We start from the raw sequence: 55008 nt of genomic DNA on the forward strand, positions 1-55008 counted from the left end.
TTTATATACTCATCGGCATTTGTGAATACATCGTACCCAAACCCCACGTCCAAAACCACGCTATCATAGCCAAATCCAAAACCCAGACCTAGAGCGCCGACATATGTCCCAACTTCTTCTGTTGAGACATCAATATCTCCATAAAAGCTGTCAAATTCATAGATAAGTACCGTTTCGTTTCTCCGAAGAACGCCATCATCAACGGTCTCCACAAGGATCCAGCTGTCATTGGGATAGAAAACGAAATCATCATTGTTCAGCTGGAGCGTCGGCTCAATCACATTAAAACCGGTCGTGAATGTATTGACCCGATTGTCAAATATTACGTACCCCATAGCACGCCAACCTATCTGGAAACGAAAACTCCTAGAGAATTGATAGTATCGTTGCCCTCAGTCGGTCAATGCCCGCCCCCGTCTCGGAGGAGGTGGTGAGGATCTCGGGATAGGCGGCGGGGTGCTTGGCGAGCTCGGTCTTCACCGCCTCGAGGGTGCGGTCGAGGGCGGCGCCGCGCTTGTCGGCCTTGGTCATCACCGCCTGGAAGCTCACGGCGGCCTTGTCGAGCAACTCCATGTGCTCGTGGTCGGCCGGCTTCACGCCGTGGCGGCTGTCGATCAGCAGGAACACCCGGCGCAGCGAGACCCGGCCGGCGAGATAGGCCCGGAGCAGCGCCTGCCAGGCCTCGACCTTCGGCTTCGGCGCCTTGGCGAAGCCATAGCCGGGGAGGTCGACGAGATAGGCCGCCTCGCCGAGCGCGAAATAGTTGATCTCCTGCGTCCGGCCCGGCGTGTTCGAGGCCCGCGCCAGCCCGCGCCGCCCGGTCAGCGCGTTGATCAGCGAGGATTTCCCGACATTGGAGCGCCCGGCGAAGCAGACCTCCGGCCGGTCCGCCGGTGGCAGCCCGTCGAGCGCGACGACGCCCTTCACGAAATCGCAGGGCCCGGCGAAGAGCAGGCGGCCGGCCTCGAGCGCCTCCGGCCCGACCTCCGGGTCGATGGAGAAGAGCGCCGCGCTCATGCCAGCACCCGGTCGCCGGGGGTGACGCTGCCGCCGGCGACAACCTGCGCATAGACGCCGAAATCGGTGTGCCCCCAGCGCTCGCGGAGGATCTCGAGCACCGGCGTGTCGCGCTGGCCGCTGGCGGGGCTGGCGGTGGTGGCGGCGCAGCGGCCGATCCGCTCGGTGATGCGCAGGCGCACCGGGCCGATGGCGATCTCGCGGCCGACGAGGTCGAACTCCGCCCAGGGGGCGAGGCCGTCGATCCAGAGATTGCCGCGGAAGCGCCGGCGCTCGAGCGGGCGGCCGGCGGCCTCCCCCAGCGCCCGCAGCGAGGCGTCGGAGAGGATCGAGACATGGGCATCGGCGACATCCGTCAGCCCGGCGCCGGGCAGCGCGGCGAGCCGGTAGGGGCCGGGCTGGCGGTGGCCGCATCGCGCCTCGGCCCAGGCGGCGAGGGCGGCGGCGCCGGCCGGGGTTCCGAGATCGGCGCTCAGCGGCTCGGCATCCGGCGCCGAGACCGTGACCTCGGTGCCGGAGAGCCGGAGCGCGGTGCGGGCGAGCTCGGGGCTGTGCGCGGTCTGCACGAAATTGCGCCGCGAGACGAAGGCGGGGGCCTCGGCATCAAAGGCGGAGCCGGCATGGGCGAGCGCCCAGCGGCGGTCGTCCGGCAGATGCCGGCCGGGGGTCAGCAACGCCGTCTCCAGAACCTCCTCGCCGAGGCCCTTCACGGGGAAGCGGTGGATCGCGGCGAGCCGCGCGGTGGTCTCGGTCATGTCGCCTCTCCTGCGGCCTCGAGTGCCGCGATGTCGGCCCCGCGGATCGCCGGCAGCGCCGCGGCGATGCGCGCCACCGGCCAGTCCCACCAGGCGAGCGCGAGCAGCCGCGCCGTGGTGTCCGCGTCGAAACGCCGGCGCACCACCCGGGCGGGATTGCCCACCGCCACGGCATAGGGCGGGATCTCGCCGGCCACCACCGCCCCGGCGCCGATCACCGCGCCCGAGCCGATGCGGCTGCCGGCCAGCACCGTCGCGCCATGGCCGAGCCAGACATCGTGGCCGAGCCGGGTCTCGCCCCGCCGCTTCGCCGCGCGCTGGCGGTCGTATCGGCTGCCGTCGAAGCCCGCGGCCCAGGCGCCGCCATGGATCTCGAAGGGATAGGTGCTGAACCCGTCCGTCAGGTGGTTGCCGCCATCCATCAGGAAGCGCACCCCCTCGGCCAGCGCGCAGAACCGCCCGATCGCCAGCCGGTCGCCCACGAAGGGCCAGTGATAGAGCACCTGGGTCTCGAAGAAGCGTTCTGGCTCCCGCGGGCTGCTGTAGTAGCTGAAGGCGCCGGCCTCGACATTCTCCCGCCCCTCGGCCAGCGGCGCCAGATGCACCACCGACCGCACCTCTGGCAGCGGGAACAGCGCCGCCGGGTCGGGCAGGCCGGACATGCCCGGCCTACTCCTGCGTCTGCTTTCGCTTCTTCTTGAAGCTCTGCTTGATGTTGCCGAGCAGATCCACCTGCACCCCCTGGCTGCGCATGATCACGTATTGCTGGATGATCGTGATCGTGTTGTTCGCGGTCCAGTAGATCACCAGGCCCACGGCGAACTGGCCGAGCATGAACATGAAGACCCAGGGCATCCAGGCGAAGATCATCTGCTGCGTCGGATCGGTGGGCGCCGGGTTCAGCTTCTGCTGCAGCCACATGGTGATGCCCATCAGGATCGGGAAGACGCCGATCGAGAAGATCGAGAGGAAGGCCGGGATATCCCAGGGAAAGACGCCGAACAGCGTCATCCAGGTCGAGGGGTCCGGCGCCGAGAGATCCCTGATCCAGAGGATGAAGGGCGCGTGCCGCATCTCGATGGTGACGAAGAGCACCTTGTAGAGCGCGAAGAAGATCGGGATCTGGAACAGGATCGGCAGGCAGCCCGAGGCCGGGTTCACCTTCTCCCGCTTGTAGAGCTCCATCATCTCCTTCTGCATGCGCTGCTTGTCGTCGCCGCAGCGCTCCTTCAGCTTCTCCATCTGCGGCTGAAGCGCCTTCATCTTCGACATCGAGACGTAGGACTTGTAGGCCAGCGGGAACAGCACCGCCTTGACGCAGAGGGTGAGCAGGATGATCGACCAGCCCATGTTGCCGATCACGCTGCTGAACCAGTGCAGCATCCAGAAGAACGGCTTGGTGAGGAAATAGAACCAGCCCCAGTCGACCGAATCGACGAACTTGTCGATCTTCAGCTCTTCCTCGTAGGCGGAGATCGTGGTGACCTCCTTGGCGCCGGCGAAGAGCCGGGTGCTGACCTCGCCGCGGGTGCCGGGGGCGACGCTGACCGCGGGCAGGCGCATCTCGGTGCGGAACTCCGGGCGGCCGGCGCCGTTCTGCACGCGGTAGACCGCGCTGAAGGGCTGGCCGGCGGCCGGGGCGAGCACCGTCATCCAGTACTTGTCGGTGAAGCCGAGCCAGCCGTTCTGCTCGACCTGGCGCGCCTGCAGGCGGCCGCTCTCGCGGCCCAGCGGGTCGACGGGCATCTCCAGCAGATCGTCGTAGTCGAGCTCGGAGAGCTCGCCGTCGAAAACCCCGAGCGCGCCCTCGTGCAGGATGAAGAAGCCCTGGGTGTCGGGCTCGCCGCGCCGCGCGATATAGGCATAGGGCGCCAGCGCCACCTCCGCCTCGGTGGTGTTCTCCACCGACTGCGTCATGGTGAACATGTAGTCCTCGTCCACCGCGATTCGGCGGCGGAAGATCAGGCCCTCGCCATTGTCCCAGGCCAGCGTCACCGGGCTCTCGGGGGTGAGGCGCTCGCCCTCCTCGACCAGCCAGTCGGTGGTCGGTCCGGGCAGCGGGCCGGCAGCGGTGCCGACGGCCGGCAGCCAGCCATAGACGACGAAATAGGGGTTGGGCGAGCGCGTCGGGTTGAGCAGCGTCACCGTCGCCGCATCCGGCTCGAGGCTCACCTTGTATTTCGAAAGGTCGAGATCGTCGACCCGGCCGCCGCGCACCGCGATCGAGCCGGACAGCGCCGGGGTCTCGATCTCGATGCGCTCGGCGCGCGAGAGCGCCGCGCTGCGGTCGAGCGGCACCACGGGGCCGCCGGCGGTGCCGGGGGCCGCGGCATCGACGCCGGCAGGCGCGCCGGCGCCCCCGGCGGTCACCTGCCCGGCCGGCTGCGGCTCCGGCTCCGGTGGCGGGAACAGCGCGTACCAGCCGACGATGACGAGCATCGACAGCGCCACCGCGATGATCAGGTTCCTGGTCTCGTCCTTGTCGCCCATCATCGGCGCCGTTCCTCCTCGTGGCTCGCGCACCCGCCTTCAACCGTCATCTCGGGGCGAGGTCAAGGGGCAGGCACCGGCATGGCGCCGCAGGGCGTGACGAATCCGGCCGGGTTTCGCCGCGCCGCCGCGGCGCCGCGCCCTCGATGCAGGGGGGAATGCGCCGCCGGCTCAGCTCAGCCAGCGCTTGCGGCGGCGATAGGAGCGCACCTCGCGGAACGACTTGCGCCCCTCCTCGCCCATGCCGAGATAGAACTCCTTGACGTCGGGGTTCTCGCGCAGCTCCGCGGCGTCGCCGTCCATCACCACGCGGCCGCTCTCCAGCAGATAGCCGTAATGGGCATATCGCAGCGCCACGTTGGTGTTCTGCTCGGCCAGCAGGAAGCTCACGCCCTCGTTCTCGTTGAGGCTCTTCACGATCTCGAAGATCTCCTCCACGAGCTGCGGCGCGAGGCCCATCGAGGGCTCGTCGAGCAGGATCGTCTCCGGCCGGCTCATCAGCGCGCGGCCGATGGCGCACATCTGCTGCTCGCCGCCGGAGGTGTAGCCGGCCTGGGACTTGCGCCGCTCCCGCAGCCGCGGGAAGTAGTTGTAGACCATCTCGAGATCCTGGTTCACCTTGCCGCGCCCGTCATGGCGGGTATAGGCGCCGGTCAGCAGGTTCTCCTCGACGGTGAGGTGCTCGAAGCAGTGCCGGCCCTCCATCACCTGGATCACGCCGCGCTTCACCAGCGCCGCGGGGTTGCCCTCCGGGATCGCCTCGCCGCGATAGCGGATCTGGCCCTTGGTGACCTCGCCGCGCTCGGACTGCAGCAGGCTGGAGATCGCCTTCAGCGTGGTGGTCTTGCCCGCCCCGTTGCCGCCGAGCAGCGCCACGATGCCGCCCTTGGGCACCGAGAGGCTGACCCCCTTCAGCACCAGGATCACGTGGTTGTAGATCACCTCGATATTGTTGACCTCGAGCAGGATCTCTGGCTCGGTCGCGGGGCTGACGCTGGCCGCCATGGGGATCTCCTCAGATTGGCGCATGGCCCGGCTCGCCGGGATGTTTCACGGAACCGGCCCGCCTGTCAGGGCCGGCTCGCGGCAAGCGGCGGCCCCGGAGCGCGCCGCACGCGTCGCCTGCCGCGCGGCCGGGGCCCGAAACGCGATGACCGCCGCGGCCCTTCGCGATGCGCTCCGCGTGCCGCGCCCTCGCGGAGGGGCCCGGCCGCTGGGCCGGACCCCCGGTTTCTATCGGCTCAGTTGCAGCGCGGCGAGATGCCGGCCTCGGCGGCATAGGCCGCCGAATCCTCCTCGATCAGCGGGTCGACCACCTGCCGGTCGGCCGCGATGAACGGGGTGATCAGCGACCAGGTCTTGCTGTCGGCATCCCACTGCTGGATCGCGCCGAGGCCCGGAGGACCATGGTTCTCGCAGGTCACCTGGAAGGTCGGCATGAAGCCCGGCAGCCCGTTGGCCTCGAGCACCGCATCGGTGATCTCGAGCGCCTCCATGCCGTCGCGCATCTGCGCCGCGTTGATGTCGGCGACCCCGTGGATCTCCTGCGCCTTCTTCGCCGCCTCGACGGCCAGCATCGCCGCCATCATGCCGCGGTTGTAGAGCACCGAGCCGTGCTGGTCGCCGGCGCCGGCGGCGAGGCCCTTGTCATAGACATGGGTCTTGAGGTCGGCATAGATCGGGAAATCCATGCCCACGCCGTGCATCGCGATCGCCTTGTAGCCGTCGGCCGCCTGGCCTGCCGGCAGCGTGTCGTTCTCCGAGGCCGACCACCACACGCCGATGAACTTCTCCATCGGGAAGCGGATCGAGGCGGCCTCCTGGATCGCCACCTGGTTCATCACGCCCCAGCCCCACATCACGACATAGCTCGGCTGCGCGCGGCGGATCTGCAGCCAGGTCGACTTCTGCTCCTGCCCGGGATGATCCACCGGCAGCAGCATCAGGTCGTAGCCGTGCTTCTTGGCCAGCACCTCGAGCGTGCGGATCGGCTCCTTGCCATAGGCGGAGTTGTGATAGACCAGCGCGATGGTGCGGCCCTCGAGGGTCTTGCCGCCCTCCTGGTTGAGGATGTGCTTCACGATGATCGAGGCGGCGTCCCAGTAGGTGCCGGGATAGTTGAACACCCACTCGAAGATCTTGCCGTTGGCCGCCGAGGTGCGCCCGTAGCCCATGGTGTGCAGCGGGATGCCGTCGGCGCTGGCCTTCGGGATCAGCTGGTAGGTGATGCCGGTGGAAAGCGGCTGGTAGACCAGCGCGCCCTCGCCCTTGGTCGACTCGTAGCACTCCACGCCCTTGGTCGTGTTGTAGCCGGTCTCGCATTCCAGCACCCGCGCGGTGGCGCCGCCAATGCCGCCGTCGCGCTCGTTCATCAGCGTGAAATAATCCGCATAGCCGTCGGCAAAGGGGATGCCGTTGGGCGCATATGGCCCGGTGCGGTAGCTGAGCGACGGGAAGACGAGGTCTGCCGCCGCCGGGGTCGCGATGGCGGCCGCGAGGGCCACCGCGAGCAATCGTTTCATGGTCTTCTCCTCCCTAGTGGTTGATCTATCGTTGTGTCAGTGCGGGAACGGCCAGAGACGCAGGCGCTCCTTCGTGGTGCGCCAGAGCGCGGCGATGCCGTGGGGCTCCTTGATAAGGAAGAAGATGATGAGCCCGCCGACGGTGATGATCTGCATGTGCTCGGCGATGTCGGTGGGCCAGCCGAGGCCGGAATGGGCCGCGCCCGCGAAATAGATCGAGCCCGCCGCCGCCACCGCGAGCCCGGCGATCGCCCCGCCCCGGGTCGCCGCCCCCGGCGCGATCCGGCGCAGCGCCCAGGCGACGAGCTGGAAGGCCAGCGCGCCGAGCGCGACGCCGATGATGATGCCCAGCGGCACCGCCACGATCCAGGCGCCGAAGCCGGTGACCATCAGGTTCTTGAAGAACACCGGCAGCAGCACGATGAAGGCGGCGCCGACCAGCGAGCCGAAGATCGAGCCGAGCCCGCCGATGATCACCATGAACAGCACCTCGAAGGACTGGTCGATGCCGAAGGCCTCGGTCGGCTCCGCCGCGCCCTGCCACACCGCGAAGTAGAGCGCCCCGGCCATCCCGATGAAGAACGAGCTGACCGCGAAGGCCGAGAGCTTGGTCAGCAGCGGGTTCACGCCGATGATCTCGGCGGCGATGTCCATGTCGCGGATCGCCATCCATGAGCGCCCGGTGCGCCCGCGCACCAGGTTGCGCGCGGCCCAGCCGAAGACGAAGAGGAAGCCGAGGCAGAGCAGGTAGGTCGCCCAGGGCGGCGCGTTCGGCCCGGTGACCGCGACGCCGAACAGGAAGCTCTCCGGCGCGGTGATCTGCCCGGTGGCGGAGTGGTTGTAGGCCCAGGACCACTTGTTGAACAGCCAGACCAGGAAGAACTGCGCCGCCAGCGTCGCCACCGCGAGGTAGAACCCCTTGATGCGCAGCGAGGGCAGCCCGAAGAGCACGCCCACCAGCGCTGCGCAGAGCCCGCCGAGGATGGTCGAGGAGACGATGTCGAGCCCCGGCAGGTCGATCAGCACGACCTCGGTCACCTGCCCGTCGACCTCGCGGTCCCACTTGATGTCGAGCCCGGTCATGAACTTGTAGCAGCCATAGGCGCCCACCGCCATGAAGCCGCCGGTGCCGAGCGAGACCTGCCCGCAATAGCCGGTGAGGATGTTCAGCCCGATCGCCGCCAGCGCATAGACGAAGAACGGCAGGAACACCGCCTTCTCCCAGTAGTCGGTGACCAGGAAGGGCACCACCAGGAAGGCCAGCGCGACGATGATCCAGAACCGCCAGAAATCGAAGCGGATCGGAAAGGTCGCGTGATCTGCCGCATAGGATGTTTTGAATTCGCCGGCCTCGCGATAGAACATCAGGACAGATCCTTCAGGTCAGGAAGAGGGCCGCGCATGTCGCTCGCAGCCGAACTGGAGAAGCTCGAGGCCCTGCACGCGGCGGGCACGCTCTCGGACGAGGAATACGAGGCCGCCAAGGCCAGGGTGCTGGAGGGCGGCGCCGGGCGCGCCGGCGGCGAGAGCCGCGGGGTCGCCCGGGCGGTCTGGGCGCTGGTGATCGTGGTCATCCTCGCCGCCGCGGCGGTGCTGATGATGCTCGGCTCGGTCAACGAGACGCTGGAGACGGCGGTCGGCATCGCCGGGCTCGCCGCGGCCGCCGCCGGCGGGGTGCTCGCGGTGATGGAGGACCTCTCGGTGATGGCGATCGGCGCCTTCGGCATCGCCGGGCTCGCCATCGCGGCGGTCGCCTTCGCCGGGGTCGCGCCGGCCGTGCTGCTGGCGGTGCTTGCCGTGGCGGTCATCGGCGCGGTCTGGGCCTGGTTCGGCGACATCATCGGCTGATCACGCCTCCCATGTCCTGGCATCGCCGGGGAAGTCGTCGCCCTGCGGCTTGACGAGGCAGAAGCGGTGCCCGGTGGGCGCCTCCATCACGATCCAGCCCTTGATCGCGGCGACGCGCCTTGCGCCCAGCGCCTCGAGCCGCGTCGCCTCGGCCTCGCGGTCGTCGGTCTCGATGTCGAGATGCACGCGGCTCTCGTGCTCGACCGCCTGCAGCAGCACCTTGGGATAGCCCTTGCGGTCGGCCAGCACGGCGTATTTCCCGTCCGGATCGACCTTGCCCGAGACCCCGAGCGCGACGGCCCAGAACTCGGTGGCCGGCCCGAGATCCTCGGTCTGGCAGTCGATCACGATCACCCCGATGCGCGAACGGTGGGTCATGCCCTGCCCTCCCCCTCCGGCTCCGCCGGCACCACGCAGAAGCGGTGGCCGGTCGGCGCCTCCATCACCACCCAGTCCTCGACCGCGCGCAGGCGGACGGCGCCGAGCCCCTCGAGCCGGGCGACCTCGGCCGCGACATCCGCCGCCTCGATGTCGAGATGCACCCGCGGCGCATGATCCACCGCCTGCACCTCGACGGTGAGCCCGCCGACCCGCCCGAGGCGGACATAGCGCTCGCCCCCCGGCGCGGCCTGCCGGCCCAGCGCACCGGCCCAGAAGCCCGCGGCCCCGGCGAGATCGCCAGTCCTGCAGTCGATGCTGATGCCGCCGAGCCGGGAGGGATGGGTCATCACGCCTGCTCCGTCCGGATGAAGGTCATCGCGGCACCGATATTGCTGAACCGCCGCGGAGCGCCATCAATCATCACGACGACCTCACCGGAAGCGAACGTGCGGTACTTGAACTTCCCGTCGATATAACCTTCATCGACAACTGCGTCGGAGTTCGGTGCCGTCCCTCCAGCCTCGCCGAATGAACCCGCGCTTCCACCGATGGAAAACATTCCTACCATAACGCCCAAGTGTTGCTCTATCCGGCCCAGAGTGGCCATCAATGCAGACGTTACCACCCCGGAATAAACAAGGGATACAAACACGATCTTCCTATATTGATAGGGAATATCATGATCGCCCACGAGAATAACAGCAAAGGCCACGTGAACGACCAAAATAAAAGTCGCAATGAAATATAGGACGAGATGCATCACACCCTCTCGATGATCTTCTCGCCGAACAGCCCCTGCGGACGGAACAGCAGGAAGGCCATGGCGAGCATGTAGGCGAACCAGTTCTCGGTGGCGCCGCCGATCATCGGGCCGATGTAGAACTCGAAGAGCTTCTCGCCGACACCGATGATGAGCCCGCCGACGATGGCGCCCGGGATCGAGGTGAAACCGCCCAGCATCAGCACCGGCAGCGCCTTCAGCGCGATCAGCGACAGCGAGAACTGCACGCCCGACTTGGCGCCCCACATGATCCCGGCGACCAGCGCCACGATGCCGGCGACCGACCAGACGATCCACCAGATCGTCTCGAGCGAGATGCCGACCGAGAGCGCCGCCTGGTGGTCGTCCGCCACCGCGCGCAGCGCCCGGCCCATCTTGGTGTACTGGCTGAACAGGGTCAGCGCGACGACGAGGATCACCGCCACCACCGCGGCCGAGATCTCGATCTTCTCGATGAACATCCCGGTCGCGTCGATGATGGTGTCCGACGGGCCCGAGGGCAGGCCGACATCGAGCACCTTGACATTGGCGCCCCACATCAGGTCGCCCGCCCCCTCGAGCACGAAGGCGAGCCCGATGGTCGCCATGAAGAGGATGATCCCCTCCTGGTTGACGAGGTTGCGCAGCACCACCTTCACGATGAGCCAGGCGAGCCCGATCATCACCAGCAGCGTCGCCGCGATGGCCGCGATGTCCGGCAGCCCGCCATGCCCCTCCTGCCCATGCCCGCCGCCGATATCCGACCAGTGGTGCATGTTGGTGCCCCAGACCGCGTTGATCAGGTGCGCGAAGGGGATCTGCCCGGTCTGGAAGCCCACCAGCGTCAGCGCCGCGAACAGCGCCAGAACCCCCTGGCTGAAGTTGAAGATGCCGGAGGCCTTGAAGATCAGCACGAAGCCGAGCGCCACCAGCGCATACATCACCCCGGCCAGCAGACCCGAGATCAGCACCTCGAAGAAGAAGAGAAGATCGCCCATCAGAGCCTACTCATGCGGGACGCCGAGATAGGCGTCGATCACGTTCTGGTTGGTGCGCACCTCGTCCGGCGTGCCGTCGGCGATCTTGGCGCCGTAGTCGAGCACCACGACCCGGTCGGCGATGTCCATCACCACGCCCATGTCGTGCTCGATCAGCACGATGGTGGTGCCGAACTCGTCGTTCACGTCGAGGATGAAGCGGCACATGTCCTCCTTCTCCTCGACGTTCATGCCCGCCATCGGCTCGTCGAGCAGCAGCAGCTTGGGCTCGGCGGCCAGCGCCCGGCCGAGCTCGACCCGCTTCTGCAGGCCGTAGGGCAGCCGGCCGACCGGCGTCTTGCGGATGTGCTGGATCTCGAGGAAGTCGATGATCTTCTCCACCGCCTCGCGGTGGCGGATCTCCTCGGCCTCCGCCGGACCGGCCCAGAGCGCCTGCCAGACCAGCCCGCGCTTCATCTTGGTCAGCCGCCCGGTCATGATGTTGTCGAGCGTCGTCATGCCCTTGAAGAGCGCGATGTTCTGGAAGGTGCGGGCGATGCCCTGGCGCGCGATCTGGTGCGGGCGCATGCCGCGCCGGCGCGCGCCGCGGAACCAGATCTCGCCCTCCTGCGGGTGATAGAAGCCGTTGATCACGTTGAGCATCGAGGACTTGCCAGCACCGTTCGGCCCGATGATCGCACGGATCTCGCCCTCGCGGATGTCGAAGGAGATGTCGCGGATCGCGGTCACCCCGCCGAAGCGCAGCGTGATGTTGCGGACCTCCATCACCACCTCGCCGACGCGGTGCGGCGCGAGGCCGCGGGCCTCTTCCTCCGCGGCGTAGGTGCTGTCGTCCTTTGCGGCCTCCGCCACGGGATGGTTCATGCTCGGCTCCTCAGGCCGCCCGGTCCGCCGTCGGCCGGGCGTGTGCGGGCGGGAAGGTTTCGGCATCGCGGATCTTCAGGGTCGCGCGGATCGCGCCCTTGCGGCCGTCCTCATAGGTGACCTCGGTCTCGGTGGTGATCTCGCCCATGTCGGAATAGAGCGCGGTGACCAGATCCTCGAACTTCTCCGAGATGAAGCGCCGGCGCACCTTGCGGGTGCGGGTCAGCTCGCCATCGTCGGCGTCGAGCTCCTTGTGCAGCACGAGGAAGCGGGCGATCTGGCAATGGCTCAGCATCGGGTCCTCGGCGAGGCTGCGGTTGGTGTCGCGGACATGCTCCTCGATCATCTCGAGCACCCGCGGATGCTGGCTCAGCTCCTGGTAGGAGCCATAGGCGATGTTGTTGCGCTCGGCCCAGTTGCCCACCGCCGAGAGGTCGATGTTGACCATCGCCATGCAGCGGTCGCGCTCGTGTCCGAAGACCACCGCCTCGAGGATGTTCGGAAAGAACTTCAGCTTGTTCTCGAGATATTTCGGTGCGAACAGCTTGCCGTCGGCCAGCTTGCCGACATCCTTGGCGCGGTCGAGAATGCGCAGCTGCCCGGTGCGCTCGTCGAAGAAGCCGGCATCGCCGGTGGCGACCCAGCCTTCCTCGTCCTTGGTCTCGCGCGTGCCGGCGGGGTTCTTGTAGTATTCCACGAAGACCCCGGGGGAGCGGTAGAACACCTCGCCGCCCTCGCGGATCTGGATCTCGACGCCGGGGGTCGGCACGCCCACGGTCTCGGGATCGACCGCGTCGTCCGGGTGCTGGGTGATGAAGACGCTTGCCTCGGTCTGGCCGTAGAGCTGCTTCATCGGCACCCCGATCGAGCGGTAGAAGGCGAAGAGGTCCGGCCCGATCGCCTCGCCGGCGGTATAGGCCACGCGCACCCGGGTCATGCCGAGCACGTTCTTCAGCGGGCCATAGACCAGGATCTCCCCGAGCCGCGTCAGGAAGTTCTCCCAGCCGGTCAGCGGGCTACCTGCCCGGCGCTTCGCCTCCATCGCCTTGGCATGGGCCATGAAGCGCGCGAAGAGCCAGCGCTTGATCGCGCCGGCATCCTCCATGCGGATCGTCACCATGGTCAGCAGGCTCTCGAAGATCCGCGGCGGCGCGAAGAAATAGGTCGGCCCGAGCTCGCGCAGATCGGCATGCATGGTGTCCGCGCTTTCCGGGCAGGCGACGCAGAAGCCGCAGACATAGGCCTGCCCCATCGAGAAGATGAAGTCGCCCACCCAGGCCAGCGGCAGATAGGCCAGCATCGAGTCCTGCTCGGTGAGCCCGTCGAACTCCGCCGCGGCGCGCGCCGTGATCAGGATGTTGTCATGGCTCAGCACCACGCCCTTGGGCTTGCCGGTGGTGCCGGAGGTATAGAGCATCACGCAGGTGTCCGAGCCCTGCATGCGGGCGATCCGGGCATCCATCGCCGGGCCCTGCTCGGCCTCCGCGGCGCGGCCGAGCTTCTGCACCTCGGCATAGTCGTGCAGCGTCGAGTGGTCGTAGTTGCGCAGCCCGCGCGGGTCCTCGTAGAGGATATGCGTGATGGTCGGCAGCCGCTCCTGGATCGAGAGCACCTTGTCGACCTGCTCCTGGTCCTCGGCCAGCGCGAAGCGCGCCTCGCAATGGTCGAGGATGAAGGCCATCTCCTCGGCCACCGCGTCCTGGTAGACCGGCACCGGCACGCCGCCGGCCATCTGGCAAGCGACGATCGACCAGTAGAGCCGCGGCCGGTTCGAGCCGATGATCGCCATCCGGTCGCCCGGCTGCATCCCGAGCGCGACGAGCCCGAGCGCCAGCGCACGCGCCTCGTCATGGACCTCCTGCCAGGTCCAGCTCTGCCAGATGCCGAATTCCTTCTCGCGGCTGGCCGGGCGCTGCCCGCGCTCCCGCGCATTCGCGATCAGGAGCGCCGGAAACGTCTCGGCATTCGCCAGTCCCTGCGGATCTGCGACCGTCATCTCGTCCTCCCTGGGCGCCGGGATCTCTTGCCGGATCATGGGCGCCTAGCGCAGCTTTGTTGCGCATTACCCGGATAGGACAGAGTTATCTGCCGCGGGTCAAGGAAAATGCGTGAACGGTCGTTCAATTCCCCGAACCGCGCCCGGCTTTGCCCGGCCCGCCCGCGGGCGTACACTTCGGGTATCTGTATTTCACCCGTTCATGGAGCTGAAAATGCCCTTTCCGCTGAAGCGCGGCGGCCGCAACCAGCCGCTTGAAGTGCAGCGCCTGCAATACTTTCTACTGCGCCAGGGATTTCCGCAGACCGGGCATGTCGACGGCCGGTTCGGCGCCAAGACGGAATCGGCCGTGCGCGCCTTCCAGGACAAGTACGAGATCCGCCGTAGCGGGCGGTTCGACACCGCAACCCTCGCGATGGCCGCCGATCTCGGCTACACCGTGGTGAACGACGACCACTACGACGCCATCGCGGGGGACTGGCCGGACCGTCCGGCCGGGCTCTCGCGGCCGGACGCGGCGCGGCGCAACGCGCTCTTCGGCTGCTTCCGCTTCCGCCAGAACCACGCGGATTTCCGGGCCGACCCGGACCAGATCGAGATCCTCGATTCCTGCGACCGCGAGACCCGCGACTGGGAGTCGGTCAACATCATCGACCTCGCGGTGCCGGAATTCGAGCGCTTGCCGCCCTACGGCGCCCGGCGCATGCGGCTGCACCGCGCCGCGGCCGAGCGCTTCCGCGCGCTGATCGACGCCTGGGCGGCGGCCGACCTGCTGCACCTGCTGATCGCCTATGTCGGCGCCTACAACCCGCGCTACATCCGCGGCGCCTCGGGCCGGCGCGGCCACGGGATCAAGCACAGCACCGATGTCGGCAATCTCAGCAACCACGCCTTCGGCACCGCCTTCGACGTCAACAACCGGCAGAACGGCTATGGCGCCCATCCGGCGGAGGTGAGCCATGTCGGCTCGGTGCGCGAGCTGGTGCCGCTGGCCAATGCGCACGGGGTCTACTGGGGCGGCCATTTCGGCAAGCGCGACGGCATGCATTTCGAGCTGGCCGAGGGGGCCTGACGGAACGCGCCACGCAAAAACGCCCGCGCGGGGAGCGCGGGCGCCGATCTCGCAAAACCGGCCTCGGGCCGGTCTCACCTCGGGCCGGGATCAGGCCTCGATGGTCTGGGTCTGCCGATCGCCGGTGGTGATGGCGATGGTCCGCGGCTTCAGCTCCTCGGGCACCTCGCGCACGAGGTTGATGTGGAGCAGGCCGTTCTCGAGGCTCGCGCCCTTCACCTTGACATGGTCGGCGAGCTGGAAGCGCCGCTCGAAGCCGCGCTCGGCGATGCCGCGATGCAGGTAGACCGGGCGCTGTTCCGCCGGCACGTCGCGCTTCTGCGCGGTCACGACGAGCTGCCCGTCCTTCACCTCGATGTTCAGCTCGGACTCGCCGAAGCCGGCAACCGCGAGGGAGATGCGGTAGGCGTCGTCGCCCATCTTCTCGATGTTGTAGGGCGGATAGGTGGGCGCGCTCACATCGTGGCTGGTGATCTGGTCGAGCATCGAGGCCAGACGGTCGAAGCCGATGGTGGAACGGTAGAGCGGGGTGAGATCGACATTGCGCATGGGGTATCCTCCGTTGCGAAGCGATAGTCCATATGGATGGCCCCCCTGACGGGCGGGCCGGTCAGCAGCGGCGCCGCATTCGGCCAACCGCTGCGGAAGGATATGGAAATGCCCCCGCGGGGCTTCAAGAGGTTCGCGCAGCCCTCAGTCGAGCCGCGCCAGCACCTCGGCAAAGACCGAGCGATCGACCATCACCGCCCAGGCGAAGGACTGCCCGCGGCTCTCGCTCATCGCCGAGATCACCGCGACCAGCCGGGTCTGGCCGTTCTCCGAGGCGAAGACCGGCGAGCCCGAGGCGCCGAAGGTGACGTCGCATCCGAGCAGCAGCAGGTTGGCCTGCGCGCGCTTCAGGTCGCAGCCGTCCTGCCGGGTCAGCGCATGGGCCCGGTCGCGGCGGTAGCTGATCAGGGTGAGCGGCCGGCGCACCAGCCGCGGCGGGCCGATGGCGAAGGGCGGCGCGATCTCCGCCGGGATCGGCGTGCGCAGCCGCAGCAGCGCCAGGTCGAGCCCGCGCCGGGTGCCCTCGCCGCCTCGGCGCGGGCGATAGCTCGGATGGATCGCGATGCTGCTGGCCCGGCTCTCGGCCACCTTCGAGCCCATCCGCCAGCCGGCGACGAAATGGATGTTGCCGGGCTCGTAGAGCTTGCCGGTGCGTGCCGAGATCACGCAATGCGCGGCGGTGAGCACCAGGTCCTCGGCGATCAGCGTGCCGGTGCACATGCCGCGCTCGCTGAAGGTCGCGATGTTGACCCGGCCGACGCCGCGCCATTCCGCGTGCTCGTCCACCGTCAGCATCCGGCGCAGCTCGAGCAGTTCGAGCGAGGTCGCCCCCGCCGCCGAAGCGAGGCAGAGCGCGATCGCCGCGCAGAGCCATCTGAGGGTCAGCCGCATGTCATCTCACTCGACCCGGGTCCAGATCTGGGCCCGGCACATCAGGCCGAAGGGAATGCAGCCCGAGACCCGCAGCCGGCCCGGCCCGAGAAGCTCCATCGAGGCATCGTAGGTCTCGTCGTCGTCCGGCGCCCAGATCGTGCCGCCGCGCCAGCGCCCGGGCCCGTCGCCGGCCATGTCGCGGATCATCGCCCGCCCCATCACCTTCTCCGGCGTCGGGCTGTTGGTGCCGACGATCACCCCGCAGAGCGCCGCCGCGCAGGGCGCGATCTCGACCTCGACATAGCGGCCCCGCTCGTTCGGCGCGCTCTTCCACACGCCCTCCACGCCCGGCGCCGCCTGCGCCAGGGCCGCGCCCTGAAGCAGGCCGAACAGGGCGGCAACGATTGACAGCCTCGGCATGGGCCTCGCCCTCTTCCCCTTGCGGCGCCAGCCGGCGCCATCCCGAAAACATAGCGCCCGGCCGTGCCGCGGCACAACCATGCCGGCAGCGCGCCGTCGCGTCATCGGTGCAACGGGCAACGGGGCTCATTCCTGCGGTGTCTCGGGTGTCTTGGCCGTGAGCGGCAGATAGCGGTCCTCGAGCCCGGCCTCGTCGAAGAGCAGCCAGGCGGGGCCGAGCACCCCCTCGTCCGCCAGCGCCCGGCGCAGCACCGCGATGGCCGCCTCGATATCGGTGAGCGCGAGATCGACATAGACGTGCCGGATGCCGGAGGCCCGGCCGATCACGCCGCCGCATCGGCGCTCGGCCAGCCGCTCCTCGATGCGCGCGCCGAAGGTCGCGATGTCCGCCACCTCCGCGAAGCTGCTGGAGCCGGTGCGCATCACCTTGAGCCCGCAGAAGATCTCGCCGAAGCGCGAGAACCGCACCCCGGCGATCCGGGCGCCGGCCAGCCGCGCCGCGGTCAGCGCCGGATGCCGGCTCTGCACCTGCATCGCGTCGTGCCGCCGGGCCGGGTCGCCGCCCACCGGGCGCAGGCGGAAATCGACGCAGTCCTCCACCCGCATCGGCACCTCGACAAAGGGCTTCTCCGGGCGCTCGGCCTCGAAGCCCTCGATGATCGCGCGCGCCGTTGTCCGGAACTCGCTGAGCCAGCGGTCGTTCCGCGTCTGCCGGCGCGAGGCCAGGAGGTTGCGCAGCCCGAGCATCGGCCAGCGACGCCCGTCGGAGGCGCCGAGCCAGTCCTGGTCCGCCCGCTCGCCGAGCAGCACGGCAAAGATCACCCCGGCCTGGTCGGCGATGAAGTCATGGTCGCCGAAGCCCTGGGCGACCAGATCGACCAGCCGATGCGCGCCGCGCCGCGCCACCAGCTCTTCCACCGCCAGCGCCTCGGAGCGGCTGCGATGGAGGATCGCGCGCACCGCGTCCGGGATCTCGGTCGAGGCGCTGCGGGCATCGCGGATCGCCCAGCCCCGCAGCTCCGGCGCCCGGCGCAGGAAGGCCCGCGCGAGGGGGCGGCGGGTGTGGAAGAGCTCCGGCGTGATCGCCAGCGCGAGCCCGCCGCCGCGGGCAAACTCGAACTCGCCGCGCACCCGGTCGCGCAGCCCGCCGAGCGCCGCCTGCAGCTCGGCATGGATGTCGATATTGGGCAGCCGCCCACGGGCATAGCGCTCCACGCGCGGCCCCAGTTCGGCGAAGCGCTGCCAGAAATCGTCGATCGCGATCAGATCCGCGCGCGGCAGGCGATCCGCCCAGAAGTCATAGGCATCCAGCATCACGCGCGGGCGCCCCTGTGAGGAAAGCCGCGGCGGACAGGCGGCGCACCGTGCCGCCCCGCGCCGGAGCGCCCCGACGACGGCGGACACGCCGCCGCAGCAGGCTCGCCTGACACCATCTGAGCACCGGAACCTGCACCGACCGGCGGCCCAAACGGCATCGCGTCACCTCGCTGACTGCCCCAAGGCACGGGGCTCCCCGCCGACCCTTCCGCAAGCGGGCCGACCCGGGACGAAGATGCGGGAAAACCGCAGTCAGGGCAAGAATCGCGGCGACAGGTGCGACAAGGCGCTTGCAGTGATCCGCACGGCCCGAACAGTATCCGCCCGAGCGCGCGTATTTGGGGAGGATCAATGACGGCCCCGGCGCTGAGCGATGGCAATATCGACAAGTTCTGGGGAGATATAGAAGCGAAAGATTTCAGGACAAAATTTTGACGAGAGTGCCGATCGGGCTCCTGCAAGGGCTACGGCGTCGCAAGGGCACTTGATCCTCTCGAGTCGCTCAAGGTTCCGCCGAGCGACGATCCGTCCAGGGCCGGTCCCGACCGGATGGACGACATCATCCGGAGTGTCGACACGCTGGCCGATGCGATGCTCGGGGCACGCGGCAAATGCGGCAAGCTGCAGACGCACAGCCGCGCGTTCTGCGTGGCGTACGCCAAGCTCATCGACCGCCTGCACGGCGAAGCCACCAAGCGCGCCAAGGGCGGCGCCGTGGACCTGAAGCTGGAGCAGCAGCTCCGCGAGGACACGGCGCGCGAGAAGCGGGAAGAATGCGACCGGATCGAGACGGAAACCCTCGAGACGCACAACAAGACCAATGAAGAGCATTAGAAGCTCGTGTGCGCCGAGATCGCCAGCGGCGAGAAGGCCATGCGCCGGATCCGCGCCCAGGCGAAGACGGCGCTCGAGGCCGGCGACAAGGCCGCGAAGTCGATGCCCGAGCGCCAGGGCCAGTGGAGCACGGGGCGGTACCGCGAGGGCGTGGACACGAAGCGCCTCGATACCGTCATGGCCGCAGCGCTCAGGAAGGACGTCAAGGAAAGCCGGGTCGATGTCTACCAGGAGGAACTGCGCGCCGACGTCATGCTCTCCAACGAGACGATGAACACACTGCGCGGGCTCGACAAGTTGGCGACTGGCGCCGCCAAAGCGTGGTGGAGGAGACGCTCGAGATCAGCGAGCAGGCGCAGAGCGCCATCGGCAGGGCCGTGGAGGTGGTCCGGGCGGCATCGCGCCGTCACCGAAGGCATGGGCAGGCGCGAGGACACCGACCGGAAGGAGGGCGCCTGACGCCCCGATGACGCAACAGCAAGCGCCGCGCCCGGCCTAGAGCGGCAGGTCGCGGCTCCGTGCCCAGTGCGACAGCGCGCTGCGGGCCGAGGTCAGCCCGGCCGCCTCCGCCTCGTCGAGCGCCGCCAGCACCTCGCCGAGATCGACGCTGCGCAGCGCCCGCTTAACCGGGCCGATGGACACCGGGCGCATCGAGAGCTCGCGGAACCCGATCGCCGCGAGGGTGAGTGCCTCGAGCGGGCGCCCCGCCCCCTCGCCGCAGAAGGAAAGCGCCGTTCCCGTCGCCTCGCAGCGCCCGACGATCTGGCGCAGGAACCGCAAGAACGAGAGGTTGAGCAGGTCGTAGCGCTTGCGCACCCGCTCGTTCTCGCGGTCGGCCGCAAAGAAGAACTGCATCAGGTCGTTGGAGCCGACGGAGACGAAATCCGCCTCCTCGAACAGCCGGTCCGGCCCGAAGGCGACCGAGGGGATCTCCAGCATCAGCCCGACGCGCAGCCGCTCGGGCCGGGGATGGCCGAGCCCGGCCAGCCGTGCGACCTCGCCGAGCAGGAGGTCGCGGGCATCGAAGAACTCCTGCGCCTCGGCGACCATCGGGAACATGATCGAGAGCGGCCGCCCCGCCGCGCCGCGGATCAGCGACTGGATCTGCATCCGGAACAGCCGCGGCCGGTCGAGCCCGAAGCGGATCGCGCGCCAGCCGAGCGCCGGGTTCGGCTCCTTCTCGCGGCGCATATAGGGCAGGATCTTGTCGGAGCCGATGTCGAGGGTGCGGAACACCACCTCCTTGCCCCGGGCGGAATCGAGGATCCGGCCATAGAGCTTGGCCTGCGTCTCGCGCCCCGGCAGCGTGCCGCGGATCATGAACTGCAGCTCGGTGCGGAACAGCCCCACCCCCTCGGCGCCCGACATCTCGAGCGAGGGCAGGTCCGCCAGCAGCCCGGCGTTCATCTTGAGCGCGACGGTCGCCCCGTCCTGCGTGCAGGCGGGCTTGTCGGTCAGGCCGCGATAGACCGCGCGGGCCTGCTCGCTCAGCGCCAGCTTCTCGCGGAAGGCGTCGAGCACCGAGCTCTCGGGGCGCAGATGCACCCGGCCGCCATCGCCGTCCACCACGATGCGGTCGCCGGGATTGGCGTCGCGGGTGATGCGCTCGGCCTGCACGATCATCGGGATGTTGATCGCCCGCGCCACGATGGCGGCATGGGAGGACAGCGCACCCTCCTCGAGCACCAGCCCGCGGATCCGCCCGGAATAGTCGAGCACCTCCGCCGGGCCGACATTGCGCGCCACCAGGATCGCCCCGGCCGGCACCGTGTCCTCGGCCTGCGGGCCGATGAGATAGCGCAGCAGCCGGTTCGCCAGGTCGTCGAGATCGTGCAGGCGCTCGCGCAGATAGGGCTCGGAGACCCGCTCCATCCGCGAGCGCGCCGCCGACTGCACCTTCTCCACCGCGACCTCCGCGGCGAGGCCCGAGTCGATCGCCTGGTCGAGCCGGCGGCGCCAGCCCTTGTCGTTGGCGAACATCCGATAGGTCTCGAGGATGTCCTTCGGCTCGCCTTGGTGGCCGAGCGCGTCGTCTTCGATCAGCCGGTCGAGATCGTCGCGCAGCGCATCGATCGCATGGGCGAGGCGGGTGCGCTCGGTCTCCACGTCCTCCGCCACCGGGTTGAACACCACCAGCCGCGGCTCGTGCAGATGCACGACGCCCTCGGCCAGCCCGTCGGCCGCCGAGGCGCCCTCGATCAGCAGCGGCCCGGTGCGCCGCCCGGCCTGCGCCACGATGCCGTCCGAACCGAGGAAGGCACCGGCCTCCGCCATCTCGGCGATCACCATGGCGACGACCTCGAGCGCCTCGACCTCCTCGTCGGAATAGCGCCGCGGTGCCGCGTTCTGCACCACGAGGACACCCATCACCTCGCCTAGCCGCTGGATCGGCACGCCGACGAAGGAGCGATAGATCTCCTCGCCGGTCTCCGGCAGATAGCGGAAGCCCGGCGCGCTCTGGGCATCGTCTGTGGCGAAGGGGCTGGCGCGCTCGGCGATGCGACCGACCAGGCCCTGCCCGACGCGCAGCCGCGAGGAGTGCACCGCATCGGCCTTCAGGCCCTCGGTGGCGCAGAGCTCGAGCGTGCGCTCGTCGCGCTTGAGATAGATCGAGCAGACCTCGGCCACCATGTTGGAGGCCACGAGCCGCACCACACGGTCGAGCCGCTGCTGGCCGTCGCCCGAGCCAGCCATCACATTGCGAAGCGTCCTGAGCAGCGCGCGCGCTCCTCCGGTGTCGGTGGACATCTCCGTCTCCCAATCAGGCGGGTCGGCCGCGCCGTTCCCGGCCGCCCCGCGCGGCGCCGTCAAGCCGCCTCGAGGCCGAATGCCTCGTGGAGCGCCCGCACGGCGAGCTCCAGATACCAGCGATCGATCAGAACGCTGACCTTGATCTCGGAGGTTGCAATGACCTTGATGTTAATGCCCTCTTCGGCCAGCGCCGCGAACATGCGCTGGGCCACGCCAGCATTCGAGCGCATGCCGATGCCGACGACGGACACCTTGGCGACCTCGTCGTCGACGATCAGCGCCTCGTAGCCGATCTCGCCCCGCGCCGCCTCGAGCGCGGCGCGCGCCCGCTCGACCTCCGAGAGCGCCACCGAGAAGGTCATGTCGGTGGTGCCGTCCTCGCCGCCGGTCAGATCGGTGCCGATGTTCTGCACGATCATGTCGACATTGACGCCGTTCTCGGAAAGCGGGCCGAAGATCCGCGCCGCCACGCCGGGCTGGTCGTTCACCTTCACAAGGGTCAGCTTCGCCTCGTCGCGGGAAAAGGCGACGCCGCTCACCACGTTCTGCTCCATGATCTCCTCCTCGTCGCAGACGAGCGTGCCAGGCAGGTCCTCGAAGCTCGACAGCACCATGAGCCGCACCTTGTAGCGCATGGCAAGCTCGACCGAGCGGGTTTGCAGCACCTTGGCGCCCAGCGATGCCAGCTCGAGCATCTCCTCATAGGCGATGCGCTCGAGCTTGCGGGCCCGGCGCTCGATGCGCGGATCGGTGGTATAGACGCCATCGACATCGGTGTAGATGTCGCAGCGCTCGGCGCCGAGCGCGGCCGCCAGCGCCACCGCCGTGGTGTCGGAGCCGCCGCGGCCCAGCGTGGCGATGCGCCCGTCCGGCCCGATGCCCTGGAAGCCGGCGACGACCGCATGCAGCCCCTCGCCGAACTTCCGCACCATCGCCTCGGTCTCGATCGCCTCGATGCGCGCCGCGCCATGCAGGCCGGAGGTGCGGATCGGGATCTGCCAGCCCTGCCAGGAGCGCGCCGGCACGCCCATCTCCTGCAGCACCAGCGCCATCAGCCCGGAGGTCACCTGCTCGCCGCTGGCGACCACGGCGTCGTATTCCCGCGCATCATAGAGCCCGGCATGATCGGCATCGGCGGGCCGCGCCGCTTCGCGGACCCAGCCGACGAGCTCGTTGGTGCGCCCGGACATCGCCGAGACGACGACGGTCACGTCATAGCCGCGGTCGACCTCGCGTTTCACCTTCACCGCGGCGTTCCGGATGCGATCCAGATCGGCAACCGAGGTGCCGCCGAACTTCATCACGAGGCGCGGTTTGGTCTCGGCGGTCATGGCTTCCTCGGCAGGGTGCGGCTGGGGCACGGCGGGCTGTGAGCCCGTCCTCTACCCCTCCTCGGCCGCACCTGCAAGCCGGCCAGGGCAGCGCGATGCGCCTCAGATGAATTCGGCGGTCCGCCCGGGCTCGGGCCTGGCGATCGCCAGCGCCTGCTTCAGCTCCACGCTGCGGTCGAACAGCGCGCGGCCGATCATGGCGCCGGCGATGTTCGGCATGTAGCGGAGCGTCGAGATGTCGTCGACCTGCTTCACCAGGCCCGAGGAGATGATCGGGATGCGGGTCTCCTCGGCCAGCTTGGCGGTGAGCGCGAAGCTGGCATCCGGCAGGTCGATGTCCCGGTCGATATCGGTGATGATGAGCGCGGCGAGCGGGGTGCCGTCGAAGCTGTGCACGAAGTCTATGGGCGTGAACATCGAGGGCGTGCCCCAGCCGGAATTCATCACATGGCCCTGATAGACATCGACCGACACGATGAAATAGTCCGGCACCGTCTTGGCCCAGCGCTTCACCCAGTCGGGATCGGTGATGGCGGTGGAGCCGAAGACGATTCGCGCCGCCCCGGCCTCGCGCCAGAAGCCCACGGTCTCGTCGCTGCGCATGCCGCCCGAGACCTGGACCGGCACGCCGGCCTGGCGGATGATCGCCTGCATGATCTCGGTGTGCCGCTCGCCGCCGGTCACGCCGCCGAGATCGGTGACATGCAGCCTCTCGGCGCCCTGCTCGACGAGGCCGAGCGCCCGCTCCACCGGATCGCCATGCCAGACCTCCGGCTCGGTGATGTTCCCCCTGGTCAGCGTGACACAGTTGCCGTCGAGCAGCTGGAGCGTGGGAATAATGAGCATCGGAGCCTCTCTATCGGGTTGGCGCGGGGCCTGGCGAAAATTCATCGCCAGTATGCCACACATGCGGTCGATGTCGTATGCCTGCGCGCCTAGCCGGCCAGCGCATCGCGGATGCGCAGGAACAGCGCATCGAACATCTCCGGCGTGAGCCGGCGCGTGTTCACGTTGTAGCGCGAGCAGTGATAGCTGGCAAACACCGTCACCGTGCCGAGCCGCCCCTCGGCGCCATGCGCGAAGGGCAGCGCGGCCGGCGCCGCGCCGAGCGCCCGGAGCGTGCTGTCATGCGCCACGCGGCCGAGGGTCAGGATCGCCGCGAGCTCCGGCAGCGCGCGGATCCGTGCGGCGAGATGGCCGCGGCAGGCCGCGATCTCGGCGGCGGCGGGGCGGTTTCCGGGCGGCAGGCAGCGCACGGCATTGGTGATCATGCAGCCGCAGAGGCGCAGCCCGTCATCCGCGTCGCCGCCATAGCGCCCCGTGGAAAGACCGTGGCGCGCAAGCGCGGCGAAGAGCAGCACCCCGGACCCGTCGCCGGTGAAGACCCGCCCGGTGCGGTTCGCGCCGCGGCGCCCGGGCGCCAGCCCCACCACCAGCAGGCGCGCGCCGGGGTCGCCGAAGCTCGGCACCGGCGCGTTGAACCAGTCGGGATGGGCCAGGGCGTTCTCGTGCCTGAAGGCCGCCAGGCGAGGGCATGCCTGGCAGCCTGAAGGCGGTTCGCAGCCCGCGGCGATCAGCTGTCGCCGTTGGCCGCGGTGCGGGGCTCGTCACCGCCCGAATCGCGGACCTGAGGGCGCGGCGGACGGCCGATGACCTCGCGCAGCTCGTCGAGCTCGATGAAGTTGTCCGCCTGCCGGCGCAGATCATCGGCGATCATCGGCGGCTGCGAGCGGATCGTGGAGACCACCGAGACCCGCACGCCCTTGCGCTGAATCGCTCCGACCAGCGGCCTGAAATCGCCGTCGCCGGAAAACAGGACGATGTGATCGACATGGTCGGCCATCTCCATCGCATCGATGGAGAGCTCGATATCCATGTTGCCCTTGACCTTGCGGCGGCCGGTGGAATCGGTGAATTCCTTGGCCGGCTTCGTCACGAGCGTAAAGCCGTTATAGTCGAGCCAATCCACCAGCGGCCGGATGGGCGAGTATTCTTCGTTCTCGATCAGCGCCGTGTAATAGAAGGCACGGACCATCTTGCCGCGCCGCATAAACTCCGATCTAAGGAGTTTATAATCGATGTCGAAGCCAAGCGCTTTCGTCGCAGCGTATAAATTCGAGCCATCGATAAAAAGCGCCAGTCGTTCGTCACGATAAAACATCTAACCCTCGTCTCCCTGTTCTGACAGGATCTATCTGCCGCACTCGGCATGCCAAGCACCGACCACGAGATTCCGTGACGCGTGCGATACCCTCAAAATACCGCTTTGCCAACCCAGATGACAGCAACATGACGCACACACTCCGACAGAATTATCACATTGCGCTTGGGAGCAACCTCTCAATTCGAGACAAATCGCCCGTCAATACACTCCGGCATGCGCTCGTTCAACTTGCAAACGAGTCAGTTGTCGAGGTGATGGTGGTCTCGCGCTGGTACTCAACCCCTGCCTATCCCGCGGGCTCCGGACCGGACTTCGTGAACGGTGCGGCCGCGCTGCGGACAGACCTAGAGCCCGGGGCGCTGCTGGCAAGGCTGCATGCCATCGAAACGGTGCTGGGCCGGGAGCGCCCGGCGCGCTGGGCACCGAGGGCCTGCGACCTCGACCTGCTCTCGGCCGGCGACGCGATCCTGCCCGACCCGGAGACTCAGGCCGCCTGGATGGCTCTTGCGCCGGAGGAGGCCGCGCAGCGCACGCCGGACCGGCTGATCCTGCCGCATCCGCGCCTGCACGAACGGGGCTTCGTTCTGGTGCCGCTCGCCGAGATCGCGCCGGACTGGCGCCACCCCGTGCTCGGCCGCACCGTCAGGGAGATGCGCGACGCCCTGCCCGCCGAGACGCGGGCCGCCATCCGCCCCCTCTGAGCCGGGGCTCAGAAGGCGGCGGCACCGGCGGCCGCGCCCCTAGGGCGCACGCGGCCCGGCCAGGGCAGCGGTTCGTGCTCCGGCCGCGACGGCTCGGCGCGGAACCCGCCGTTCTCGATCGCCTCGGCCCAGTCGAAGGCGGTGATCTGGGCATCCTCCGAAAGCCCGGCGAGGCTGTCGCCAAGCCCCGCCTTCAGCCGGGTGACCAGCGATATCACCGCATCGAGGCGGAAGCTCTCGAGGTTGCGCCCGCGCAGCGCATGCTCGAAATCGAGGATCCGCTGCTCGGCCGCGGCGCGGAACTCGAGCACCGCCCGCTCCTTCTGCGCCACCAGCATGTGCCGCAACGCCGCCATGTAGGTGCGCGCGGCGGCATTCTCGGAGACCACCCGCTGGAAATCGAAGAGCGGCATCGAGGCGTGCTCGTTGGTCAGCCCGGGCACCGGCGGCATGGTCAGCCGGCGGTTGAAGAGGTCCATCACGATGGGCTGCAGCGACGGCTCCGGCGGTTTGACCATGATCAGGTCGAAATCCCCGGTCACCTCCATGAAGGCGAAATCGCCGACCTGCTGGCAACCTTCGAGCGCGGCCTCCAGGATATCGACATCCTCGGTCTCGATGGCGCGGCGCAGGCCCTGCCCCTCGCGCTCCTGCTCGCCAAGCCCGTGATAATGCAGCCGGAGGTTCGCCGAACCGGTCTCGCCGACCGCGCGGCGCGCGATCGCCGCCAGCGCATGGGGCACGGAGGCATGGTCCGCCGGGGCGCAGGGTTGCCAGCCGTGGCGGTCGTTGCGCTCGCGCACGCGGGCCGAGACGGAGACCGAGGGGAAGCCTGCGCCGCGGACGGCGGCCAGGTGGCGCGACAGGCGCCGGTCGAAGTCCGTGAAGATGTTGCGCCGCAGGAGGTGCGAAATGACGAACTCACGCCCCTCGTGGCGCTCGGTATGGAGCACCTCGATCACAGCCACCCGCTCGAGACAAGGCTCGACCACGGATTTGAACACAGGCGAAATACGCATTTGCACCACTCACTCCGAATCTGTGTATATCATAAGGGAATGCCCTGACACTGTCTAACCGAAGCTGGCCCCGCAGGGGTTGCAGGAATGAGACAGCATGTGCCGCATCTTGCCAAATCCCCGTCTCTCCCATAGATAACGAGGCTGATCTCCAAAAACGGAAGGATGCTGCCCATGGCCCGCGTGACGGTCGAGGATTGCGTCGACAAGGTACCGAATCGATTCGATCTGGTGATGCTCGCCGCCCATCGGGCGCGGGTGATCGCCGCTGGCGCACCGATCACGGTGGAGCGCGAGAACGACAAGAACCCCGTCGTCGCGCTGCGCGAGATCGCCGAGAAGACCGTCGTGCCCGACGAGCTGCTCGAGGACGCCATCGAGAGCCACCAGCGCCATATCGAGGTGGACGAGCCCGAAGAGGACAACATGGCCGCGCTGATGGGCCCCGGCCCCGACAGCGATGCGCAGCCGGAATCCGACGAGCTCGACGAGGAGAAGCTGCTCCGGGCCCTGATGGCCGAGCAGGGCAAGTAACGAGGGGGCCGCGACCCTCGGGCCGCGGCGGAAGATGCCGTGATCCGGGCCTACGAACTCGTCGACCGCGTCCGGGATTACAACCCCAACACGGATGTGAACCTGCTCCTGCGCGCCTATGTGTTCGGCGCGCGGGCCCATGGCGGCCAGACCCGCGCCAGCGGCGAGCCCTATTTCACCGGGCATCCGCTCGAGGTCGCCTGGATCCTCACCGAGTTCCGGCTCGACGACGCGACCATCGTCACCGCGCTGCTGCACGACACGGTCGAGGACACCGACGCCACCGAGGACGAGATCACCGAGCTCTTCGGCGCCGAGATCGCCGGGCTGGTGTCCGGCGTCACCAAGCTCACCAAGCTCGAGCTCTCCTCCGCCGAGAGCGCCCAGGCGGAGAATTTCCGCAAGCTGCTGCTCGCCATGGCCAAGGATGTGCGGGTGCTGCTGGTCAAGCTCGCCGACCGGCTGCACAACATGCGCACCATCGAGCATCTGAAGCCGGAGAAGAAGGCCCGCATCGCCCGCGAGACGATGGAGATCTATGCCCCGCTCGCCGGCCGCATGGGCATGCAGAACATGCGCGAGCAGCTCGAGGATCTCGCCTTCGGCGCGCTGAACCCCGAGGGCCGCACCTCGATCCTGCGCCGCTTCATCAAGCTGCGCCGCGAGACCGGCGACCTGGTTCCGCAGATCAGCGCCGAGATCGCCGAGACGCTGGCCGCCGCCGGGCTGAAGGCCGAGGTGCAGGGGCGCGAGAAGCGGCCCTATTCGGTCTGGCGCAAGATGGAGGAGAAGCAGACCGCCTTCTCCCAGCTCTCCGACATCTACGGTTTCCGCGTGCTCTGCGAGACCGAGGAGGACTGCTACGGCGCGCTGGGCGCGATCCACCGCCGCTGGCGCGCGGTGCCGGAGCGCTTCAAGGACTATATCTCGGGCCCCAAGGCCAACGGCTACCGCTCGATCCACACCACCGTCTATGGCGCCCGGGCGATGCGCGTCGAGGTGCAGATCCGCACCCGCGAGATGCATGACGTGGCCGAGAGCGGCGTGGCGGCGCACTGGTCCTACAAGAACGGCGAGCAGGTCTCGAACCGCTTCGCGGTCGATCCGTTCTCGTGGCTGCGCGACCTCGTGGCCCGGCTCGAGAAGGGCGACGCGCCGGCGGAGTTCCTCGAGCATGTGAAGCTCGACATGTTCACCGACCAGGTCTTCTGCTTCACGCCGCAGGGCGACGTGGTGGGCCTGCCGCGCGGCGCGACGCCGATCGACTTCGCCTACGAGATCCACACCCGCGTGGGCGACCACTGCGCCGGTGCGCTGGTCGACGGCCACCGGGTGCCGCTCTGGACCCGGCTGCGCAACGGCCAGCAGGTGGAGATCATCACCGCCGAGGGCCAGAAGCCCTCGCGCCACTGGATCGACATGGTGAGCACCGGCCGCGCCAAGTCGGCGATCCGCCGGGCGCTGCGCGAGCAGCTCCGGGTGGAGCAGATCGCCCTCGGCCGCGACCTCGCGCAGCAGGCCTTCGCCCGCGCCGGCCGCGAGGCCGGGCCGAAGACGCTGGCCGCGGCCGCCACGGCGCTCACCTTCCCCTCGGTCGACGGCATGCTCTCGGCGATCGCCCGCGGCGAGATCGGGGCGCGCCATGTCGTCGCGGCGGTCTATCCCGACCAGCCGATCTCGCAGGAAACCGAGGTCTCGCCGCAGCTGCCATCGATGCGGCTGCGCGGCCTGCGCCGGGGCCAGGCGGTGCGCTACTGCCCGGACTGCATGCCGATCCCCGGCGACCGGGTGATGGGGCTGACGCGGCGCGGCGGGGTCGAGGTGCACGCGATTTCCTGCCCGCATCTGGCGGATTACGAGGATGCGCTGGAGCGCTGGCAGGATCTCGGCTGGGACCCCGAGGCGGCGGCGCTCGCTACCAATCTCGTGCGGATCTCGCTGACGCTGGCCAACCAGCCCGGCGCCCTCGGATCGGCCTGCCTGCTGATCGGCGAGCAGGGCGCGAACATCGACAATCTGGTGATCACGACGCGAAAGCCGGATTTCTTTCTGATGAGCATCACGCTAGAGGTCAGGGACACGAAACATCTCTCTGGAATCCTTACCGCGCTCCGGGCCCAGGACTATGTCAGTCATGCCGACCGCACCACTTCGGCGGAGCAGGCCGGCGGGTCGATGGCCAAGGGCCAGTTTCCGGAGCGCGCGCCGGCACTGACCGGCCCGGCTCGGACATGATCGCACAGGACTGCGTGCCGGACCGACCCGGCACGAGAAGGCACAGGCAATGATATTAAAGCGGCGGCACAAGCCCACGAGATGGGCACGCATGCGGGAGTTCCTCTATCCGCGGAAGGGGTTCTGGCGTGGTTTCGGCTATATCGGCAAGCGGATGCGACGCCTGCCCGACACGCCGCACCGCATCGCGCTCGGCTTCGCCTGCGGCGCCTTCGCGTCGTTCTCGCCTTTCTTCACGCTGCATTTCTTCGTGGCGGCGTTCTTCGCCTGGCTGCTGCGCGGCAACATCGTCGCGGCACTGTTCGGCACCATCGTGGGCAACCCGCTGAGCTTTCCGGCCATTGCCTCGAGCTCGCTCTGGCTCGGCCGGCTGGTGATGGGGCGCGAGGGCGGCGGCGCCAATTTCGAGGCGATCATGGAGGCCTTCGGTGCGGCCTTCGAGAGCGCCTGGGCCGGAGTGAAGGGCTGGTTCGGCTTCGAGACCGAGAACACCGCCAGCATCCTCAGCTTCCTCGATGAGGTCTTCCTGCCCTATCTCGTGGGCGGGGCGATGATCGGCGTCGTCGCGGCCTTCGTGAGCTACTGGATCCTCGGGCCGCTGGTCGCCGCCTACCAGACCGGCCGGCAGCGCCGGATCGAGCGCCGCGCCGCCGAGCGCCGCCAGGCCATCGACGAGGAACTCTCCGCCTATGAGACCCATGACCGAACGGGCGACAACGCCTGAGAGGTCCGCTATTCCTGTCCCGGGTCCCGATACGACACGACCGGAAGGAGCGCCGCGATGAGCCAGACCAGCGACACCCCGCGCCAGCCCGTCGGGCGGCTGCGCCTCGGCGTCAACATCGACCACGTGGCCACCGTGCGCAATGCCCGCGGCGGCAGCACGCCCGATCCCGTCCGCGCCGCGCGGCTGGCCGAGAGCGCGGGCGCCGACGGCATCACCGCGCATCTGCGCGAGGACCGGCGGCACATCTCCGACGCCGATATCGAGCGGCTGATCGCCGCCATCGAGCGCCCGCTCAACTTCGAGATGGCGGCCACCGACGAGATGCAGGCGATCGCGCTGCGCCACCGGCCGCACGCCGTCTGCATCGTGCCCGAGCGGCGCGAGGAGCGCACCACCGAGGGCGGGCTCGAGGTCGCGGCCGACGAGAACCGGCTGGCCCATTTCATCGGGCCGCTGCGCGAGGCGGGCTGCCGCGTCTCGATCTTCATCGCGGCGGATGCGCGCCAGATCGAGGCGGCGCACCGGATCGGCGCGGCGGTGATCGAGCTGCACACCGGCGCCTATTGCGACGCCCATGCCGAGGGCCGCTTCGCCGAGCGCGACACCGAGCTCGAGCGGCTGCGCGAAATGGCGCGGTTCGCGCATTCGCTGGGGCTCGAGGTCCATGCCGGGCACGGGCTGACCTTCGACACCGTCTCCCCGGTCGCGGCCTTTCCGGAGGTGGTGGAGCTCAACATCGGGCATTTCCTCGTCGGGGAGGCGATCTTCACCGGGCTCGACGCGGCGATCCGGCGGATGCGCGCGCTGATGGACCAGTCGCGCCGCGACGCCTTCGGCGAGGGCGCGGCGTGAGCGGGGCCGAGCTGGCGCTGCTGCTGCTCGCCTGGGTGCTCGGCGGCGCCAGCCCCGGCCCGGCGACCATGGCGCTGGCGAGCACCGGCATGTCCCGCGGGCGGGCGCCGGCACTGGCGCTGGCGGCCGGGATCGTCACCGGATCGGCAGCCTGGGGCGTGCTGGCGGCGCTCGGGCTCGGCGCGCTCATGCTGACCCATGCCTGGGCGGCGGAGGCGCTGCGCCTTGCCGGCGCCGCCTATATCCTCTGGCTCGCGGTGAAAGCGCTGCGCTCGGCGATGCGGCCCGGCACGCCGCCGCCCGCCGCCATGGCGCGCGGCGGGCTCTGGCGGGTCTATCTCGGCGGCACGCTGCTGCATCTGACCAATCCCAAGGCGATCTTCTCCTGGGGTGCGGTCTATGCCGTCGCGGTGCCCGCCGATGCCGGGGCGGCGGAGCTCGCCAGCATCGGGCTGATGCTGATGGCCGGCTCGGTTTTCGTCTTCTTCGGCTATGCATGGCTCTTCTCCACCGGCGCGGCAATGGCCTGCTACCTCCGCCTGCGGCGCTGGATCGAGGGCGCCTTCGGCCTGCTCTTCGGCAGCGCGGCGCTGGCGCTGCTGACCGCGAGGCCCGGATGATCATCGGCATCGGCTCGGACCTTGCGGATATCCGCCGCATCGAGCGCACGCTGGAGCGCTGGGGCGACCGCTTCGTGCAGCGCGTCTTCACCGAGATCGAGCAGGCGAAATCCGACCGGCGGCGCGAGCGTGCCGCCTCCTACGCCAAGCGCTGGGCGGCCAAGGAGGCCTGCTCCAAGGCGCTCGGCACCGGGCTGCGCATGGGGGTGGCCTGGCGCGAGATGGGGGTGGTGAACCTGCCCTCGGGCCAGCCGACCATGCAGCTCGCCGGCGGCGCGGCCCAGCGCCTCGCCGGGCTCGTGCCCCCCGGCCACCGCGCCCATGTCCACCTCACCATCACCGACGACCACCCCTATGCCCAGGCCTTCGTGGTGATCGAGGCCCGTCCGATCATGAGCGCCGGCTCCCAGCGCTGACGCCCCCTGCCTTGACAGCCCGGCCCGCGCTCGCCACTTAGGCGCAGCCCCAGACCAAGAGAGAGCGCCGCCCCCCATGGCCAAGACCGCGACCAAGAAGGACGGCGTGTTCGACACGCTCAAGACGATCTTCTGGGCCCTCCTGATCGCAGGCGCCTTCCGCACCATCCTGTTCCAACCGTTCTCGATTCCGAGCGGCTCGATGAAGCCGGAGCTGCTGATCGGCGACTATCTCTTCGTCTCGAAATTCGCCTATGGCTATTCGCGCTATTCCCTGCCCTTCTCGCCGGAATGGGACTGGCTGTTCGACGGCGGCCGGATCCTCGGCAGCGAGCCCGAGCGCGGCGATGTGGTGGTGTTCAAGCATCCGCAGCGCGACGCCTGCAGCCAGGGCGCGCTCGAGCAGATCGGCGATTTCGCGCTGCGCCTCGCGCAGGTCCGCTCCGGCCCGGTCGAGGACGACTGCGTCGACTACGTCAAGCGCATCGTCGGTCTGCCGGGCGACCGGATCCAGGTGAAGGCCGGCATCCTGCACATCAACGGCGAGGCGCTGCCCACCGAGCGGGTGGCGGATTTCATCGAACCGCGCATCCGCCTCGGCAGCCCGCCGCGCTTTCCCAACTGCGTCAACGGGCCGGTGCCCACCGGCGGCGCCTGCGCCAAGGAGCAGTTCGTCGAGACCTTCCCCGGCGGGCGCAGCCACCGCATCCTCAACATCCGCGGCACCGTGGGCGGCACCCAGGGGCTGGCGGTCGGCGGGGCCGACAACACGCCGGTCTTCACCGTGCCGGAGGGGCATTTCTTCTTCATGGGCGACAACCGCGACAATTCGGTGGACAGCCGGTTCGGCGAGGTCGGCATGGTGCCCTTCGAGAACCTGATCGGCCGGGCCGACGTGGTGGCGCTGTCCTCCGAGGGCGCCTTCTACGAGATCTGGAACTGGCGCTTCGACCGGTTCTTCAAGAGCATTGACTGAGGCGGCGGCCAGCGTGCCGGCCCGCCGGGCGCGGCGCTGATGGCCCGGCCGCAGGGCGCCCGCGGGCTCACCGCCTTCGCCGAGCGGATCGGCCACCGCTTCGCCGATCCCGAGCTGCTCGAGACCGCGCTCACCCATCCGTCCGCAGGCTCGCCGGCCCGGCCCGACAACCAGCGCCTAGAGTTCCTCGGCGACCGGGTGCTGGGCCTGGTGATCGCCGAGGCGCTGCTCGAGGCCTATCCGAAGGAGGCCGAGGGCGGGCTCGCGCCCCGGCTCAACGCGCTGGTGCGCCGCGAGGCGCTGGCCGAGATCGCCGAGGAGATCGGGCTCGGCCCGGAGATCCGCCTCGGCCGCTCCGAGAGCATGTCGGGCGGGCGGCGCAAGGCGGCGATCCTGGCCGATGCCATGGAGGCGGTGATCGCGGCGGTCTATCTCGACGGCGGCTTCGCCGCGGCGCGCGAGGCGGTGCTCGGGCTCTGGGCGCCGCGGATCCGCGCGGTCCGCGCGGCGCCCGTGGACGCCAAGACCAAGGCGCAGGAATGGGCGCAGGCACGCGGGCTGGCGCCGCCGGTCTATACCGCGCTCAGCCGCACCGGGCCCGACCATGCGCCGCGCTTCACCGTCGAGGCGGCGCTGCAGACAGGGGCCCGGGCCGAGGGCACCGCGGCCTCGAAGAAGGCGGCGGAACAGGCGGCGGCCGAGGCTCTACTGGCGGCGCTGCGAGAGGAGAAGCCATGACAGGCGAGGACGACACCGTGCCCGGCGCCGGGCCGGAAGGGGGTGCGACCCGCTGCGGCTTCGTCGCGCTGATCGGCGAGCCCAATGCCGGCAAGTCGAGCCTGCTCAACCGGCTGGTCGGGGCCAAGGTCTCGATCGTGACGCACAAGGTGCAGACCACCCGCGGGCGGATCCGCGGCGTGGTGATCGACGGCGGGGCGCAGATCGTCTTCGTCGACACGCCCGGGCTGTTCCGCCCGCGACGTCGGCTCGACCGGGCGATGGTCGCCGCCGCCTGGGCCGGTGCTGTGGAGGCCGATGCGGTGGTGCTGCTGGTCGAGGCGCATCGCGGCATCACCGAGGGGGTCGATGCGATCCTCGAGGCGCTGCCGGAGACCCTGCCCGAGGGCCGGCCGGTGGCGCTGGCGATCAACAAGATCGACCGGGTGCCGCACGAGACGCTGCTGCCGCTTTCCGCCGCGCTGAACGAACGGCGCGACTTTGCCGCCACCTTCCTGATCTCCGCCACCCGCGGCGCCGGGGTCGAGGATCTCAGGGGCTGGCTCGGCGGCCGGATGCCGGAAGGGCCCTGGCACTACCCGGAGGACCAGGTGGCGGACATGCCGCTGCGCCTGATCGCCGCCGAGATCACCCGCGAGAAGCTGATGCTGCGGCTGCACCAGGAGCTGCCCTACGAGCTGACGGTGGAGACCGAGAGCTGGCAGGAGCGCGAGGACGGCTCGGTGCGGATCGACCAGGTGGTCTACGTGGCGCGCGACGGGCACAAGGGCATCGTGCTGGGCGCCAAGGGCGCGACGGTCAAGGCCGTCGGCACCGAGGCGCGGGTCGAGATCGCGGAGCTGATCGGGCAGCGGGCGCATCTCTTCATCCAGGTCAAGGTGCGCCCCGGCTGGCTCGACGAGCCGGCGCGCTACCGCGAGATCGGCCTCGACTATTCCGATGGCGGCTGACCGGGACGGCCCGCGCCCCCGCACGCCGCACGGACGGGGGCGCCCACCCGCCCACCCCGCCCCCGTCCCCGCGGCGCGCGGGGGCGCGGAGGCGCCATGAGCCGGCTCACCACCGAGTTCTGGATCGGCGCCTATCTCGCGCAGCTCCGCACCGAGGGCATCCCGGCCTATCTGCCGCATCGGGGCGATCCGCAGGCCGGGGCGGTGCTCGTGAAGCTCGCCTTCATGAACGGGAAAGCAAGTCTGTTCACCAGACATTACGGACCCGACGGCCATCTTGTCTGGCATGCGGAGCCGGAGAACCGGCCGGAGCCGGAGATCGACGATGCGATCCGGCGGCGCCTGGGATATGATCGGGATCTCTGGGTCGTGGAGATCGAGGATCCGGGGGGGCGGCATCTGCTGGACCGTCCGGGACTGGAGGACTGAGCGATGGAGTGGCGCGACGAGGGCTTGCTGCTGAGCGTTCGCCGGCATGGCGAGCGGGGCGCGATCATCGAGGTGCTGACGGCGGCCCATGGGCGCCATGCCGGTCTGGTCCAGGGCGGCGGCGGGGTCAAGCTCTCCGCCGCGCTGCAGCCGGGCGCCTCGCTGCAGCTCGACTGGCGGGCCCGGATCGAGGAGCATCTCGGCATGTTCCGCGTCGAGCTGATCCGCAGCCGCGCGGCACCGATCATGGCCGGGCGGGCACGGCTCGCGGCGCTGAACGCGATGGCGGCGATGGTGCTCACCAGCCTCGCCGAGCGGGAGCCGGATCCCGCGCTCTATGCCCGCTCGGTGGATCTGGCGGATGCGCTGGCCGAGAACCGGCGCGACTGGCCGGCGGTCTATGCCCGCTGGGAGCTGGCGCTGCTCGCCGCCCTCGGTTTCGGGCTCGATCTCGAGCGCTGCGCGGCGAGCGGGCTGCGCTCCGACCTCGCCTATGTCAGCCCGCGAACCGGGCGGGCGGTGTCGCGCAGCGCCGGCTCCGCCTGGGCCGACCGGCTGCTGCCGCTGCCGGCCTTCCTGATCGACCGGGGGCCGCCGACCATGGGCGGGGTGCGCGAGGCGATGCGGCTCACCGGCTATTTCCTCGAGACCTGGATGCTTCCGGCCTTCGGACACGAGACCCTGCCCGGCGCGCGCCAGCGGCTGGTGGAGATCTTCGCCAGCCACGAGATGCCGCCGCCGCCGGAAGAGGCGCCGCGCGACGACGAGGCCGAGTATCATCGCGATCTCGGCCAGAGCCGGGAGATCCTGCTGCCCGGCGCCTGAGTTCGCCGACCGGTCCCGCTGCCGCGCCCTCGCGCGGCGGAGGGGCGGGGGCGGGGTGGGCGGGTGGGCGCCCCCGTCGCTGCGGTGCGCGGGGGCGCGGCCCGGCTCTTTCGCGCGCGCCTGTTTTGCGATAGTCCGGGCCCGCGGCAGAGGGCCGCGAGAGCGACCGTGACCCCGATGCCGCTGCCGATCCCGTTCCGAGAGACCATCGCCGCCCGGCTCGGGAGCGTCCGCGACGAGCTGCGCGGCGGGCTGCTCTGGCGGCTGGTCGCCGACAGCGCCTGGACCCATCGCTGGTCCTATGCCGCGGCGCTCGCGATGATGGCGCTGGTGGCGGCCATGGGCGGCGCCGTGGCGCTCACCGTCGAGCAGGTGACCGACGACGTCTTCTTCGAGCGGAACGCCGGCGCGCTCACGCTCGTTGCCGGCTGGGTGGCGCTGATCTTCCTCGTGCGCGGCGCCGCGATGTATGGCCAGACCGTGCTGCTCACGCGCATCGGCAACCGCGTGGTGGCGGATCTGCAGGCCCGGGTCTATGCCCACCTCCTGGCGCATGGCATGCCGCGCGGCGGCGGCGCCGAGACCTCCGGCGATCTCGCCACCCGGATGACCCACAACGCCATGGCGGCGCGGCAGGTGCTGCAGCTGCTGGCAACCCGGCTCGGGGTCGATCTGATGACCGTGCTGGTGCTGCTCGGCGTCATGCTCTGGCAGGACTGGCGGCTGACGCTGCTGGCCCTTGTCGGCCTTCCGGTGGTGCTCGGCGGGGTCGCGGCGCTGGTCCGGCGGGTGCGCAAGATCGCCCGTGCCGAGGTCACGCTCTATGCCCGCATCATCGGCGCGATGAACGAGACCTTCGCCGGCAGCGCGGTGGTCCGCGCCTTCGGCCTCGAGCCGCGGATGACGGCGCGGATGGGCGAGGCGATCGACGGCGTGCGCGTGCAGGCCGATCGCATCGCCGTGCTCAAGGGGCTGGTCAACCCGCTGATGGAGACCACTGCCGGGCTCGCCGCCGCGGGCGTGATCCTCTATGGCGGCTGGCGGGTGATCCACGAGGGGCTCGCCGTCGGCACCTTCTTCTCCTTTCTCACCGCGCTGATGATGGCCGGAGACCCGGCGCGGCGGCTGGCGCAGCTGCATGTCGCGCTGCGTCAGCATCTCGCCGGCGTGGCCTTCCTCTACGAGCTGCTCGACAGCGACCACCGCCCGCCCGAGGCGCCGGATGCACCGGCGCTCGCGGTCGGCGCGGGCGAACTCCGTTTCGAGGCCGTGGCCTTCGCCTATCCGCAGGGCGAGCGGTCGGCGCTCGCCGGTCTGAGCTTCACCGCGCCGGGGCGGAAGGTGACCGCGCTGGTCGGCCCCTCGGGCGGCGGCAAGTCCACCGCGCTGGCACTGATCGAGCGCTTCCACGACCCCGATGCCGGGCGCATCCTGATCGACGGGCAGGACATCCGCGGCGTCTCGATGGCCTCGCTGCGCGCCAGCATCGCGCTGGTCACGCAGGAGACCTTCCTCTTCGACGCCACCGCCGGCGAGAACATCGCCATGGGCCGCGAGGGCGCGACCCATGCGGAGGTCGAGGCGGCGGCCCGCGCGGCCGAGGCGCATGATTTCATCGCCGAACTGCCGCAGGGCTATGACACGCCGCTCGGCGAGGGCGGGGCGCGGCTCTCCGGCGGCCAGCGCCAGCGCCTCGCCATCGCGCGCGCCATGCTGCGCGACGCGCCGATCCTGCTGCTCGACGAGGCCACCGCCAGCCTCGACGCCGAGACAGAAGCGGCGGTGCAGGCGGCGCTGGCCCGGCTGGTGCGGGACCGGACGGTGATCGTGATCGCGCACCGCCTTGCAACCGTGGCCGCGGCAGATCACATCGTGGTCATTGCAAAGGGCGCCGCGGTCGAGCAGGGTCCGCACGACGCGCTGATCGCGCGCGGCGGGCTCTATGCACGGCTGGCCGCGCTGCAGGGCACCGCGGGCGCCGAGGCCGGGCAGATCCCGGAAACCTTGCCAGAGATGCCCGGCCAGGCGACCGGGGAGCAGAGGGAGACAGGCCCATGAGCCAGACCGAGACCGCCGCGCCGGACGCCCCGGCCGCCAGGGGCAAGCCCGCGCTCACGCTCTATCTCGCCGATCCGCGCGGCTTCTGCGCCGGTGTCGTGCGGGCCATCGAGATCGTCGAGCTGGCGCTGAAGAAATGGGGCGCGCCGGTCTATGTGCGCCACGAGATCGTGCACAACCGCCATGTGGTGGAGGAGCTGCGCAGCAAGGGTGCGGTCTTCGTCGAGGAGCTCGACGAATGCCCCGACGACCGGCCGGTGATCTTCTCCGCCCATGGTGTGCCGAAGGCGGTGCCGGCCGAGGCGGCACGGCGCGAGATGCTCTATGTCGATGCCACCTGCCCGCTGGTCTCCAAGGTGCATATCGAGGCCGAACGCCATGCCGCCAGGGGCCGCCAGATCGTGATGATCGGCCATGCCGGGCATCCCGAGACCGTCGGCACCATGGGCCAGCTTCCCGTCGGCGAGGTGGTGCTGGTGGAGACCGTGGAGGATGTCGCCCGCCTCGAGCCGCGCGATCCGGAGACCCTCGCCTACATCACCCAGACCACGCTCTCGGTCGACGACACCGCCGAGATCGTGCGCGCGCTGGTGGCGCGGTTCCCGCAGATCCTCGGCCCGACCAAGGAGGACATCTGCTATGCCACCACCAACCGCCAGGAGGCGGTGAAGGAGATGGCCCCGCATATCGACGCGCTGCTGGTGGTGGGCGCGCCGAATTCCTCGAACTCGCGCCGGCTGGTCGAGGTCGGCCGCGCCGCCGGCTGCGGCTATGCGATGCTGGTACAGACCGCGGCGGATATCGACTGGCGCGCCATCGAGGGCGTGGCCAGCGTCGGCATCTCCGCCGGGGCGAGCGCGCCGGAGGTGCTGGTGCAGGGCGTAGTGGAGGCCTTCGAGGCGCGTTTCGAGTGCCATATCGAGCGGGTGGTGAGCGCCGAGGAGAACGTGGCCTTTAAGGTGCCGCGGGTGCTCCGCGAGCCGGCCTGAGCGATGTGCGCGCTGCTGCCTGCCGGCCCCGCATCGTGAGCGATCCGATCCGTCTCGCCGCCTATACCGACGGCGCCTGCTCCGGCAATCCGGGGCCGGGCGGCTGGGGCGTGGTGCTGGAGGCGCATCGCGGGGACGAGCTGGTCAAGACCCGCGAGCTCGCCGGCGCCGAGCCGCAGACCACCAACAACCGCATGGAGATGATGGCGGCGATCGCCGCGCTCGAGGCGCTGGAGCGGCCCTCGGAGATCGCGGTGGTGACCGATTCGTCCTATCTGCGCAACGGCATCACCAAGTGGATCCATGGCTGGAAGCGGAACGGCTGGAAGACCGCGGCGAAGAAGCCGGTGGCCAATGCCGAGCTCTGGCAGCGGCTCGAGGCGGCGGCGGCGCGCCACGTGGTCGACTGGCAATGGGTCAAGGGCCATGCCGGGCATCCGCAGAACGAGCGCGCCGACGAGCTCGCCCGCGCCGGCATCAAGGCGCTGAAGGCCGCCGCCGGCTCCGGGGCCTGAGCGCATGCCCTTCCGCTGGATCGAGGTGATTGCGCCGGAGAGCCGCCGGGAGGATGTCGAGCGCATTGCCGGCGAGGCCGGCATCTCCGAGGTGATCGTCGGCCCCTGCGCCGGTTCGAGCCGCGCCTCGATCCGCCTGCTCGCCGGGGAGATCGACCGGCAGCAGCTGATCGACGACCTGCAGGATGCGCTGGAGACCGAGCAGGGCTGGCGAATCGTGCTCAGCGACACCGAGGCGGTCACCCCCCATACCGAGGAGGAGAAGGAGCGCGAGCAGGCCTCGATCGAGGCGCGCGAGTCCGATTCGCGCGCCGCCTCGCGGGAGGAGCTGTTCCAGTCGGTGGTGCGCGGCGCCGCGCTCAGCCGCGACTACATCGTGCTGGTGGCGCTCTCCACCGTGGTCGCCGGGATCGGGCTGGTGAAGGACGACCTCGCCGTGATCATCGGCGCCATGGTGATCGCGCCGCTGCTGGGGCCGAGCCTGGCGCTGGCCTTCGCCACCGCCGTGGGCGACCGCACGCTGCTGCTGCGCGCCGTCCGCAGCCTCTGCGCCGGGCTCGCCATCGCGGTGGGGCTGGCGCTGGCGATCCCGTTGATCACCGAGGTGGACATCGAGGGCAGCGAGCTCTCGCGCCGCACCCAGGTCGATCTCGGCGCGCTGGCGCTGGCCCTGGCCTCGGGCGCGGCGGCGGCGCTGTCGCGCACCGCCGGGCTGTCGAGCGCGCTGGTCGGGGTAATGGTCTCGGCGGCGCTGCTGCCGCCGGCCGCGGCGCTCGGCATCGCGCTGGCCTCGGGCGCGATGGCCAGTGCCGCGGGCGCGGGGCTGCTGCTCGGGATCAACGTGGCGGCGGTAACGCTGGCCGCGATCCTCACCTTCCTCGCCAAGGGGGTGCGGCCGCGGACCTGGCACGAGCGGGAGGGCGCGGCGCAGTCGCTGAAGGTCACCGTCGCGGTTCTGGCGGTGGCGCTGCTGGCGATGTCGTCGCTGATCGCGCTGGACCTCCGGCCCGGCTGAACCGGCCGGCCGGGCCTCAGCCGAGGCGGGTGCCGGCGGGGATCTCGGTGCCGCGCAGGAAATCCGCCGCCGCGAGCGGCCCGCGGCCGGCGCGTTGCAGCCGGGTGAGGCGCAGCCCGCCCTGCCCGGTCGCGACCAGCAGCCGATCGTCGAGCACCGTGCCGGGCGCCACCTGGGCCGCATCCGGGGCCGCCTCGGGCAGCGCCATCAGCAGCTTGATCCGCTCGCCGGCCAGTTCGAACCAGGCGCCGGGAAAGGGCGAGAGCCCGCGCACATGCGCCGAGAGCGCCGCCGCGTCGCGGCTCCAGTCGATCCGGGCCTCGGCCTTCTCGATCTTGGCGGCATAGGTGACGCCCTCCTCGGGCTGCGGCGCCGCCACCGCGGTCCCCGCCTGCAGCGCCGCCAGCGCGCGCAGCATCAGCGGCCCGCCAAGCGCAGCGAGCCGGTCGTGCAGCGTGCCCGCGGTCTCCTCCGGCCCGATCGGCACGGTCTCGCAGGCCAGCACCGGCCCGGTGTCGAGCCCCGCATCCATCCGCATCACGCAGGCGGCGGTCTCGGCATCGCCTGCCATGATCGCGCGCTGGATCGGCGCCGCCCCGCGCCAGCGCGGCAGCTTCGAGGCGTGCAGGTTGAAGCAGCCGAGCCGCGGCGCCTCGAGCGCCGCAGGGCGCAGGATCTTGCCATAGGCGACCACCACCGCCGCATCGAGGCCGAGCGCGGCGAAGCCCGCCTCCGCCTCGCGGAACCTCGAAGGCGTCTCCACCGCGAGCCCCAGCGCCTCGGCGCGCGCCTGCACCGGGCTCGGCCGCAACGCCTTGCCGCGGCCGGCACGCGCCGGCGGCTGGGCATAGACCCGCACCACCTCGTGCCCGCCGGCGACCAGCGCCTCGAGCGTGGGCACCGCGAAATCCGGCGTTCCCATGAAGGCCAGCCGCATCAGCGCGCCCGCCCCGCCTGGCGCTGCTGCTTGCGGTAGCGCTCGACCAGCCGGCTGCGCTTCAGCGCGCTCAGCCGGTCGATATAGAGCCGCCCCGCGAGATGGTCGATCTGGTGCAGCGCGCTGCGGGCGGCCAGCTCGTGCAGCAGCGTCTCGACCCGCTCGCCATGCTCGTCGAGATAGCCGATGCGCGCCGCCACGGGCCGGACGATCTCCGCCGAGACGCCGGGCAGATTGGGGCTGGCCTCGGTGCCGGCGCGCTCCTCCGGCGAGGCCCAGAGCAGCTCCGGATTGGCCATGCGGATCACCTGCGCGCCGCTGCCGGAAGGGTCCACCACCGCGAGCGCCCGGCCGATGCCGAGTTGCGGCGCCGCCAGGCCCACCCCCGGCATCGCGATCATCGCCGCGATCATCTCCGACCAGATCGCCCGCACCGCGTCATCGATCGCCGCCACCGGCGCGGCCACCGCCTTCAGCCGCGGATCGGGCCAGCGCAGGAACGGGCGGATGCCGGACATGCCCCGCTCAGCCGTTCTCGCGGGCGCGCTCGCGCTTCAGCTTCTTCATCTTCTGGGTGATCAACTGGCGCTTCATCGGGCCGAGATAGTCGATGAAGAGCTTGCCGTTGAGGTGGTCGAGCTCGTGCTGGGCGCAGACCGCGCGCAGCCCGGTGAGCTCGCAGCTCGCCTCCTCGCCATCGCGCCCGACATAGCGCAGCTGCACGGCGGCGGGGCGGGTGACGTCCTCGTAGATCTCCGGGATCGAGAGGCAGCCCTCGCTGTGGGTGTGGGTCTCTTCGGAGGTGGCGACGATCTCCGGGTTGATCATCGCCACCGGATCGGGCGCCTCGCCGTCGTCGGCATTGGCGCAGTCCATCACGAAGAGTCGGGCGTTCACCCCGATCTGCGGCGCGGCGAGACCGATGCCGGGGGCGTCGTACATCGTCGCCAGCATATCCGCGATCAGCGCGTCGATCCGGCCGTCGACCTCCGCAACGGGGTCGCAGACCTTCTTCAGGCGGGGATCGGGATGGATCAGGATCGGGCGCAGCATGCAGGCGACTTAAGGCGCCGCGCGCAGGTGGTCAAGCGGCCGGCGCGCGGCCCTGTTGCAGCGCAGCGGAAGCGGCAGGCCTGGCCTGCGGGCCGCCGGCATGCCAGGCTGCGCGGACAGTGAAGGAGCCTGCCCATGCGCCGTGCCACCTGCCTGCCTGCCCATCTCGGCCTCGCCCTCGTCCTGATCGGCGGCCTCGCTGGCCCTGCGGCGGCGCAGGCGGTCTATGACGGCGCGCTTCTCGCGCAGCCGGCCGAGCCGCACTACTACCTCGTCGCGGGGGTCGCGGCGGACGACGTGCTCAACATCCGCGCTGGCCCCGGAGCCAGCCACGAGGTCCTGGATCACATCCCCGCCGGCGCCGGCCCGGTCGAGGTGGTCGAGCGCCGCGGCGGCTGGGGCCGGGTCACCGCGGGCGACACCGGCGGCTGGGTCTCGCTGCGCTACCTCTCGCTGATCGACCCGCCCCGTCTCGCCCGCGGCGGCCCGCCGGAGGGGCTGGTCTGCGGCGGCACCGAGCCCTTCTGGGGCCTGCGCCTCGGGCCCGGCGGAGAGGCCCGCTTCGAGGAGGCCGCCACCGGGAGCACGGGAACCGGCCGGCTGGTCCCGGTGCCCGGCGGCGGCGGCCGCCCGGCGCTCTTCGGCTTCAGGCTCGCCGGCGGGCTCGACGGCTTCGGCCATGTCGCCGGCCAGTTCTGCTCCGACGGGATGTCGGACGTGCTCTACGGCTACAGCATCCTGCTCTCCCTCGAGCGCCCGGCTTTCGGCAGCTTCGAGGGCTGCTGCCGGCTGCCGCTGCCCCGCTGAGCCCGCGCGCCCCGAACCGGGCCGGCGCGCACCGGACGCGTGCCCGCGGGAGCCGCCCTCCTGCCCCCTCGAACGGGTGGCTTTCCACTCCACGGAAAGGCTGCGCAGGTGCGATTGACGCCTTCGCGTGCCGGCCCTAGGGTGCGGCGCAACAATCTTGCGCCAATCCTGCGAACGGCGCCCATCCAGGAGATATCCATGAGTTTCGTCGTCCAGCCGTCGCCCCCGGCACGCCCCAACCGCTGCCAGCTCTTCGGCCCGGGCTCGCGCCCGCAGATCTTCGAGAAGATGGCGGCCAGCGCGGCGGATGTCGTCAATCTCGATCTCGAGGACGCCGTCGCCCCCGACGACAAGATCGAGGCGCGCAAGAACGTCGTCCAGGCGATCAACGACATCGACTGGGGCAACAAGACCCTCAGCGTGCGGATCAACGGCCTCGACACGCCCTACTGGGTGCGCGACGTGGTCGACCTGATGGAGCAGACCAACGGCCGGCTCGACCTGATCATGATCCCCAAGGCGGGCAACGCCAAGGACGTCTACGCGGTCGATGCCATCGTCTCGGCGATCGAGGCCGAGAAGGGCCGCGAGAAGCGTCTCGGCTTCGAGGTGATCATCGAGACCGCGGCGGGCCTTGCCCATGTCGAGGAGATCGCCGCCAGCTCGCCCCGCATGCAGGCGATGAGCCTCGGCCCGGCAGATTACGCGGCCTTCATGGGCATGCAGACCACGGCGATCGGCGGCACCCAGGCCAACTACTACATGCTCGAGGACCCGAAGGCCGACGGTGGCGCCCGGGCGATGCATTTCGCCGACCCCTGGCACTATCCCACCGTGGCGATCGTCGCCGCCTGCCGCACCCATGGCGTGCTGCCGGTGGACGGGCCCTTCGGCGACTTCTCCGACCCCGACGGCTTCAAGGCGCAGGCGCTGCGCTCGGCCACCCTCGGCATGGTCGGCAAATGGGCGATCCATCCGAGCCAGATCGCGCTGGCCAACGAGATCTTCACCCCCTCCGAGGCGGCGGTAGCCAAGGCCAAGCGGATCATCGAGGCGATGGAGCAGGCCAAGCGCTCCGGCGCCGGCGCGGTGTCGCTCGACGGCAAGCTGATCGACCTTGCCTCGATCCGCCAGGCCGAAGTGGTGGTCAAGCAGGCCGAGCTGATCAACAGCTGAGGCAGCGCCCGGCAGCCTTCCGGCGACTGGGTGCGAGGAAGACGGGCGGCTCCGCGGGGCCGCCCGTTCTTCTGCGTGCCGCGGAGCACGCCGCCCCGACGCGCCCGGCGGCCAGCCCCCGCGGCATGCCCGGGCCCGTCGAGGGAGCGCCGCGTCGGGCCGTCCGCCTGCAGCACCCTCATGCCCGCGGCGCAAGCCACCCGCGCGCCGGTTGCACCGGGGCCCGGCTGCCACCGGCGCGACAGGGGAAACCGCGCCGCGGGCGAACGGCCGGCCGCAAGAGGAACGCCCGACGCGGCGCCCTCTTCGGCGCCCCCGGGCCGCCAGCCACGGGAGCCTGCTGCCGAAGGGCGCCAGAAGGGCCTCAGCGTGAACCGTTCTGCGCGGCGATCCGGCGGTAGGGATGCGCCGGGAAGACCCCGAGCACCACCACATGCCGCGAGAAGAAGCCGAGTTCCTCGAGCGCCCTTGCCACCCGCGGCTCGGCCGGATGGCCCTCGATCTCGGCGTAGAACTCGGTGGCGGTGAAGCTGCCGTCCTTCATGAAGCTCTCGAGCTTGACCATGTTGACGCCGTTGGTCGCGAAGCCGCCCATCGCCTTGTAGAGCGCCGCCGGTACGTTGCGCACCTGGAAGATGAAGCTGGTGACCGTCTCGCCGCCGGTCGGGTCGGCCTCGATCTTCTGCCGCGACATCACCAGGAATCGCGTGGTGTTGTGCGCATGGTCCTCGATATTCGCCGCCAGCACCTCGAGCCCGTAGATCTCGCCGGCGAGCTTCGAGGCGATCGCGGCGCGGGACTTGTCGCCGGCCTCGGCCACCTGCCGGGCCGAACCCGCGGTGTCGCCGCCGGTGAAGGCCTCGATCTCGTGCTGCTTGAGGAAGGCCCGGCACTGGCCGAGCGCCACCGTATGGCTCTGCGCCTCCCTGATGTCCTCGAGCTTCGCCCCTGGCAGGCCGAGCAGCTGCAGCCGCACCGGCACGAAATGCTCGCCGATGGCATAGAGCGCCGAGGTCGGCAGCAGGTGGTGCAGATCCGCAACGCGGCCGTAGAGCGAGTTCTCGATCGGCATCATCGCGAGATCCGCCTCGCGCGACTTCACGGCGTCGAGCGCGGCCTCGAAGGTCGGGCAGGGATGCGGCTCGAGATCGGGGAAGACCTCGCGGCAGGCCTGGTGGGAAAAGGCGCCGAGCTCGCCCTGGAAGGCGATTCGGCGGGTTGCGTCGTTGCTCAGCATCCAAACCCCATGGCATGGTCTCCTTCTCGTGCTGTCCGGTCATGGGCCGCTGGCAGGCGCGCAGGGGCATTCTCGCCCGGCCTCGGCCGGGCGTGCCGGCGGCCGCCGCACCGGTGACGTCGTTTCGTCGCGCCTGTATAGCTTGCCGCAGGCTGGGGGGTAGCGCTAAATCGCAGTGCGACGGGACGCCGCCCGTGGGCGCACCGGTCGGCTGCTGCCGGTTGGGAGGGATCGACGGGGCGGTAGCTCGGCCGCGTCATCCGCTCCGGCCCGGCGCGCCGGGTGCCCAGGGGGTCAAGCGAAGGTGAAATGATGGATACCAACGAGATCAACAAGATCGCGGGCGCGATCATCGGTTCGCTGCTGATCTTCCTGCTGCTCGGCTTCTTCTCGAGCACGATATTCGGCACGGGGGAAGGCGGGCATCACGGCGAGGAGGTTCTCGCCTTCGCGCTGGATACCGGCGACGACGAAGGCGGCGAGCCCGAGGAGGAGGTCAGCCTGGCGCAGCTCGCGGCGGCCGCCGATCCGGGGCGCGGCGAGAAGATCTTCTCGAAATGCAAGGCCTGCCACAAGATCGAGGACGGCGCCAACGCCACCGGCCCGCATCTCTGGGACGTGGTCGGCCGCGGTATCGGCTCGGTCTCCGGCTTTACCTATTCCGACGCGCTCGCCGGTCATGGCGGCGAGTGGGACGTGGCTGCGCTCGACGGCTTCCTGGCCAGCCCGAAGGATTGGGCGCCGGGCACCAAGATGGCCTTCGCCGGGCTCGACGATGCCGAGGACCGGATGAACGTGATCGCCTATCTCAACGGTGCCGGCGATGCGCCGAAGGATCTCGTGGAGATGGCCGGCGGGCTCGAGGAGGCCGCGGGCGATGAGGGCGAGGCGACCGAAGGCGAGGCGACCGAAGGCGATGACGGGGCCGAGGGCGATGGCGAGGGCGACCAGGGCTCGGCCGATGGCGTGATCGACGAGGCGACCGAGGAGGCTTCTGCCGAGGGTGCCGCTGACGAGGCAACCGAGGAAGCCACCGCTGCCGAGGGCGCAGCCGACGAGGCCACCGAGGAAGCTGCTGCCGCTGCCGAGGGCGCTGCCGACGAGGCAACCGAGGAAGCTGCCGCTGCCGAGGGCGCCGCTGACGAGGCCACCGAGGAAGCTGCCGCGGCCGAGGGCGCTGCCGACGAGGCCACCGAGGAAGCCGCCGCTGCCGAGGGCGCCGCCGACGAGGCCACCGAGGAAGCCGCCGCTGCCGAGGGCGCTGCCGACGAGGCCACCGAGGAGGCTGCCGCTGCCGAGGGCGCTGCCGACGAGGCCACCGAGGAAGCTGCCGCGGCCGAGGGCACCGCCGACGAGGCTACCGAGGAAGCCGCCGCGGCCGAGGGCGCTGCCGACGAGGCCACCGAGGAAGCTGCCGCGGCCGAGGGCGCCGCCGACGAGGCTACCGAGGAAGCTGCTGCTGTCGAGGGCGCCGCCGACGAGGCAACCGAGGAAGCCGCCGCGGCCGAGGGCGCCGCTGACGAGGCTACCGAGGAAGCTGCCGCTGCCGAGGGCGCCGCCGACGAGGCAACCGAGGAAGCCGCTGCCGCTGTCGAGGGCGCTGCCGACGAGGCCACCGAAGAGCTCGCCATGGCGGCGCCGGCTGCCGAGGAGGGCGCCGCCGAGGAGGCCCCTGCCGCTGCTGCCGCCTCTGCCGTGCCGGCCGAGTATGCCGAGCTCTTCGCCGCGGCCACCGTCAAGGGCGGCGAGAAGGTCTTCCGCCGCTGCAAGGCGTGCCACCAGGTCGAGGCCGGCAAGCACCGTGTCGGCCCCTCGCTGCACGGTGTGGTGGGCGCACCGATCGCCAGCGCGGAGGGCTTCAAGTATTCCGACGCGCTCGCCGCCAAGGAGGGCACCTGGGATGTCGCCAACCTGATGGAGTGGCTCGGCGATCCGAGCGGCTTTGCCAAGGGCACCCGGATGAACTTCTCGCTGCGCAAGGAGTCCCAGCGGGCCGATGTCATCAAGTATCTCAACGCCCAGTCGGACGCGCCCCTCGCGCTCGACTGACGCCCGCATCGCCTGACCGGCGGCGCGTGTCCCCGCGCCGAAACCCAGAGGGCCGCCCCCGGGCGGCCCTTTTTGCATGACGATCCCGCGCGCGCGCTTGAAACCGCCCGGCTTGAGCCCTACCCCATGAGAGAGAGACACAGGCGGGAGGATGCAGATGGACTGGACGCGGCGCGACTTGGGCAAGCTCTCCGTCGGGGCCGGCATGGCCGCCCTGCTCCCCCCTGCCCTGCCGCGGCGGGCGGCAGCCGAGGACACGGTGATCGCCCATGGCGTCTCGGCCTTCGGCGACCTGAAATACCCCGCCGGCTTCGAGCGCTTCGCCTATGCCACCCCCGGCGCCCCGATCGGCGGCACCTTCTCCACCGGGTATGGCGGGATCACCTTCGACAGCGTCAACGGCTTCGTCATCAAGGGCAATCCGGCGATCGGGCTCTCGATCACCTATGACACGCTGATGGTCCGCGCCGATGACGAGCCGGACGCGGTCTACGGCCTGATCGCCGAGAGCATCGAATACCCCGCCGACCGTTCCTGGGCCGCCTTCGCGCTGCGCCCCGAGGCGCGCTTCCGCGACGGCTCGCCGGTGACCGCGGAGGACGTCAAGTTCTCCTTCGACGTGCTGCTCGAGAAGGGCCATCCGCAATACGCCGTGCTGCTCAACGGGGTGACCGGCGCCACCGTGGAAGGCGAGCGCCGCATCCGCTTCGACTTCGCGCCCGACACCCCGAAGCGCGACATGCCGATGACCGTGGCCTCGCTGCCGGTGCTGCAGAAGGCCTGGTTCGAGACCCGCGATTTTGCCGAGGCCACCCTCGAGCCGATCATGACCTCCGGTCCCTACGAGATCGACGCGGCGGCGCTCTCGCCCGGGCGCTCGATCACCTATCGCCGGCGGGCAGACTACTGGGGCTGGGACGTGCCGGCGATGCGCGGCTTCTGGCATTTCGACGCCATCCGCTTCGAGTATTTCCGCGACCGCTCGGCGCAGTTCGAGGCGTTCAAGGCCGGCAGTTTCAGCTTCAACGAGGAATTCTGGTCGAAGCTCTGGGCCACCGGCTACGACTTCCCGGCGGTGAACCGCGGCGACATCCTGCGCAGCGAGCTGCCGGACGAGCGGCCCGCGGGCACGCAGGGCTACTGGTTCAATCTCCGCCGCGAGAAGTTCCAGGACCCGCGCGTGCGCCAGGCGATCGCCGAGACCTTCGATTTCGAATGGTCGAACCGTACCCTGTTCTTCGACCTCTACACCCGTACCGACAGCTTCTTCGAGGGCGGGCCGATGCAGGCCGAGGGCAAGCCGACGCCCGAGGAGCTCGCGGTGCTCGAGCCGCTGGCCGACATCCTGCCCCCCGGCGTGCTCGACGACCCGGCCTATGTGCCCCCGGTCACCGACGGCTCCGGGCGCAACCGGCGCAACCTGCGCCGCGCCGCGCGGCTGCTCGACGAGGCCGGCTGGAAGGTCGATGGCGATGTCCGCCGCAATGCCGCGGGCGAGCCGCTGGAGATCGAGTTCCTCTCCGACAGCCCGAGCTTCGACCGCATCACCATCCCCTATACCGAGCAGCTCCAGCGCATCGGCGTGAAGGCCACCGCCCGGCGCGTCGACGCCGCGCAGTACAAGCGCCGCGAGGACGACTATGATTTCGACATCATCGTCGACCGCAAGGGGATGTCCTCCACCCCCGGCGTCGAGTTGCGCGCCTATTTCCACTCCGCCAGCGCCGAGGCCAAGGGCACGCAGAACCTCTCCGGGGTCAGCGACCCGGCGGTGGACGCGCTGATCGAGGTGATCACCAAGGCCGAGAACCGCGAGACCCTGACCGCCGCGGTGCGCGCGCTCGACCGGGTGCTCCGGGCCATGCATATCTGGATCCCGCAATGGTCCAAGGCCAAGCACACGCTGGCCTACTGGGACATCTACGGCGTGCCCGATCCCGCGACCAAGCCGAAATACAACCGCGGCGTGATCGACCGCTGGTGGTTCGACGCCGAGAAGGCGGCCCGCTTCGGCGACAAGTTCACCGGCTGATGGGCGCCTATATCCTCCGCCGGCTGCTGCTGATCCTGCCGACGCTGCTCGGGATCATGCTGCTGAACTTCGCGCTGATCCAGTTCGCCCCGGGCGGACCGGTCGAGCAGATCCTCTCGCAGGTCGAGGAGGGCGCCCATGGCGGCGGCGCCACCGCGCGCTTTGCCGGCGGCACCGATGCCGGCGGCGGCGGCCCGGGCGACGCTGGCGGCTATCGCGGCGCGCAGGGCCTCGACCCGGAGCTGATCGCGCGGCTCGAGGTGCAGTTCGGCTTCGCCCGGATCGTCTGCGCCGAGGGGCATGACGGCCCGGTCTCGGTCGAGGAGCCGGCCTGCGAGAAGCAGCCGATCCCGGTCTGGGAGCGCTTCGTCATCATGCTGGGCAACTATGCCACCTTCGATTTCGGCGAGAGCTTCTACCACTCCAAGACGGTGATCCAGCTGATCGGCGAGAAGCTCCCGGTCTCGATCACCCTCGGGCTCTGGACCACCTTCATCGCCTATATCGTCTCGATTCCGCTCGGCATCGCCAAGGCGGTGCGCGACGGCTCGCGCTTCGACGCGATCACCTCGGCCATCGTGATCGCGGCCTATGCGATCCCGGGTTTCCTGTTTGCCGTGCTGCTGCTCGTGGTGTTCGCCGGCGGCGAGTTCTTCCAGCTCTTTCCCCTGCGCGGGCTGCATTCCGACGAGGCGGCGCAGATGGGCTGGTGGGATTACATCCTCGACTATCTCTGGCACATCGTGCTGCCGGTCTCGGCGCTGGTGATCTCGGCCTTCGCGACGCTGACGCTGCTGACCAAGAACTCCTTCCTCGACGAGATCCGCAAGCAGTATGTCGTCACCGCCCGGGCCAAGGGGCTGAGCCAGTCCCGCGTGCTCTACGGCCATGTCTTCCGCAACGCCATGCTGATCGTGATCTCGGGCTTTCCGGCCGCCTTCATCGCCGCCTTCTTCCAGGGCGCGCTCTTCGTCGAGACGGTGTACTCGCTCGACGGGCTGGGGCTGCTCGGCTTCGAGAGCGTGGTGAACCGCGATTATCCGGTGGTGATGGGCACGCTGTTCATCTTCGGGCTGATCGGGCTGGTGGTGAAGCTGATCTCGGATCTCACCTATGTGGCGATCGATCCGCGGATCGACTTCGAGGCGCGGGGCTGAGCCATGACGAGCACAGCCGAGACCGCTCCCGCGGCCCCTGCCCCCGCCCGCTCCCGCCTGTCGCCGATCAACCGGCGGCGGCTGGCGAATTTCCGTGCCAACCCCCGCGCGCTCTGGTCCCTGCGGATCTTCACCGTGCTGTTCCTGATCTCGCTGGTGGCGGAGGTGGTGGCCAATCACCGCCCGCTGATCGTGAAGTTCGAGGGCGACTACCTCTTCCCGATGCTCACCGACTATGACGAGGCGCATTTCGGCGGCGATGTCGGGATCGTCGGCACCGACTACCACGACCCCTTCATCCAGTGCCTGATCCGCACCGGGCAGAACATCGACGGCTGTCTCGACGAGGATGACGGGCTCGGCCGCGCCGAGGTCGCCGCCGGCATGGAGGAGGGCTGGGTGGTCTTCACCCTGATCCCCTTCTCGCACGACTACCACGACCGTTCGGTGGCCTCGGCGCCCTCGGAGCCGGACGCGATGCACTGGCTCGGCACCGACGACCAGGCGCGCGACGTGCTGGCCCGGGTGATCTACGGCTTCCGCCTCTCGGTGCTGTTCGGCTTCGGCGTGACGGTCTGCTCGGCGCTGATCGGCATCGTGGCCGGGGCGGCGCAGGGCTTCTTCGGCGGCTGGGTCGATCTCACCTTCCAGCGCATCGAGGAGATCTGGCAGTCGATGAACCTGCTCTACGTGATCCTCATCGTGGTCTCGGTGCTGGCGCCCAAGCTCTGGGTGCTGTTCACGATCTTCATCGCCTTCTCCTGGACGCAGCTGATCGGCGTGGTCCGCGCCGAGTTCCTGCGGGCGCGCAACTTCGAATACGTGATGGCGGCCCGCGCGCTCGGCGTGGCGGACTGGCGGATCATGTTCCGCCACCTGCTGCCCAACGCGATGGTGGCGACGCTGACGCTGCTGCCCTTCCTGCTGACCTCGTCGATCGGGCTGCTGGCCGGGCTCGACTATCTCGGCTTCGGCCTCGAGCAGGGTTACCCCTCGCTCGGCGAGCTGGCGCTGCAGGGCAAGCGCTACCTGCAGGACCCGCATCTGGCGATCTCGGCCTTCTGCGTCTTTGCCGTGATGCTCTCGCTGCTGGTGTTCATCTTCGAGGGCGTGCGCGACGCCTTCGACCCGCGCAAGACCTTCGCCTAATGGGGGCCGCCTTGGATCAGACCGCCCCGCTGCTCGAGATTCGCAACCTCTCCGTCAGCTTCGGCGAGAGCCGCGCGGTGGACGGCGTCTCGCTCGAGGTCGCGGCCGGCGAGACGCTGGCCCTGGTCGGCGAATCGGGCTCCGGCAAGTCGCTCACCGCGCTCTCCACCGTGCGGCTGCTGCCCGATTCGGCCGAGGTCTCCGGCGAGATCCGCATCGAGGGGCGCGAGATGCACGGCGTCTCGGAGCGCGAGCTGCGCCGGGTGCGCGGCAACGATGTCAGCTTCATCTTCCAGGAGCCGATGACCTCGCTCAACCCGCTGCACCGGGTCGAGACCCAGATCGGCGAGACGCTGGCGCTGCACCAGGGCCTCTCCGGCACGGCGGCGCGGGCGCGCACGCTGGAGCTGCTGGAGCAGGTCGGCATCCGCGACGCCGAGAGCCGGCTGCAGAGCTGGCCGCACCAGCTCTCCGGCGGCCAGCGCCAGCGCGTGATGATCGCCATGGCGCTGGCCAACCGGCCGAAGCTGCTGATCGCCGACGAGCCGACCACGGCGCTCGACGTCACCATCCAGGCGCAGATCCTGCAGCTGCTGGCCGAGCTGCAGAAGCGCGAGAACCTCGCGATGCTGTTCATCACCCACGATCTCGGCATCGTGCGCCGCATCGCCCGGCGTGTCGCGGTGATGCAGGGGGGCCGGATCGTCGAGACCGGCCCGACTGAGCGGGTCTTCACCAGCCCCGAGCATCCCTACACGCAGAAGCTGCTCGCCGCCGAGCCGCGCGGCCGCCCCGCTCCGGTGCCGGAGGGCGCCGGGACCCTGCTCGAGGCCGAGGGCATGCGCATCTGGTTTCCCGTGAAGCGCGGGCTCCTGAAGCGCACCATCGGCCATATCAAGGCGGTGACCGATGTCGATCTCACGCTCCGCGAGGGCGAGACCGTGGGCGTGGTCGGCGAATCGGGCTCCGGCAAGACCACGCTGGCATTGGCGCTGCTGCGGCTGATCCCGTCCGAGGGGCGCGCGGTGGTGCTCGGCCGCCAGGTCACCGCGATGCGGGCACGGGCGCTGAAGCCGCTGCGCCGCTCGATGCAGATCGTGTTCCAGGACCCTTACGGCTCGCTGAGCCCGCGCATGTCGGTGGGCGAGATCGTCGCCGAGGGGCTCGGGGTGCACGGGCTCGACACCGGCGAGAGCCGGGCCGAGGCGGTCGCCCGCGCGCTGACCGAGGTCGGGCTGGAGCCGGCGATGGCCGAACGCTATCCGCACGAATTCTCCGGCGGCCAGCGCCAGCGCATCGCGATCGCCCGCGCGATGATCCTGAAGCCCAAGCTGCTGGTGCTCGACGAGCCGACCTCGGCGCTCGACATGACCGTGCAGACGCAGATCGTCGAGCTGCTGCGCGAGCTGCAGGAGCGCCACCGCCTCGGCTTCCTGTTCATCAGCCACGACCTCAAGGTGGTGCGCGCACTGGCCCACCGGATCGTGGTGATGCGGCAGGGCGAGGTGGTGGAGGCCGGCTCCTCCGACGCGGTCTTCGACGCGCCGCAGACCGCCTATGCCCGGGCGCTGATGGCCGCGGCCTTCGACCTCACACCGATCGAGGGCACCGCCGACTGAGCGCCAGCATTCCGGTCGGCCAGCCGTCGCGCCGACGCCACTGGGCGGCCGGTGGGCTGAGTGATCGCTGATGTGGCAGCACTGACCGGGACATGGCGCATGACCTCACGGGCCTGTGAATCCACCGCCATCGACCGGGTGACCTACACGCCCGGGCTCGGCCCGATCGGATACATAGCCTTTGGAACCGGCCGGCGGGTTAAGGCCACCGTACTCCGGCGCGAATGCCCGGCGGCGCGGCCCTGCCCCTGGAGCCCGGCGGAGAAGCCGGCGTTCAACACGCCAAGCTGGCCCAAGTCGCCGCCGCGCTTCTCTAGGCCGACAGCGAGGCAGAGGGGACCGGCAGCGCCAGCAAGCGCCGTCTTGCCGCGCGCGGCGGCACGGGGGCGACAGAACTCGTGCTGCTCCGCCGCAGCACCGATCCGAACTCCCTCTCGCGTCGGAGCGGAGCGGCGCAGATCTCGGCGCCCAGAGCCTTGACCGATCCGCTTACCGCCGGGGCGGATCCGGAACTCGGCTCAGGGAAGGATCCCAACGCGCCGCTCCAGCCCGCGGCGCTCGGAGGCATGGCTGAAGCTCTCGCCGTGCTGCTCGAAGCCGGTACCGATGAGAACGCGCACAACCGGACCTTCGCGGTCGCAGCACCCGGCTGCGAGGAGGGACTGTCGGGCAGCACCAGGTTGTTGCGCGCAGCCTGTGCGGTGCCCTTCGCGGTGTCGCCGGTCTCCACAGGGCAGTGGCCGACGCCGATCCCGCGGCGGGCCGGTACGTCGCCATCCCCCGCACCATCCGCCACAGCCTCGTTGCGAGGACAGTTCAGGGCGGGCCGACGCGGCGGAACATCCCCGGCCGCGCTGAAGCTGCGCCGCAGCGTTCCGCAGTTCTCTGGCGATGCAGGCGCAGGGCGGCGCCGGGATGACGCAGCACTCGCCCGCCGACTTGCCAACCCGCGCCATCGCGCCCGGCAGCCCGATGGCTCACCGCCTTCGGCCCGATGCGGCGACCGGCACCACGCCGGTCGCCTGCCTGCAAACCCCGAGCGCCCGCCGCCCCGAGGGGGGCCCGGCGCTTTGCCGCTGCGGCGAATCGTGCGAGCCTGATCTTCCCCTAGGGCAATTTCAGGAGACGTCTTGCCATGAGCTTCCCCGCGCAGCGCGACGGCGTGATCCATCTCACCGAGGGCGGCACCGAGACCGAGATCATGTACAAGTTCGGCCACGAGTTGCCGGAGTTCGCCGCCTTCCCGCTGCT

General features: G+C 70.0%; 56 protein-coding genes (2 of these 56 only partly in view). 28 read left to right on the forward strand and 28 right to left on the reverse strand.

The annotated features are described in order from the left end of the window. From QSJ97_RS00725 to QSJ97_RS00760, 8 genes are all read right to left on the reverse strand, one after another. Window positions 1-335 carry the beginning of a DUF4214 domain-containing protein gene (locus tag QSJ97_RS00725; RefSeq protein WP_285669554.1) on the reverse strand. It extends 775 nt beyond the left edge of the window, so only the first 335 of its 1110 coding nucleotides appear in the window; it begins with the start codon at window positions 333-335; the stop codon falls past the left edge of the window. A gap of 31 nt (window positions 336-366) precedes the next feature. Further along, a complete protein-coding gene (gene yihA / locus QSJ97_RS00730) occupies window positions 367-1017 on the reverse strand; it encodes a ribosome biogenesis GTP-binding protein YihA/YsxC (RefSeq protein ID WP_285669555.1) in 651 nt (216 codons plus the stop codon). Then, complete coding sequence (locus tag QSJ97_RS00735; protein ID WP_285669556.1) at window positions 1014-1772, reverse strand: MOSC domain-containing protein; 759 nt, start codon at window positions 1770-1772, stop codon at window positions 1014-1016. The genes yihA and QSJ97_RS00735 overlap by 4 nt, the downstream gene beginning before the upstream one ends. Further along, window positions 1769-2434 (reverse strand): CatB-related O-acetyltransferase, encoded by a 666-nt coding sequence (locus QSJ97_RS00740; protein ID WP_285669557.1) that lies wholly within the window; start codon window positions 2432-2434, stop codon window positions 1769-1771. The genes QSJ97_RS00735 and QSJ97_RS00740 overlap by 4 nt, the downstream gene beginning before the upstream one ends. Before the next feature lie 7 nt (window positions 2435-2441). Next, window positions 2442-4265 carry a membrane protein insertase YidC gene (gene yidC, locus QSJ97_RS00745; RefSeq protein WP_285669558.1) on the reverse strand — a complete coding sequence of 608 codons (1824 nt, stop codon included), beginning with the start codon at window positions 4263-4265 and terminating at the stop codon, window positions 2442-2444. Window positions 4266-4433: 168 nt separating this feature from the next. Then, the gene (locus QSJ97_RS00750; protein ID WP_285669559.1) at window positions 4434-5267 is read right to left on the reverse strand and encodes an ABC transporter ATP-binding protein; all 834 of its coding nucleotides are present in this window, start codon (window positions 5265-5267) and stop codon (window positions 4434-4436) included. A gap of 236 nt (window positions 5268-5503) precedes the next feature. Next, window positions 5504-6784: an ABC transporter substrate-binding protein gene (locus QSJ97_RS00755; RefSeq protein WP_285669560.1), complete on the reverse strand. Its 1281-nt coding sequence runs from the start codon at window positions 6782-6784 to the stop codon at window positions 5504-5506. A 36-nt stretch (window positions 6785-6820) separates the two neighbouring features. Then, window positions 6821-8149 carry a branched-chain amino acid ABC transporter permease gene (locus QSJ97_RS00760; protein ID WP_285669561.1) on the reverse strand — a complete coding sequence of 443 codons (1329 nt, stop codon included), beginning with the start codon at window positions 8147-8149 and terminating at the stop codon, window positions 6821-6823. 36 nt (window positions 8150-8185) lie between these two features. Between QSJ97_RS00760 and QSJ97_RS00765 the strand changes: the two genes are divergently transcribed. Next, window positions 8186-8632, forward strand: a complete 447-nt coding sequence (locus QSJ97_RS00765; protein ID WP_285669562.1) for an SHOCT domain-containing protein — start codon at window positions 8186-8188, stop codon at window positions 8630-8632. Here QSJ97_RS00765 and QSJ97_RS00770 read toward each other — a convergent pair whose 3' ends face one another. The 6 genes from QSJ97_RS00770 to QSJ97_RS00795 all read right to left on the reverse strand — a co-directional run bounded on the left by QSJ97_RS00770 (window position 8633) and on the right by QSJ97_RS00795 (window position 13631). Beyond that, window positions 8633-9010 (reverse strand): VOC family protein, encoded by a 378-nt coding sequence (locus QSJ97_RS00770; RefSeq protein ID WP_285669563.1) that lies wholly within the window; start codon window positions 9008-9010, stop codon window positions 8633-8635. Continuing rightward, window positions 9007-9360: a VOC family protein gene (locus tag QSJ97_RS00775; protein WP_285669564.1), complete on the reverse strand. Its 354-nt coding sequence runs from the start codon at window positions 9358-9360 to the stop codon at window positions 9007-9009. The genes QSJ97_RS00770 and QSJ97_RS00775 overlap by 4 nt, the downstream gene beginning before the upstream one ends. Beyond that, the gene (locus tag QSJ97_RS00780) at window positions 9360-9773 is read right to left on the reverse strand and encodes a hypothetical protein (protein ID WP_285669565.1); all 414 of its coding nucleotides are present in this window, start codon (window positions 9771-9773) and stop codon (window positions 9360-9362) included. The genes QSJ97_RS00775 and QSJ97_RS00780 overlap by 1 nt, the downstream gene beginning before the upstream one ends. Next, a complete protein-coding gene (locus QSJ97_RS00785; RefSeq protein WP_285669566.1) occupies window positions 9773-10771 on the reverse strand; it encodes a branched-chain amino acid ABC transporter permease in 999 nt (332 codons plus the stop codon). Before QSJ97_RS00785 ends, QSJ97_RS00780 begins: the two co-directional genes overlap by 1 nt. A gap of 6 nt (window positions 10772-10777) precedes the next feature. After that, the gene (locus QSJ97_RS00790; protein ID WP_285669652.1) at window positions 10778-11536 is read right to left on the reverse strand and encodes an ABC transporter ATP-binding protein; all 759 of its coding nucleotides are present in this window, start codon (window positions 11534-11536) and stop codon (window positions 10778-10780) included. Window positions 11537-11645: 109 nt separating this feature from the next. Beyond that, the gene (locus QSJ97_RS00795) at window positions 11646-13631 is read right to left on the reverse strand and encodes an AMP-binding protein (RefSeq protein ID WP_285669568.1); all 1986 of its coding nucleotides are present in this window, start codon (window positions 13629-13631) and stop codon (window positions 11646-11648) included. Window positions 13632-13845: 214 nt separating this feature from the next. Between QSJ97_RS00795 and QSJ97_RS00800 the strand changes: the two genes are divergently transcribed. Then, on the forward strand, window positions 13846-14703 hold the full coding sequence (locus QSJ97_RS00800; protein ID WP_285669569.1) for a M15 family metallopeptidase: 858 nt from the start codon (window positions 13846-13848) through the stop codon (window positions 14701-14703). A gap of 90 nt (window positions 14704-14793) precedes the next feature. Here QSJ97_RS00800 and QSJ97_RS00805 read toward each other — a convergent pair whose 3' ends face one another. The 4 genes from QSJ97_RS00805 to QSJ97_RS00820 all read right to left on the reverse strand — a co-directional run bounded on the left by QSJ97_RS00805 (window position 14794) and on the right by QSJ97_RS00820 (window position 17859). Continuing rightward, a complete protein-coding gene (locus tag QSJ97_RS00805; protein WP_285669571.1) occupies window positions 14794-15252 on the reverse strand; it encodes an Hsp20 family protein in 459 nt (152 codons plus the stop codon). Between the two features lie 144 nt (window positions 15253-15396). Further along, window positions 15397-16143 carry a trypsin-like serine peptidase gene (locus tag QSJ97_RS00810; RefSeq protein WP_285669572.1) on the reverse strand — a complete coding sequence of 249 codons (747 nt, stop codon included), beginning with the start codon at window positions 16141-16143 and terminating at the stop codon, window positions 15397-15399. A gap of 6 nt (window positions 16144-16149) precedes the next feature. Beyond that, window positions 16150-16545 carry a DUF2147 domain-containing protein gene (locus tag QSJ97_RS00815; protein ID WP_285669573.1) on the reverse strand — a complete coding sequence of 132 codons (396 nt, stop codon included), beginning with the start codon at window positions 16543-16545 and terminating at the stop codon, window positions 16150-16152. A gap of 126 nt (window positions 16546-16671) precedes the next feature. Continuing rightward, complete coding sequence (locus QSJ97_RS00820) at window positions 16672-17859, reverse strand: hypothetical protein (protein WP_285669574.1); 1188 nt, start codon at window positions 17857-17859, stop codon at window positions 16672-16674. A gap of 552 nt (window positions 17860-18411) precedes the next feature. Between QSJ97_RS00820 and QSJ97_RS00825 the strand changes: the two genes are divergently transcribed. Both QSJ97_RS00825 and QSJ97_RS00830 read left to right on the forward strand, forming a co-directional pair. Beyond that, complete coding sequence (locus tag QSJ97_RS00825; RefSeq protein WP_285669575.1) at window positions 18412-18696, forward strand: hypothetical protein; 285 nt, start codon at window positions 18412-18414, stop codon at window positions 18694-18696. Window positions 18697-18702: 6 nt separating this feature from the next. Next, the gene (locus tag QSJ97_RS00830) at window positions 18703-19155 is read left to right on the forward strand and encodes a hypothetical protein (RefSeq protein ID WP_285669576.1); all 453 of its coding nucleotides are present in this window, start codon (window positions 18703-18705) and stop codon (window positions 19153-19155) included. Between the two features lie 36 nt (window positions 19156-19191). Here QSJ97_RS00830 and ptsP read toward each other — a convergent pair whose 3' ends face one another. From ptsP to QSJ97_RS00855, 5 genes are all read right to left on the reverse strand, one after another. After that, entirely contained in the window at window positions 19192-21444 is a 2253-nt protein-coding gene (gene ptsP / locus QSJ97_RS00835; protein ID WP_285669577.1) for a phosphoenolpyruvate--protein phosphotransferase, read from the reverse strand. A gap of 59 nt (window positions 21445-21503) precedes the next feature. Continuing rightward, entirely contained in the window at window positions 21504-22778 is a 1275-nt protein-coding gene (locus QSJ97_RS00840) for an aspartate kinase (protein ID WP_285669578.1), read from the reverse strand. Between the two features lie 102 nt (window positions 22779-22880). After that, complete coding sequence (locus QSJ97_RS00845; RefSeq protein ID WP_285669579.1) at window positions 22881-23624, reverse strand: 1-(5-phosphoribosyl)-5-[(5-phosphoribosylamino)methylideneamino]imidazole-4-carboxamide isomerase; 744 nt, start codon at window positions 23622-23624, stop codon at window positions 22881-22883. Between the two features lie 89 nt (window positions 23625-23713). Next, window positions 23714-24247 (reverse strand): uracil-DNA glycosylase, encoded by a 534-nt coding sequence (locus QSJ97_RS00850; RefSeq protein ID WP_285669580.1) that lies wholly within the window; start codon window positions 24245-24247, stop codon window positions 23714-23716. Between the two features lie 104 nt (window positions 24248-24351). Continuing rightward, complete coding sequence (locus QSJ97_RS00855) at window positions 24352-24939, reverse strand: LabA-like NYN domain-containing protein (RefSeq protein ID WP_285669581.1); 588 nt, start codon at window positions 24937-24939, stop codon at window positions 24352-24354. A gap of 74 nt (window positions 24940-25013) precedes the next feature. Between QSJ97_RS00855 and folK the strand changes: the two genes are divergently transcribed. After that, window positions 25014-25643, forward strand: a complete 630-nt coding sequence (folK, locus tag QSJ97_RS00860; RefSeq protein ID WP_285669582.1) for a 2-amino-4-hydroxy-6-hydroxymethyldihydropteridine diphosphokinase — start codon at window positions 25014-25016, stop codon at window positions 25641-25643. A gap of 8 nt (window positions 25644-25651) precedes the next feature. Here folK and QSJ97_RS00865 read toward each other — a convergent pair whose 3' ends face one another. After that, a complete protein-coding gene (locus QSJ97_RS00865; protein WP_285669583.1) occupies window positions 25652-26662 on the reverse strand; it encodes a hypothetical protein in 1011 nt (336 codons plus the stop codon). Between the two features lie 174 nt (window positions 26663-26836). On the opposite strand from QSJ97_RS00865, the gene rpoZ reads away from it, so the two are divergent. The 15 genes from rpoZ to QSJ97_RS00940 all read left to right on the forward strand — a co-directional run bounded on the left by rpoZ (window position 26837) and on the right by QSJ97_RS00940 (window position 40541). Next, window positions 26837-27196 (forward strand): DNA-directed RNA polymerase subunit omega, encoded by a 360-nt coding sequence (rpoZ, locus tag QSJ97_RS00870; protein WP_285669584.1) that lies wholly within the window; start codon window positions 26837-26839, stop codon window positions 27194-27196. A 39-nt stretch (window positions 27197-27235) separates the two neighbouring features. Further along, a complete protein-coding gene (locus tag QSJ97_RS00875) occupies window positions 27236-29431 on the forward strand; it encodes a RelA/SpoT family protein (RefSeq protein ID WP_285669585.1) in 2196 nt (731 codons plus the stop codon). Between the two features lie 91 nt (window positions 29432-29522). After that, the gene (locus QSJ97_RS00880; RefSeq protein ID WP_285669586.1) at window positions 29523-30155 is read left to right on the forward strand and encodes a DUF2062 domain-containing protein; all 633 of its coding nucleotides are present in this window, start codon (window positions 29523-29525) and stop codon (window positions 30153-30155) included. 57 nt (window positions 30156-30212) lie between these two features. Next, window positions 30213-31010 (forward strand): pyridoxine 5'-phosphate synthase, encoded by a 798-nt coding sequence (locus tag QSJ97_RS00885; protein ID WP_285669587.1) that lies wholly within the window; start codon window positions 30213-30215, stop codon window positions 31008-31010. After that, window positions 31007-31630 carry a LysE family translocator gene (locus tag QSJ97_RS00890; RefSeq protein ID WP_285669588.1) on the forward strand — a complete coding sequence of 208 codons (624 nt, stop codon included), beginning with the start codon at window positions 31007-31009 and terminating at the stop codon, window positions 31628-31630. The genes QSJ97_RS00885 and QSJ97_RS00890 overlap by 4 nt, the downstream gene beginning before the upstream one ends. Continuing rightward, window positions 31627-32046 (forward strand): holo-ACP synthase, encoded by a 420-nt coding sequence (acpS, locus tag QSJ97_RS00895; RefSeq protein ID WP_285669589.1) that lies wholly within the window; start codon window positions 31627-31629, stop codon window positions 32044-32046. Before QSJ97_RS00890 ends, acpS begins: the two co-directional genes overlap by 4 nt. A gap of 76 nt (window positions 32047-32122) precedes the next feature. Beyond that, the gene (gene lepB, locus QSJ97_RS00900) at window positions 32123-33022 is read left to right on the forward strand and encodes a signal peptidase I (RefSeq protein WP_285669590.1); all 900 of its coding nucleotides are present in this window, start codon (window positions 32123-32125) and stop codon (window positions 33020-33022) included. A 39-nt stretch (window positions 33023-33061) separates the two neighbouring features. Continuing rightward, a complete protein-coding gene (gene rnc, locus QSJ97_RS00905) occupies window positions 33062-33760 on the forward strand; it encodes a ribonuclease III (protein WP_285669591.1) in 699 nt (232 codons plus the stop codon). Continuing rightward, window positions 33757-34710, forward strand: a complete 954-nt coding sequence (gene era / locus QSJ97_RS00910; protein ID WP_285669592.1) for a GTPase Era — start codon at window positions 33757-33759, stop codon at window positions 34708-34710. The genes rnc and era overlap by 4 nt, the downstream gene beginning before the upstream one ends. A gap of 96 nt (window positions 34711-34806) precedes the next feature. Then, window positions 34807-35139, forward strand: coding sequence for a DUF1491 family protein (locus tag QSJ97_RS00915; protein ID WP_285669593.1), 333 nt, complete (start codon window positions 34807-34809; stop codon window positions 35137-35139). Between the two features lie 3 nt (window positions 35140-35142). Further along, window positions 35143-35964 (forward strand): DNA repair protein RecO, encoded by an 822-nt coding sequence (gene recO, locus QSJ97_RS00920; protein WP_285669594.1) that lies wholly within the window; start codon window positions 35143-35145, stop codon window positions 35962-35964. A gap of 177 nt (window positions 35965-36141) precedes the next feature. Further along, complete coding sequence (locus tag QSJ97_RS00925; protein WP_285669653.1) at window positions 36142-38022, forward strand: ABC transporter ATP-binding protein; 1881 nt, start codon at window positions 36142-36144, stop codon at window positions 38020-38022. After that, entirely contained in the window at window positions 38019-39011 is a 993-nt protein-coding gene (gene ispH / locus QSJ97_RS00930; RefSeq protein WP_285669595.1) for a 4-hydroxy-3-methylbut-2-enyl diphosphate reductase, read from the forward strand. The genes QSJ97_RS00925 and ispH overlap by 4 nt, the downstream gene beginning before the upstream one ends. Before the next feature lie 35 nt (window positions 39012-39046). Further along, window positions 39047-39526 (forward strand): ribonuclease HI, encoded by a 480-nt coding sequence (gene rnhA, locus QSJ97_RS00935; RefSeq protein ID WP_285669596.1) that lies wholly within the window; start codon window positions 39047-39049, stop codon window positions 39524-39526. A gap of 4 nt (window positions 39527-39530) precedes the next feature. Then, window positions 39531-40541: a TIGR00341 family protein gene (locus tag QSJ97_RS00940; RefSeq protein WP_285669597.1), complete on the forward strand. Its 1011-nt coding sequence runs from the start codon at window positions 39531-39533 to the stop codon at window positions 40539-40541. A gap of 16 nt (window positions 40542-40557) precedes the next feature. Here QSJ97_RS00940 and fmt read toward each other — a convergent pair whose 3' ends face one another. The 3 genes from fmt to def (QSJ97_RS00955) are packed head-to-tail and all read right to left on the reverse strand — an operon-like array spanning window position 40558 to window position 42531. Then, window positions 40558-41478, reverse strand: coding sequence for a methionyl-tRNA formyltransferase (fmt, locus tag QSJ97_RS00945; RefSeq protein WP_285669598.1), 921 nt, complete (start codon window positions 41476-41478; stop codon window positions 40558-40560). Continuing rightward, the gene (gene def / locus QSJ97_RS00950) at window positions 41478-41996 is read right to left on the reverse strand and encodes a peptide deformylase (protein ID WP_285669599.1); all 519 of its coding nucleotides are present in this window, start codon (window positions 41994-41996) and stop codon (window positions 41478-41480) included. The genes fmt and def (QSJ97_RS00950) overlap by 1 nt, the downstream gene beginning before the upstream one ends. A gap of 7 nt (window positions 41997-42003) precedes the next feature. Then, complete coding sequence (gene def, locus QSJ97_RS00955; RefSeq protein ID WP_285669600.1) at window positions 42004-42531, reverse strand: peptide deformylase; 528 nt, start codon at window positions 42529-42531, stop codon at window positions 42004-42006. A gap of 135 nt (window positions 42532-42666) precedes the next feature. Here def (QSJ97_RS00955) and QSJ97_RS00960 point away from each other — a divergent pair, with 135 nt between their 5' ends. Together QSJ97_RS00960 and QSJ97_RS00965 are read left to right on the forward strand one after the other, a co-directional pair. Beyond that, window positions 42667-43338, forward strand: coding sequence for an SH3 domain-containing protein (locus QSJ97_RS00960; protein ID WP_285669601.1), 672 nt, complete (start codon window positions 42667-42669; stop codon window positions 43336-43338). A gap of 198 nt (window positions 43339-43536) precedes the next feature. Continuing rightward, window positions 43537-44514 carry an HpcH/HpaI aldolase/citrate lyase family protein gene (locus QSJ97_RS00965; protein WP_285669602.1) on the forward strand — a complete coding sequence of 326 codons (978 nt, stop codon included), beginning with the start codon at window positions 43537-43539 and terminating at the stop codon, window positions 44512-44514. 364 nt (window positions 44515-44878) lie between these two features. Here QSJ97_RS00965 and QSJ97_RS00970 read toward each other — a convergent pair whose 3' ends face one another. After that, window positions 44879-45751 carry a prephenate dehydratase gene (locus QSJ97_RS00970; protein ID WP_285669603.1) on the reverse strand — a complete coding sequence of 291 codons (873 nt, stop codon included), beginning with the start codon at window positions 45749-45751 and terminating at the stop codon, window positions 44879-44881. A gap of 309 nt (window positions 45752-46060) precedes the next feature. Here QSJ97_RS00970 and QSJ97_RS00975 point away from each other — a divergent pair, with 309 nt between their 5' ends. From QSJ97_RS00975 to QSJ97_RS01000, 6 genes are all read left to right on the forward strand, one after another. Beyond that, a complete protein-coding gene (locus QSJ97_RS00975) occupies window positions 46061-47800 on the forward strand; it encodes a c-type cytochrome (RefSeq protein ID WP_285669604.1) in 1740 nt (579 codons plus the stop codon). A gap of 157 nt (window positions 47801-47957) precedes the next feature. Beyond that, complete coding sequence (locus tag QSJ97_RS00980) at window positions 47958-49832, forward strand: extracellular solute-binding protein (RefSeq protein WP_285669606.1); 1875 nt, start codon at window positions 47958-47960, stop codon at window positions 49830-49832. Continuing rightward, window positions 49832-50989: a microcin C ABC transporter permease YejB gene (locus QSJ97_RS00985; protein ID WP_285669607.1), complete on the forward strand. Its 1158-nt coding sequence runs from the start codon at window positions 49832-49834 to the stop codon at window positions 50987-50989. The genes QSJ97_RS00980 and QSJ97_RS00985 overlap by 1 nt, the downstream gene beginning before the upstream one ends. Window positions 50990-50992: 3 nt before the next feature. After that, window positions 50993-52138 (forward strand): ABC transporter permease, encoded by a 1146-nt coding sequence (locus tag QSJ97_RS00990; RefSeq protein WP_285669608.1) that lies wholly within the window; start codon window positions 50993-50995, stop codon window positions 52136-52138. Beyond that, window positions 52138-53757 (forward strand): ABC transporter ATP-binding protein, encoded by a 1620-nt coding sequence (locus QSJ97_RS00995; protein WP_434220872.1) that lies wholly within the window; start codon window positions 52138-52140, stop codon window positions 53755-53757. Before QSJ97_RS00990 ends, QSJ97_RS00995 begins: the two co-directional genes overlap by 1 nt. A 1135-nt stretch (window positions 53758-54892) precedes the next feature. Next, window positions 54893-55008: the 5' portion of a homocysteine S-methyltransferase family protein gene (locus QSJ97_RS01000; protein ID WP_285669610.1), read on the forward strand. Its footprint extends 835 nt past the window's final position; the window shows 116 of its 951 coding nt (coding positions 1-116); it begins with the start codon at window positions 54893-54895; the stop codon falls past the right edge of the window.

The sequence above is a fragment of the Paralimibaculum aggregatum genome, assembly GCF_030270585.1.
Lineage (GTDB): Bacteria > Pseudomonadota > Alphaproteobacteria > Rhodobacterales > Rhodobacteraceae > Thermohalobaculum > Thermohalobaculum aggregatum.

Excerpts from the sequence above, each read along its gene's own strand:
- yihA (WP_285669555.1), bottom strand. The coding sequence starts at position 1,017 with ATGAGCGCGGCGCTCTTCTCCATCGACCCGGAGGTCGGGCCGGAGGCG.
- QSJ97_RS00735 (WP_285669556.1), bottom strand. The coding sequence starts at position 1,772 with ATGACCGAGACCACCGCGCGGCTCGCCGCGATCCACCGCTTCCCCGTG.
- QSJ97_RS00740 (WP_285669557.1), bottom strand. The coding sequence starts at position 2,434 with ATGTCCGGCCTGCCCGACCCGGCGGCGCTGTTCCCGCTGCCAGAGGTG.
- yidC (WP_285669558.1), bottom strand. The coding sequence starts at position 4,265 with ATGATGGGCGACAAGGACGAGACCAGGAACCTGATCATCGCGGTGGCG.
- QSJ97_RS00750 (WP_285669559.1), bottom strand. The coding sequence starts at position 5,267 with ATGGCGGCCAGCGTCAGCCCCGCGACCGAGCCAGAGATCCTGCTCGAG.
- QSJ97_RS00755 (WP_285669560.1), bottom strand. The coding sequence starts at position 6,784 with ATGAAACGATTGCTCGCGGTGGCCCTCGCGGCCGCCATCGCGACCCCG.
- QSJ97_RS00760 (WP_285669561.1), bottom strand. The coding sequence starts at position 8,149 with ATGTTCTATCGCGAGGCCGGCGAATTCAAAACATCCTATGCGGCAGAT.
- QSJ97_RS00765 (WP_285669562.1), top strand. The coding sequence starts at position 8,186 with ATGTCGCTCGCAGCCGAACTGGAGAAGCTCGAGGCCCTGCACGCGGCG.
- QSJ97_RS00770 (WP_285669563.1), bottom strand. The coding sequence starts at position 9,010 with ATGACCCACCGTTCGCGCATCGGGGTGATCGTGATCGACTGCCAGACC.
- QSJ97_RS00775 (WP_285669564.1), bottom strand. The coding sequence starts at position 9,360 with ATGACCCATCCCTCCCGGCTCGGCGGCATCAGCATCGACTGCAGGACT.
- QSJ97_RS00780 (WP_285669565.1), bottom strand. The coding sequence starts at position 9,773 with ATGCATCTCGTCCTATATTTCATTGCGACTTTTATTTTGGTCGTTCAC.
- QSJ97_RS00785 (WP_285669566.1), bottom strand. The coding sequence starts at position 10,771 with ATGGGCGATCTTCTCTTCTTCTTCGAGGTGCTGATCTCGGGTCTGCTG.
- QSJ97_RS00790 (WP_285669652.1), bottom strand. The coding sequence starts at position 11,536 with ATGGAGGTCCGCAACATCACGCTGCGCTTCGGCGGGGTGACCGCGATC.
- QSJ97_RS00795 (WP_285669568.1), bottom strand. The coding sequence starts at position 13,631 with ATGACGGTCGCAGATCCGCAGGGACTGGCGAATGCCGAGACGTTTCCG.
- QSJ97_RS00800 (WP_285669569.1), top strand. The coding sequence starts at position 13,846 with ATGCCCTTTCCGCTGAAGCGCGGCGGCCGCAACCAGCCGCTTGAAGTG.
- QSJ97_RS00805 (WP_285669571.1), bottom strand. The coding sequence starts at position 15,252 with ATGCGCAATGTCGATCTCACCCCGCTCTACCGTTCCACCATCGGCTTC.
- QSJ97_RS00810 (WP_285669572.1), bottom strand. The coding sequence starts at position 16,143 with ATGCGGCTGACCCTCAGATGGCTCTGCGCGGCGATCGCGCTCTGCCTC.
- QSJ97_RS00815 (WP_285669573.1), bottom strand. The coding sequence starts at position 16,545 with ATGCCGAGGCTGTCAATCGTTGCCGCCCTGTTCGGCCTGCTTCAGGGC.
- QSJ97_RS00820 (WP_285669574.1), bottom strand. The coding sequence starts at position 17,859 with ATGCTGGATGCCTATGACTTCTGGGCGGATCGCCTGCCGCGCGCGGAT.
- QSJ97_RS00825 (WP_285669575.1), top strand. The coding sequence starts at position 18,412 with ATGGACGACATCATCCGGAGTGTCGACACGCTGGCCGATGCGATGCTC.
- ptsP (WP_285669577.1), bottom strand. The coding sequence starts at position 21,444 with ATGTCCACCGACACCGGAGGAGCGCGCGCGCTGCTCAGGACGCTTCGC.
- QSJ97_RS00840 (WP_285669578.1), bottom strand. The coding sequence starts at position 22,778 with ATGACCGCCGAGACCAAACCGCGCCTCGTGATGAAGTTCGGCGGCACC.
- QSJ97_RS00845 (WP_285669579.1), bottom strand. The coding sequence starts at position 23,624 with ATGCTCATTATTCCCACGCTCCAGCTGCTCGACGGCAACTGTGTCACG.
- QSJ97_RS00855 (WP_285669581.1), bottom strand. The coding sequence starts at position 24,939 with ATGTTTTATCGTGACGAACGACTGGCGCTTTTTATCGATGGCTCGAAT.
- QSJ97_RS00865 (WP_285669583.1), bottom strand. The coding sequence starts at position 26,662 with ATGCGTATTTCGCCTGTGTTCAAATCCGTGGTCGAGCCTTGTCTCGAG.
- rpoZ (WP_285669584.1), top strand. The coding sequence starts at position 26,837 with ATGGCCCGCGTGACGGTCGAGGATTGCGTCGACAAGGTACCGAATCGA.
- QSJ97_RS00880 (WP_285669586.1), top strand. The coding sequence starts at position 29,523 with ATGCGGGAGTTCCTCTATCCGCGGAAGGGGTTCTGGCGTGGTTTCGGC.
- QSJ97_RS00885 (WP_285669587.1), top strand. The coding sequence starts at position 30,213 with ATGAGCCAGACCAGCGACACCCCGCGCCAGCCCGTCGGGCGGCTGCGC.
- acpS (WP_285669589.1), top strand. The coding sequence starts at position 31,627 with ATGATCATCGGCATCGGCTCGGACCTTGCGGATATCCGCCGCATCGAG.
- lepB (WP_285669590.1), top strand. The coding sequence starts at position 32,123 with ATGGCCAAGACCGCGACCAAGAAGGACGGCGTGTTCGACACGCTCAAG.
- rnc (WP_285669591.1), top strand. The coding sequence starts at position 33,062 with ATGGCCCGGCCGCAGGGCGCCCGCGGGCTCACCGCCTTCGCCGAGCGG.
- era (WP_285669592.1), top strand. The coding sequence starts at position 33,757 with ATGACAGGCGAGGACGACACCGTGCCCGGCGCCGGGCCGGAAGGGGGT.
- QSJ97_RS00915 (WP_285669593.1), top strand. The coding sequence starts at position 34,807 with ATGAGCCGGCTCACCACCGAGTTCTGGATCGGCGCCTATCTCGCGCAG.
- recO (WP_285669594.1), top strand. The coding sequence starts at position 35,143 with ATGGAGTGGCGCGACGAGGGCTTGCTGCTGAGCGTTCGCCGGCATGGC.
- QSJ97_RS00925 (WP_285669653.1), top strand. The coding sequence starts at position 36,142 with ATGCCGCTGCCGATCCCGTTCCGAGAGACCATCGCCGCCCGGCTCGGG.
- ispH (WP_285669595.1), top strand. The coding sequence starts at position 38,019 with ATGAGCCAGACCGAGACCGCCGCGCCGGACGCCCCGGCCGCCAGGGGC.
- QSJ97_RS00940 (WP_285669597.1), top strand. The coding sequence starts at position 39,531 with ATGCCCTTCCGCTGGATCGAGGTGATTGCGCCGGAGAGCCGCCGGGAG.
- fmt (WP_285669598.1), bottom strand. The coding sequence starts at position 41,478 with ATGCGGCTGGCCTTCATGGGAACGCCGGATTTCGCGGTGCCCACGCTC.
- def (WP_285669599.1), bottom strand. The coding sequence starts at position 41,996 with ATGTCCGGCATCCGCCCGTTCCTGCGCTGGCCCGATCCGCGGCTGAAG.
- def (WP_285669600.1), bottom strand. The coding sequence starts at position 42,531 with ATGCTGCGCCCGATCCTGATCCATCCCGATCCCCGCCTGAAGAAGGTC.
- QSJ97_RS00960 (WP_285669601.1), top strand. The coding sequence starts at position 42,667 with ATGCGCCGTGCCACCTGCCTGCCTGCCCATCTCGGCCTCGCCCTCGTC.
- QSJ97_RS00965 (WP_285669602.1), top strand. The coding sequence starts at position 43,537 with ATGAGTTTCGTCGTCCAGCCGTCGCCCCCGGCACGCCCCAACCGCTGC.
- QSJ97_RS00970 (WP_285669603.1), bottom strand. The coding sequence starts at position 45,751 with ATGCTGAGCAACGACGCAACCCGCCGAATCGCCTTCCAGGGCGAGCTC.
- QSJ97_RS00975 (WP_285669604.1), top strand. The coding sequence starts at position 46,061 with ATGATGGATACCAACGAGATCAACAAGATCGCGGGCGCGATCATCGGT.
- QSJ97_RS00980 (WP_285669606.1), top strand. The coding sequence starts at position 47,958 with ATGGACTGGACGCGGCGCGACTTGGGCAAGCTCTCCGTCGGGGCCGGC.
- QSJ97_RS00985 (WP_285669607.1), top strand. The coding sequence starts at position 49,832 with ATGGGCGCCTATATCCTCCGCCGGCTGCTGCTGATCCTGCCGACGCTG.
- QSJ97_RS00990 (WP_285669608.1), top strand. The coding sequence starts at position 50,993 with ATGACGAGCACAGCCGAGACCGCTCCCGCGGCCCCTGCCCCCGCCCGC.
- QSJ97_RS00995 (WP_434220872.1), top strand. The coding sequence starts at position 52,138 with ATGGGGGCCGCCTTGGATCAGACCGCCCCGCTGCTCGAGATTCGCAAC.